At 35.1% G+C, this 57,671-nt stretch carries 51 protein-coding genes and 1 pseudogene (2 of these 52 running past the window's edge); 25 read left to right on the top strand and 27 right to left on the bottom strand.

Annotated elements, in window-relative coordinates; genetic code table 11:
• The 4 genes from EG359_RS07170 to EG359_RS07155 form a co-directional block, all read left to right on the top strand.
• Positions 1–679, top strand: partial view of a fatty acid desaturase gene (locus tag EG359_RS07170; protein WP_076352191.1) — the 3' portion only. It extends 104 nt beyond the left edge of the window; the window shows 679 of its 783 coding nt (coding positions 105–783); the start codon falls outside the window, past its left edge; its stop codon occupies positions 677–679.
• Positions 680–682: 3 nt separating this feature from the next.
• Positions 683–1,165, top strand: coding sequence for an SRPBCC family protein (locus EG359_RS07165; protein ID WP_076352190.1), 483 nt, complete (start codon positions 683–685; stop codon positions 1,163–1,165).
• A gap of 56 nt (positions 1,166–1,221) precedes the next feature.
• Positions 1,222–1,926 (top strand): YqjF family protein, encoded by a 705-nt coding sequence (locus tag EG359_RS07160; RefSeq protein ID WP_076352189.1) that lies wholly within the window; start codon positions 1,222–1,224, stop codon positions 1,924–1,926.
• 65 nt (positions 1,927–1,991) lie between these two features.
• Entirely contained in the window at positions 1,992–2,891 is a 900-nt protein-coding gene (locus EG359_RS07155; protein WP_076352188.1) for a TIGR01777 family oxidoreductase, read from the top strand.
• Positions 2,892–2,997: 106 nt separating this feature from the next.
• Here EG359_RS07155 and EG359_RS07150 read toward each other — a convergent pair whose 3' ends face one another.
• Positions 2,998–3,879 (bottom strand): hypothetical protein, encoded by an 882-nt coding sequence (locus tag EG359_RS07150; RefSeq protein ID WP_076352187.1) that lies wholly within the window; start codon positions 3,877–3,879, stop codon positions 2,998–3,000.
• Positions 3,880–4,290: 411 nt separating this feature from the next.
• On the opposite strand from EG359_RS07150, the gene EG359_RS07145 reads away from it, so the two are divergent.
• The 5 genes from EG359_RS07145 to EG359_RS07125 all read left to right on the top strand — a co-directional run bounded on the left by EG359_RS07145 (position 4,291) and on the right by EG359_RS07125 (position 9,953).
• Positions 4,291–4,554, top strand: coding sequence for a hypothetical protein (locus EG359_RS07145; protein WP_076352738.1), 264 nt, complete (start codon positions 4,291–4,293; stop codon positions 4,552–4,554).
• Between the two features lie 228 nt (positions 4,555–4,782).
• Entirely contained in the window at positions 4,783–6,171 is a 1,389-nt protein-coding gene (lpdA, locus tag EG359_RS07140; protein WP_076352186.1) for a dihydrolipoyl dehydrogenase, read from the top strand.
• 67 nt (positions 6,172–6,238) lie between these two features.
• Positions 6,239–6,841, top strand: coding sequence for a hypothetical protein (locus tag EG359_RS07135; protein WP_076352185.1), 603 nt, complete (start codon positions 6,239–6,241; stop codon positions 6,839–6,841).
• A 104-nt stretch (positions 6,842–6,945) separates the two neighbouring features.
• Entirely contained in the window at positions 6,946–8,889 is a 1,944-nt protein-coding gene (locus EG359_RS07130) for a S9 family peptidase (RefSeq protein WP_084180311.1), read from the top strand.
• A 263-nt stretch (positions 8,890–9,152) separates the two neighbouring features.
• Positions 9,153–9,953 (top strand): patatin-like phospholipase family protein, encoded by an 801-nt coding sequence (locus EG359_RS07125; RefSeq protein WP_076352184.1) that lies wholly within the window; start codon positions 9,153–9,155, stop codon positions 9,951–9,953.
• 57 nt (positions 9,954–10,010) lie between these two features.
• On the opposite strand, the gene EG359_RS07120 is transcribed toward EG359_RS07125, so the two are convergent.
• The 5 genes from EG359_RS07120 to EG359_RS07100 all read right to left on the bottom strand — a co-directional run bounded on the left by EG359_RS07120 (position 10,011) and on the right by EG359_RS07100 (position 14,150).
• A complete protein-coding gene (locus tag EG359_RS07120) occupies positions 10,011–10,451 on the bottom strand; it encodes a hypothetical protein (RefSeq protein WP_123867299.1) in 441 nt (146 codons plus the stop codon).
• 239 nt (positions 10,452–10,690) lie between these two features.
• Positions 10,691–11,395 (bottom strand): ABC transporter ATP-binding protein, encoded by a 705-nt coding sequence (locus EG359_RS07115; RefSeq protein WP_076352182.1) that lies wholly within the window; start codon positions 11,393–11,395, stop codon positions 10,691–10,693.
• A gap of 79 nt (positions 11,396–11,474) precedes the next feature.
• Positions 11,475–12,035, bottom strand: a complete 561-nt coding sequence (locus EG359_RS07110) for a hypothetical protein (RefSeq protein WP_076352181.1) — start codon at positions 12,033–12,035, stop codon at positions 11,475–11,477.
• 368 nt (positions 12,036–12,403) lie between these two features.
• Entirely contained in the window at positions 12,404–13,096 is a 693-nt protein-coding gene (locus EG359_RS07105) for a LytR/AlgR family response regulator transcription factor (RefSeq protein ID WP_076352180.1), read from the bottom strand.
• Entirely contained in the window at positions 13,089–14,150 is a 1,062-nt protein-coding gene (locus EG359_RS07100) for a sensor histidine kinase (RefSeq protein WP_076352179.1), read from the bottom strand. The genes EG359_RS07105 and EG359_RS07100 overlap by 8 nt, the downstream gene beginning before the upstream one ends.
• A gap of 152 nt (positions 14,151–14,302) precedes the next feature.
• Here EG359_RS07100 and EG359_RS07095 point away from each other — a divergent pair, with 152 nt between their 5' ends.
• Positions 14,303–15,454, top strand: coding sequence for an acyltransferase family protein (locus EG359_RS07095; RefSeq protein ID WP_228434925.1), 1,152 nt, complete (start codon positions 14,303–14,305; stop codon positions 15,452–15,454).
• Between the two features lie 759 nt (positions 15,455–16,213).
• Here the strand turns inward: EG359_RS07095 and EG359_RS07090 are convergent.
• Both EG359_RS07090 and bla read right to left on the bottom strand, forming a co-directional pair.
• Positions 16,214–17,251, bottom strand: coding sequence for a serine hydrolase domain-containing protein (locus EG359_RS07090; protein WP_164463049.1), 1,038 nt, complete (start codon positions 17,249–17,251; stop codon positions 16,214–16,216).
• A 4-nt stretch (positions 17,252–17,255) separates the two neighbouring features.
• Positions 17,256–18,149: a class A beta-lactamase, subclass A2 gene (gene bla / locus EG359_RS07085; protein WP_076352177.1), complete on the bottom strand. Its 894-nt coding sequence runs from the start codon at positions 18,147–18,149 to the stop codon at positions 17,256–17,258.
• A 486-nt stretch (positions 18,150–18,635) separates the two neighbouring features.
• On the opposite strand from bla, the gene EG359_RS07080 reads away from it, so the two are divergent.
• Entirely contained in the window at positions 18,636–19,190 is a 555-nt protein-coding gene (locus EG359_RS07080) for a hypothetical protein (RefSeq protein WP_076352176.1), read from the top strand.
• Positions 19,191–19,276: 86 nt separating this feature from the next.
• Here EG359_RS07080 and EG359_RS07075 read toward each other — a convergent pair whose 3' ends face one another.
• The 3 genes from EG359_RS07075 to EG359_RS22395 all read right to left on the bottom strand — a co-directional run bounded on the left by EG359_RS07075 (position 19,277) and on the right by EG359_RS22395 (position 24,057).
• Positions 19,277–20,740: a RagB/SusD family nutrient uptake outer membrane protein gene (locus tag EG359_RS07075; protein WP_076352175.1), complete on the bottom strand. Its 1,464-nt coding sequence runs from the start codon at positions 20,738–20,740 to the stop codon at positions 19,277–19,279.
• An 8-nt stretch (positions 20,741–20,748) separates the two neighbouring features.
• Positions 20,749–23,703 (bottom strand): SusC/RagA family TonB-linked outer membrane protein, encoded by a 2,955-nt coding sequence (locus EG359_RS07070; RefSeq protein ID WP_076352174.1) that lies wholly within the window; start codon positions 23,701–23,703, stop codon positions 20,749–20,751.
• 198 nt (positions 23,704–23,901) lie between these two features.
• Positions 23,902–24,057: a hypothetical protein gene (locus EG359_RS22395; RefSeq protein ID WP_164463048.1), complete on the bottom strand. Its 156-nt coding sequence runs from the start codon at positions 24,055–24,057 to the stop codon at positions 23,902–23,904.
• A gap of 538 nt (positions 24,058–24,595) precedes the next feature.
• Here EG359_RS22395 and EG359_RS07065 point away from each other — a divergent pair.
• Positions 24,596–26,101 carry an amidohydrolase family protein gene (locus tag EG359_RS07065; RefSeq protein WP_228434923.1) on the top strand — a complete coding sequence of 502 codons (1,506 nt, stop codon included), beginning with the start codon at positions 24,596–24,598 and terminating at the stop codon, positions 26,099–26,101.
• A gap of 144 nt (positions 26,102–26,245) precedes the next feature.
• Here the strand turns inward: EG359_RS07065 and EG359_RS07060 are convergent, their stop codons facing one another.
• The gene (locus tag EG359_RS07060; RefSeq protein WP_076352172.1) at positions 26,246–27,814 is read right to left on the bottom strand and encodes a serine hydrolase; all 1,569 of its coding nucleotides are present in this window, start codon (positions 27,812–27,814) and stop codon (positions 26,246–26,248) included.
• Between the two features lie 152 nt (positions 27,815–27,966).
• Between EG359_RS07060 and EG359_RS07055 the strand changes: the two are divergent.
• The 6 genes and pseudogenes from EG359_RS07055 to EG359_RS07030 form a co-directional block, all read left to right on the top strand.
• Positions 27,967–28,095: pseudogene (locus tag EG359_RS07055) on the top strand (helix-turn-helix domain-containing protein); the annotation flags it as partial.
• 612 nt (positions 28,096–28,707) lie between these two features.
• Positions 28,708–29,889, top strand: coding sequence for an autotransporter outer membrane beta-barrel domain-containing protein (locus tag EG359_RS07050; protein ID WP_123867297.1), 1,182 nt, complete (start codon positions 28,708–28,710; stop codon positions 29,887–29,889).
• Between the two features lie 19 nt (positions 29,890–29,908).
• Positions 29,909–33,352 carry an RCC1 domain-containing protein gene (locus EG359_RS07045; RefSeq protein WP_084180308.1) on the top strand — a complete coding sequence of 1,148 codons (3,444 nt, stop codon included), beginning with the start codon at positions 29,909–29,911 and terminating at the stop codon, positions 33,350–33,352.
• Positions 33,353–33,991: 639 nt separating this feature from the next.
• Complete coding sequence (locus EG359_RS07040) at positions 33,992–35,182, top strand: right-handed parallel beta-helix repeat-containing protein (RefSeq protein ID WP_123867296.1); 1,191 nt, start codon at positions 33,992–33,994, stop codon at positions 35,180–35,182.
• Between the two features lie 19 nt (positions 35,183–35,201).
• Positions 35,202–38,651: an RCC1 domain-containing protein gene (locus EG359_RS07035; protein ID WP_076352168.1), complete on the top strand. Its 3,450-nt coding sequence runs from the start codon at positions 35,202–35,204 to the stop codon at positions 38,649–38,651.
• A gap of 154 nt (positions 38,652–38,805) precedes the next feature.
• The gene (locus EG359_RS07030) at positions 38,806–39,216 is read left to right on the top strand and encodes a 5-fold beta-flower protein (protein WP_076352167.1); all 411 of its coding nucleotides are present in this window, start codon (positions 38,806–38,808) and stop codon (positions 39,214–39,216) included.
• Between the two features lie 496 nt (positions 39,217–39,712).
• Here the strand turns inward: EG359_RS07030 and EG359_RS07025 are convergent, their stop codons facing one another.
• The 3 genes from EG359_RS07025 to EG359_RS07015 all read right to left on the bottom strand — a co-directional run bounded on the left by EG359_RS07025 (position 39,713) and on the right by EG359_RS07015 (position 41,605).
• Positions 39,713–40,393, bottom strand: a complete 681-nt coding sequence (locus tag EG359_RS07025; protein WP_076352166.1) for a hypothetical protein — start codon at positions 40,391–40,393, stop codon at positions 39,713–39,715.
• Between the two features lie 165 nt (positions 40,394–40,558).
• A complete protein-coding gene (locus EG359_RS07020) occupies positions 40,559–41,011 on the bottom strand; it encodes a GNAT family N-acetyltransferase (RefSeq protein WP_076352165.1) in 453 nt (150 codons plus the stop codon).
• A 141-nt stretch (positions 41,012–41,152) separates the two neighbouring features.
• On the bottom strand, positions 41,153–41,605 hold the full coding sequence (locus EG359_RS07015; RefSeq protein ID WP_076352164.1) for a hypothetical protein: 453 nt from the start codon (positions 41,603–41,605) through the stop codon (positions 41,153–41,155).
• 360 nt (positions 41,606–41,965) lie between these two features.
• Here EG359_RS07015 and EG359_RS07010 point away from each other — a divergent pair, with 360 nt between their 5' ends.
• Positions 41,966–42,814, top strand: a complete 849-nt coding sequence (locus EG359_RS07010; protein WP_076352163.1) for a leucine-rich repeat domain-containing protein — start codon at positions 41,966–41,968, stop codon at positions 42,812–42,814.
• A 507-nt stretch (positions 42,815–43,321) separates the two neighbouring features.
• Here the strand turns inward: EG359_RS07010 and EG359_RS07005 are convergent.
• Complete coding sequence (locus EG359_RS07005) at positions 43,322–43,894, bottom strand: YciE/YciF ferroxidase family protein (RefSeq protein ID WP_076352162.1); 573 nt, start codon at positions 43,892–43,894, stop codon at positions 43,322–43,324.
• Positions 43,895–44,052: 158 nt separating this feature from the next.
• Here EG359_RS07005 and EG359_RS07000 point away from each other — a divergent pair, with 158 nt between their 5' ends.
• Positions 44,053–44,601 carry a GNAT family N-acetyltransferase gene (locus EG359_RS07000; RefSeq protein ID WP_076352161.1) on the top strand — a complete coding sequence of 183 codons (549 nt, stop codon included), beginning with the start codon at positions 44,053–44,055 and terminating at the stop codon, positions 44,599–44,601.
• Between the two features lie 108 nt (positions 44,602–44,709).
• On the opposite strand, the gene EG359_RS06995 is transcribed toward EG359_RS07000, so the two are convergent.
• The 5 genes from EG359_RS06995 to EG359_RS06975 form a co-directional block, all read right to left on the bottom strand.
• Positions 44,710–44,973: a heme oxygenase gene (locus EG359_RS06995; protein WP_076352160.1), complete on the bottom strand. Its 264-nt coding sequence runs from the start codon at positions 44,971–44,973 to the stop codon at positions 44,710–44,712.
• 27 nt (positions 44,974–45,000) lie between these two features.
• The gene (locus EG359_RS06990; RefSeq protein ID WP_123867295.1) at positions 45,001–45,813 is read right to left on the bottom strand and encodes a hypothetical protein; all 813 of its coding nucleotides are present in this window, start codon (positions 45,811–45,813) and stop codon (positions 45,001–45,003) included.
• A gap of 42 nt (positions 45,814–45,855) precedes the next feature.
• Positions 45,856–46,041 carry a hypothetical protein gene (locus tag EG359_RS06985; RefSeq protein ID WP_076352158.1) on the bottom strand — a complete coding sequence of 62 codons (186 nt, stop codon included), beginning with the start codon at positions 46,039–46,041 and terminating at the stop codon, positions 45,856–45,858.
• Positions 46,034–46,372: a cupin domain-containing protein gene (locus tag EG359_RS06980; protein WP_076352157.1), complete on the bottom strand. Its 339-nt coding sequence runs from the start codon at positions 46,370–46,372 to the stop codon at positions 46,034–46,036. Before EG359_RS06980 ends, EG359_RS06985 begins: the two co-directional genes overlap by 8 nt.
• Before the next feature lie 141 nt (positions 46,373–46,513).
• Complete coding sequence (locus EG359_RS06975) at positions 46,514–46,732, bottom strand: hypothetical protein (protein ID WP_076352156.1); 219 nt, start codon at positions 46,730–46,732, stop codon at positions 46,514–46,516.
• A 405-nt stretch (positions 46,733–47,137) separates the two neighbouring features.
• On the opposite strand from EG359_RS06975, the gene EG359_RS06970 reads away from it, so the two are divergent.
• Entirely contained in the window at positions 47,138–48,235 is a 1,098-nt protein-coding gene (locus EG359_RS06970) for a calcium:proton antiporter (RefSeq protein WP_076352155.1), read from the top strand.
• A gap of 51 nt (positions 48,236–48,286) precedes the next feature.
• Here EG359_RS06970 and EG359_RS06965 read toward each other — a convergent pair whose 3' ends face one another.
• From EG359_RS06965 to EG359_RS22795, 3 genes are read right to left on the bottom strand one after another with little or no spacing between them, the layout of a single operon-like run.
• Positions 48,287–50,554 carry a glycosyltransferase gene (locus tag EG359_RS06965; protein ID WP_084180307.1) on the bottom strand — a complete coding sequence of 756 codons (2,268 nt, stop codon included), beginning with the start codon at positions 50,552–50,554 and terminating at the stop codon, positions 48,287–48,289.
• A 43-nt stretch (positions 50,555–50,597) separates the two neighbouring features.
• Positions 50,598–51,626, bottom strand: coding sequence for a glycoside hydrolase family 130 protein (locus EG359_RS06960; protein WP_076352154.1), 1,029 nt, complete (start codon positions 51,624–51,626; stop codon positions 50,598–50,600).
• On the bottom strand, positions 51,627–51,758 hold the full coding sequence (locus tag EG359_RS22795; protein ID WP_262488023.1) for a hypothetical protein: 132 nt from the start codon (positions 51,756–51,758) through the stop codon (positions 51,627–51,629). It abuts the gene before it with no gap.
• A gap of 166 nt (positions 51,759–51,924) precedes the next feature.
• Between EG359_RS22795 and EG359_RS06955 the strand changes: the two genes are divergently transcribed.
• From EG359_RS06955 to EG359_RS06940, 4 genes are all read left to right on the top strand, one after another.
• Complete coding sequence (locus EG359_RS06955; protein WP_076352153.1) at positions 51,925–52,485, top strand: helix-turn-helix domain-containing protein; 561 nt, start codon at positions 51,925–51,927, stop codon at positions 52,483–52,485.
• Positions 52,486–52,903: 418 nt separating this feature from the next.
• Complete coding sequence (locus tag EG359_RS06950; RefSeq protein WP_076352152.1) at positions 52,904–53,173, top strand: heme oxygenase; 270 nt, start codon at positions 52,904–52,906, stop codon at positions 53,171–53,173.
• A gap of 51 nt (positions 53,174–53,224) precedes the next feature.
• Positions 53,225–53,725 (top strand): CinA family protein, encoded by a 501-nt coding sequence (locus tag EG359_RS06945; protein WP_076352151.1) that lies wholly within the window; start codon positions 53,225–53,227, stop codon positions 53,723–53,725.
• Between the two features lie 341 nt (positions 53,726–54,066).
• Positions 54,067–55,719, top strand: a complete 1,653-nt coding sequence (locus EG359_RS06940) for a hypothetical protein (protein ID WP_076352149.1) — start codon at positions 54,067–54,069, stop codon at positions 55,717–55,719.
• A gap of 67 nt (positions 55,720–55,786) precedes the next feature.
• Here the strand turns inward: EG359_RS06940 and EG359_RS06935 are convergent, their stop codons facing one another.
• The 3 genes in view from EG359_RS06935 to EG359_RS06925 are tightly spaced (at most 11 nt apart) and all read right to left on the bottom strand, a layout consistent with a single transcriptional unit that may run on beyond the window.
• Entirely contained in the window at positions 55,787–56,353 is a 567-nt protein-coding gene (locus EG359_RS06935; RefSeq protein WP_076352148.1) for a DUF6705 family protein, read from the bottom strand.
• Positions 56,353–56,940 (bottom strand): DUF6705 family protein, encoded by a 588-nt coding sequence (locus EG359_RS06930; protein ID WP_076352147.1) that lies wholly within the window; start codon positions 56,938–56,940, stop codon positions 56,353–56,355. Before EG359_RS06930 ends, EG359_RS06935 begins: the two co-directional genes overlap by 1 nt.
• An 11-nt stretch (positions 56,941–56,951) precedes the next feature.
• A protein-coding gene (locus tag EG359_RS06925) for a hypothetical protein (RefSeq protein ID WP_123867294.1) crosses the window boundary here: on the bottom strand, positions 56,952–57,671 show its 3' portion. The gene runs 636 nt beyond the window's last position; only the last 720 of its 1,356 coding nucleotides appear in the window; the start codon falls outside the window, past its right edge; the stop codon is at positions 56,952–56,954.

Here is a 57,671-nt window from a genome sequence, read left to right as displayed (position 1 = left end):
GATCTCATTACTTTTAGCATACAATGAATATTATTGGCTGGCATTGCCCTTTTCGGGATTTTATTTCCTGACAGCGCTCAGACAGGTTCATAATGGGTTTCATAACTCCTTGGGAACTGGAAAATTTCTAACCTGGCTGTCGTTGTATCTGAACAGTCTTACCATGATGGCATCCATTCATGCTGTGAAATTCAATCATATCAGACATCATAAATTTTGCCTTTCCGAAGAAGACTATGAAGGGAAATCAGCCTCAATGAAATGGTACGAAGCTATTCTTTATGGACCAAAGCATATGTTTCTGATTCACCATATTACCTTAAAAAAAGCAAATAAAACATACAGAAAAAATATGTTTTTGGAACTGACTTCAATAGCTATTATCATATTTCTGGTATTTTATTTTCAAATCCATTTTCTGATGTATCATGTTTTGGTAATGATTTTTGGAGAACTGTTAATGGCCTTTTTTGCAGTCTGGACCGTTCATCACGATACCCATGAAGATCACAATTTGGCAAGGACACAACGAGGATTCTGGAAAAATAAACTAACGTTCAGTATGTTTTATCACATGGAACATCATCTTTTTCCCGCAGTTCCCACCATCAAGCTTCCTGAGTTGGCCGAGAGAATAGACAGAAGACTTCCTGAATTAAATAAAAAGCAAACCTTTTGAGATATGTCAAGAATTTATTTAGAAACCTTAATCAATGCTGATATTCAATGTGTTTTTGATTGGGCAAGAAATATTGATCTGCACCAAGAATCAACTTCGCGAACCCATGAAAAAGCAATTGCAGGACGTACATCCGGTTGTATTGAAGAAAATGAAACCGTAACCTGGAAAGCCAAACATTTGGGTGTTTATCAAACCCTTACTACAAAAATTATAAGTATGGATAAACCCAGCCAGTTTACCGATGAAATGCAAAAAGGAGCTTTCAAATCCATGCGTCATCAACATATTTTTAAAATGCTTGAAGGAAAAACATTAATGATAGACATCTTTGAATTTGAATCTCCATTAGGAATTGTAGGAAAGCTTTTCAATAGAATTTTTCTTAAAAACTATCTTAGAAATTTTCTGTTGGAAAGAAACAGATTAATAAAAAATACGGCAGAATCTACCACTACAGTTATCAATAAAAAGATTGTGATTTAATCTAGTGTGATTTAATCTAGAGTCAAAATTCATCAAATTACTAAAAAAAACCAATTATGAACTTTTTAAAAGCCGAATGGCGAAAACTAGCGATCATCAATTACGAGATTAATCCAGCTTTATTATTAAAATATCTACCTGAGGGAACAGAACTGGATTTCTATAAAGAAAAATGCTACATAAGCCTAGTGGGATTCATGTTTTTAAATACAAAACTATTAGGCTTGCCAATTCCTTTTCATCGTAATTTTGAAGAAGTAAACCTTAGGTTTTATGTAAAGAAAAAAGAAAACGGAATCTGGAAAAGAGGTGTGGTTTTTATTAAGGAAATCGTTCCAAAGCCGGCCTTAAGTTTTGTTGCGAATTCTGTTTACAAGGAAAATTATCACACTATGCCTATGAAAAACTTGATTCATGAGAAAGAAGATGAATTATTGATTAAATATTCCTGGAGAGATAAAAGCTGGCATTCCATTCAGATTATGGCAGAAAATAAGGCAAAACCGATGGAAGCAGATTCAGAATTTGAATTTATCACAGAACATTATTTTGGCTTTACCAAAAAAGAAAACAGTACTTCCGAATATGAAGTATGCCACTCAAAATGGGATTGTTATGAGGTTAAAGATCATCATGTTGAAATTGATTTTCATAAGGTTTATGGAAAAGATTTTGAGTGTCTGAATCATCAGGAACCTGTTTCAGTAATGTTGGCTGAAGGTTCTGAAATAGCAGTGAAAACTAAGAAGTATATTATATGACAAGTTTTAAATAATTATTACATAGAAGTTTGCTTCCTATATCCTAAATTTAAAAAATTATAGAAATGAAAATAATTATAGCCGGAGGTACCGGATTCCTTGGTGAAAATCTTGAAAAACACTTTGCAGAAAAAGGAAGTCAAGTGTATATTCTTACCCGTAGACCTAAACGTGAAAATGAAATCCATTGGGATGCAAAAACTATAGGTGAATGGAAAAATATTCTTGAACAAGCAGATGTTCTGATTAACCTTACAGGAAAATCAGTGGATTGCCGCTATCATGAAAAGAATAAAAAAGAAATCTATACTTCAAGAATTGACAGTACCAAAGTGCTTCAGGAAGCTGTGAATCTTTGTACCGCTAAACCAAAAGTATGGTTGAATGCAAGTTCAGCAACCATCTACGTGCATTCAGAAAAACATTTGAATACAGAGGATGACGGTATTATTGGTGATGATTTCTCAATGAATATATGCAAAAGCTGGGAACAGGAGTTTTTTAAAATTAAAAATGAAAAAAACCGAAAAGTAGCACTTCGTACTTCCATCGTTTTAGGAAATAATGGCGGAGCTTTTCCGAAGCTACGAATGATCACGAAATTAGGATTGGGAGGTAAGCAGGGTAGAGGAAACCAAATGGTAAGCTGGATTCATATTGAAGATTTTTGCAGAGTGGTAGAATGGATCATTCAAAATGAAAATATGAACGGTGCAATCAATATAACGGCTCCTAACCCAATATCTAACGAAGAAATGATGGGAAAGCTTAGAAAACGGACAAACATTCCGTTTGGAATGAATGCTCCTGTCTGGCAGTTGGAATTGGCGTCAATATTTTTGAAAACAGAGACAGAACTATTACTCAAAAGTAGAAATGTTTATCCGGAAAACGTAATGAAAAGCGGATTTCAGTTTTTGTACCCAACCTTTGAAGAAGTGGTTGCTGAACTCCTGAAAAACTAGCCAGGTTTTCCTTTAGACCACAAAATTATTATACCAATATATCACAAAAGGCTGCTTTTAAAGCAGCCTTTTGTATTTGTAATAGTTAAATATGTAATTAAAGTCTCTAATATTTCCTTGCCAGTAAAAGATTCAATAAGAAAGCCCCTGTCCAGTTACTGTTATTGGTTCCGTTAGCCCCAATAAAATCTACACGGGCAACAGACACCGTAAGCCTGGTCTTTCCAGCCGTACCATTGTTGGCCAAACTTACAAAGGATGCCGTAAATACATCAGGGAAACTGGAATTATTTCCCGCAGTAAGAATAGGGTACATATTAGTCACATTGAAGGGCGCCCCCTGGTACTCATAAACAATAGTCATTCTACTTGTATTAGAGTAAGCAGCCGTATGGGCATTGGTTACCGAGGCTTTACTGATAACCCACCATACATCGGTTCCTGTTCCTGTATCATAAGTAGTAATAGCATGGTTTGACCAGTCATTAACTCCAGGTGATCCGTTTCCATGAGGCGGAATGGAAACCTGTGCCCCATAAATTTCCACGTTACTAGGCTTAGGAAGAACCGTAAAGGATAGATCCCAGGTTCCACCCGTCGTATTACTGTTATTTACTACTTCAGCATAAGCCCCTGTTGGAATTACAAACGAAGCAACCGGAGTATTGTCAATCCTTAATGTATTACCACTTGATGCCTGAAGCGTAATACCAAATGTTGATATGTTTTTTATTTTATAAATTCTTCCGGTATAACTGCTAGTCCCGGTTCCTATAACGGGAAGAGTAAACGTAGCATTATTGGTTCCATTATAAGTTATATAATGATCAGTAGGCAGGATGGTATAGTTTGTGGCTGTAATCTGGCTATAGCCTGCTCCTAGTGAACCGTTTATTGCTAAAGTGCTATTGGGAGATGTTGTATTAATACCTACTTGTGCATTTATAAAAAAACTTACAAGTAAAAGAACCAAGATGTATTTTTTCATTTCATTTTTATTTTTAATTGGGTTTGAACAAAATTATAAAAAAACAGTCTAAAAATACACTATTTAGTGAATTTTAATAATATTTTAATTTTAATCTCTGATTGGTGATGTTTTTTATAGTGTTTAAAATCTGTTTGTTAAAAAAATATTTATCGTCTAATTTCAATAGAAAATATCAATAAAATGGGAGTTAATTGCTCCTGATAATTAATTTATTTCACATTACTTTATGTATATTTTTATATACAATTAGATCCATATTTTAACTTCATGAGTAGAAGTATTTGTATTGAGGTAGTTGTATTACATAGCCTACAAAAAAATATTGGTACGATATATGCACATTTTCTATAAACCAGAATGGATTTAATTAATCATAAATTGATTAAAGCATTCAAAAATATAGACATCATGAAAAAGTTATTTATTTCAACCCTGTTATTATTAGGTTTAACAATGAATGTTTCTGCCCAAAAACGTCCGCCAGTACCTCCGCATCCTTCAAAAAGCGAGATGGTAAATATTAAAATGCAGGAGCTTACAAAAAAATACAATATTGAGAAAAAATTGATTCTTAATCATCCGCTTGCCACCAAACAGATGAAGAGAGATCAGATGAAAGCCTTAAATCAAAGATATGCCACTGAAAAGCGATTGCTTAGACAGGCTAAATAATACAGATTTTTTGCAGTTTTTAAAATTGGAAAAGGCTGTTTTTATAATTTGAATTTTGAGAAATTTTCAATATAAAATAATATTTATTGATAGAGAATGCGTTTTGTGTTCTCTTTTTTTGTTTAAAATTTAATAAAAACAACTTTGTTTATGCATTTTAAGATCAATTTATAGAAACATTAAACATCCAATATTTTTCCTTAAATTCGCATAAAAATTTTTAAAGTAATGAATTACGATATTATTGTCATTGGAAGTGGTCCTGGTGGATATGTTACTGCAATCAGAGCAGCACAATTAGGTTTCAAAACCGCAATTATCGAGAAAGAAAACTTAGGTGGAATTTGTCTTAACTGGGGATGCATCCCTACTAAGGCTTTGTTGAAATCTGCTCAGGTTTTTCATTATATCAACCATGCTGAAGATTATGGATTAAATAAAGTGGAAGCTAGCTTTGAATTCCCAAATGTAATTCAGAGAAGCCGTGGTGTTGCCAGCAAAATGAGCAAAGGAATTGAGTTCTTGATGAAAAAGAACAAGATTGACGTAATTCTTGGTACTGCAAAAGTACAGAAAGGTAAAAAAGTTTCTGTTACAGATAAAGACGGTAAAGTAGTAGAATATACTGCAAGCAATATCATTATTGCAACAGGTGCACGCTCAAGAGAATTACCAAACTTGCCACAGGATGGTAAAAAAGTAATCGGATACAGACAGGCATTATCTCTTCCTGAACAACCAAAATCTATGATCGTTGTAGGTTCTGGAGCTATCGGAGTAGAATTTGCTGATTTCTATAATACAATGGGAACAAAGGTGACTGTTGTAGAATTTATGCCAAACATCGTTCCTGTAGAAGATGAGGAGATCTCTAAGCACTTAGAGAAGTCTCTGAAAAAATCAGGAATTGAGATCATGACAAATGCTTCAGTAGAAAGCGTGGATACTACAGGAGAAGGAGTAAAAGCTAACGTTAAAACTGCTAACGGAAATATTACTCTTGAAGCTGATGTATTGTTATCTGCTGTAGGTATTGCTGCAAACATCGAAAACATTGGTTTAGAAGAAGTAGGTATCCAAACAGATAAAGGTAGAGTTTTAGTAAACGAATGGTACGAAACTTCAGTACCTGGTTACTATGCAATCGGAGATATTATCCCAACTCAGGCATTGGCTCACGTTGCTTCTGCAGAAGGAATCACTTGTGTTGAGAAAATTAAAGGAATGCATGTTGAGAAAATCGACTATGGCAATATCCCTGGATGCACATACTGTCACCCTGAAGTAGCTTCTGTAGGTCTTACAGAAAAGCAGGCTAAAGAAAAAGGATACGAAATCAAAGTTGGTAAATTCCCTCTTTCTGCAAGTGGTAAAGCTACTGCCAACGGAAATACGGATGGGTTTATCAAAGTAATTTTTGATGCTAAATATGGCGAGTGGTTAGGATGCCACATGATTGGTGAAGGAGTAACTGATATGGTTGCAGAAGCTGTAGTAGCAAGAAAACTGGAAACTACAGGTCACGAAATCATCAAATCAATCCACCCACACCCAACAGTTTCTGAAGCAATTATGGAAGCAGCAGCAGCAGCTTACGGTGAAGTAATTCACATCTAATCTGAAATTATACAGAAATTTATATAACAAAAGCTCAGATTTTTCTGAGCTTTTTTAATTGATTTTCATGAAAAAAATTACATTTTTATTTTCTTTACTCTGCTTTGTATTTGTGTTTTCTCAGAAGCAGTTTCAGTATAAAGAAAATCATTTTCCTGTAAAATATGTATTGAAAAACTCTACAGATACAATTAAAACAAGAGTTCAGAATATTGGGATTTTTACTAATAAAAAATTTTCAGCAGCCACTTATATCAAACAAGTGAATATGTTGGATTCTTTGGGAAACAAGAATGTGATAAGTGAATTTGATATTGATTATATGGAAGTTACAGATCCTCAGAATGTCATAAGAAAATTTACTTCTTCAACATCACTTCATCTTGCTAAAAATGATTTTGGTCTTATAGAAATAATATATCACGGTAAAATAAGCTGGTACAGAGATTACTTTTACGTTGGGCTGGTTGGCTACAAAATGAATAAAGTAGATTTTCTAATTGATAAGAAAGATGGAAAACTCACCAATGAATCCGGCTTTTTTAATCCTAGTATTAAAAATAATCTTAAAGAAAAACTGAAAGATTACCCTGAACTTTTGGCATTAATTGATAAATCAAAAAAAGATGAAGATCTTATCAAAGTTTTGGAATTATATAATAATAAATAATATACCTACTTGAAAGGTACATAAGTATAGATTCTACTTACACAATCACAGATTTTATCTGTGGTTTTTTTGTGAAAAATAACTAATTTCGGTAAAAATTTAACATGAGAAATAAATCTATCATAGCCCTTTTTATGCTGGCGGGAATATTTTCCCAGGCACAAAATAAAAATGAATTCGTAACTTCCAACGAAAATCTAATCGCGGAAAATATATTGCCTATTCCAAAGTCTTTGGGGCAGGCCATTAAAAAATATTCAGAAGGAAGAAATGCAAGCCTTGCAGATATTCATCCTAATGGTAAAGAGATTCTTGCAGTTACCCGTTTTGGTTCTACAAATCAATTGCATAAAATAATCACACCAATGGGTGCAAGAAAGCAAATTACATTCTTTGAAGAACCAGTGAATACCGCTTCCTATGAACCTACAAAAGGAGAATATCTTGTGTATTCGAAGGATACAGGCGGGAATGAATTTGGACAGCTTTACAGCCTGAATTTGAAAACGATGGAGTCTAAGCTTCTTACCGATGGCGGGAGGTCTCAAAACGGCGGAGTTACCTGGAAAAAAGATGGTTCCGGTTTTTATTTTACTTCCACAAAAAGAAATGGAGGAGATCGTGATATTTATTATATGAACCCTTTAAAACCGGAAGAAACACAATCTGTTTTGGAACTGAAAGGCGGTGGATGGGGAATCAATGATATTTCTGATGACAATAAAAAATTATTGATCACAGAATATGTTTCTGCTAATGATTCCTATCTATATATCTATGATTTAGATACGAAAAAGCTAGAACCTATTACAGACCGAAAAGAAAAAGGAATTGTTCAGCTTAATGCTTCCTTCGGAAAAAATCCAGATGAAATTTACTATGTTACGGACCGTGACAATGAATTCAGCCGATTGGCTATATTTAATTTAAAGACTAAAAAAAATAATTACCTAACGACTTCTATTCCTTGGAATGTTGAAAGTTATGATTTATCTAAGGATAAGTCTAAGCTTACCTTTATTACCAATGAAAGCGGGATCAATAAACTGTATATTTTAGATACAAATACACAGAAATATGCAGCTGTAAGTAAAATTCCTGTAGGACTTATCGGAGGAGGTAAGTTTTCCGGAGATGGGAAAAATATTTATTTTTCACAGTCTACAGCCAATTCCGGTTCAGATATCTATAAGTTGGATATTGCTTCTCAGAATATTGAAAGATGGACGGACAGTGAACTTGGTGAAATGCAGCCCGCAGATATGGCTATTCCAAAATTGATCGACTGGAAAAGCTTTGACGGAATGAAAATTACAGGCTTTTATTATCCTGCATCGGCTAAGTTCACGGGAAAAAGACCGGTTTTAATCTCCATTCATGGCGGTCCGGAGGGGCAATCCATGGCGAGTTCTTTGGGAGGATCCAATTATTTCTCCAATGAGATGGGAATTGCGCTGATCTATCCTAACGTAAGAGGGTCTTCAGGGTTTGGAAAAACTTATATCGCGGCAGATAACGGATATCTGAGAATGAATTCTGTGAAAGATATCGGAGCCTTATTAGATTGGATTGCTCAGCAACCGGAACTGGATAAGGATAGAATTATGATTACAGGTGGAAGCTACGGCGGATTTATGACACTGGCTACAGCATATGAGTATGCGGATAGAATTAGATGTTCAATGGATGTAGTAGGAATATCTGACTTTAATACGTTCCTTAAAAATACAGAAGAGTACAGACGTGATCTAAGAAGAGTAGAATATGGTGATGAAAGAATCCCTAAAATGGCCGAATTCTTTACTAAAATCGCTCCTCTCAATAATATTGACAAGATTAAAAAGCCAATGTTTATTGTACAGGGAACCAATGATCCAAGAGTTCCCGTTTCAGAAGCTATTCAAATGCGTGATAAACTAAAAGGACAAGGAAAAACAGTATGGTACCTTGAGGCTAAAAATGAAGGACATGGGTTCAGGAAAAAAGAAAATGTAGATTTCCAGCGTCTGGCAATGATCAGATTTATGCAGGAATATCTTTTGAAATAAGATGTCAAGCTAAAATTATCAGTCTAAAATCTTTTTACGCTCATGAATATTTCATTGAATATTTATGAGCGTATTTTTTTATTATAGATGCCCGTTTTGTATCAAAATACCAGCGTATTTTATGATCAGTTAAGTTAAGTAAATTTTAAAAACAGTTATTTTCATTCATTTTTAAAAACAAGTTTTTGTTAAAATAACTTTAAAATCAGCATATTTATAAAAATTAACCTCATTATATCAAGCCGTTTTCATACATTTATTCTATGAATTTTGAGAAAGTAGGACTAGTTTTGTCAGGCGGCGGTACCAAGGGCATCGCTCATGCAGGGGTATTAAAATTCTTAAAGGAAAAGAATATAGAAGTAGATACTCTTTCATGCTGTAGCGCGGGCTCTATTGTTGGTTGCCTTCATGCTATCGGAAAAACTCCGGATGAAATTCTGGAATTTTTCAATTCTGTATATTTTTTCAACTGGAAGCATTTTGCTTTTAACCAGCCGGGATTGGTGTCATCAGTTATTTTCAGGAACTATTTAAGACCTATTTTTCATGATATGAAATTGGGTGATTTGGATATTGAAGTGAAGATTGTAGCCACAGAACTGGTGGGTGGAACCCAGAAGATTTTTGATAGAGATTTTGAAGTCGTGGATGCCATTATTGCTTCATGTTCTATCCCCGGAATTACAACCCCTTACATTATTGGAGAGGAAATGTATTGTGACGGAGGTGTTCTGAATAATTTTCCTGCAGATATCATAAGGGATGAATGTGATAAACTTATTGGTGTATTTGTGTCACCGCCCAATGAAGCCAAGATCAAAGATCTGAATTCAATTAAGGCTATTGTCTCCCGTTCTTATGATCTTCTTTCTTATAGAATAGAAAAAGTAAAGTTCGATTACTGTGACTGGTTCATATCTTCCCAAAAGTTGGCAACCTACGGGACATTTGAACGCGGAAAGGACCGTCTTGAACAGATTTTTAATATCGGATATGAAGCTGCAAAAGAAAGTTATGATGGCAGTCGTTTTCTGATAGGATTAAGTCAATCCGGTGCATAATAAAAAGATGCCGGAAAAGGAGCTTCTCTTCCAGCATCTGTTCAAACTAATCTGAAATTAATTTTTTACTACCTGTCCGTCCTGGCGTACAATTTCCTGATCATTTGTATCGTAAACAACTAGGGTGTAAGGTGCTTTCTTGGCTGAATCAGTAAGGTAATTTCTCCAAATCTGGTAGCTATGGCCATCATTATTGAAGTTGATATAATAATTTCCTCCCGTTCCATCAGGAATCAGTTCACCATCACTGATAATCATGCTTGGTTTGGCCGTAATTTTTGCATTGGCATTCCAGGATTGATAAAGATATTTACCGTTAGGCTGCTTATCAATTCTGATCTTAAACTTTTTGGTTTTAATGATTACCGTCTTAGGTATTTTTTGAAAAGTTGAATGAAGAGAAACACTGGTGGTTTTTAAGTCATTCGGGATTTCCTTTGCATAGGCAAAAGAAAACTGAGCTAATGAAAAAGCTCCTAATAATAAATACTTAATCATATTATAATGGTTATTGGTTAACATTTCAAACACCATCAAATATGACGCCATTTTTTAGGATTATTATGATGAGATAGGTGCTGAAAATATTTTCAAATCTTTTGATTTTCCACCATTCCCGAGAAATAGGATGTTTCAAATTTCAAATACTTAGCTGTACTTTACCTCCATAATGATTGTCACTTAAATAATTTTAAGTGTTAAAAGAAAATTTGGAACTTTTTAAAGCTGTTGAATTTTTAATTGGAAACAGCAGTATAGCTGGCAAATGCCTCTTCCAGGCTGTTGAATTTCCCCTTGAACTCATCAATAGGGCAGTCCTGAAGAATATTTCCCTTATGAATAAGAATTACCCTTGAGCAAAGCGCTTCCACTTCCTGCATAATGTGGGTGGAAAGCAGAACTGTCTTTTGCTGGCCAATCTCTTTTACCACATTTCTGATTTCCAGAATCTGATTAGGATCCAAACCGTTGGTAGGTTCATCAAGAATCAACAGATCCGGCTGATGGATAATGGCTTGCGCCAATCCGACACGTTGTTTGTATCCTTTGGAAAGTTGTCCGATTTTTTTTGATTTTTCAGGAGTAATTCCTACCAGTTCAATCACTTCATCTACTCTGGCTTCAGAGATTTTATGGATGTTGGCTACAAACTGAAGATATTCCTTTACATACATTTCCAGATAAAGCGGATTGTTTTCAGGAAGAAAACCTATTTTTTGCTTACTCTGGATTTCATTTTCAGAAATATTTAAACCATTAAAAATAATCTCTCCCTGATCAATTTTCAGTGCGCCTACAATGGATTTCATCAATGTCGACTTTCCGGCACCGTTGGGACCAAGAAGACCAATGATCTCATTTTTTTCAATAGAAATATTGATGTTGTCTAGGGCAGTCTGTTCACCAAATTTTTTGGTTAAATTGATTATCTGAAGCGGCATAATTTTTAATGTCTTTCTGCAAAAATAAAATAAAAAACTCATTCGATGGAATGAGTTTCGCAATATTTTTAAATAATAGTTATTTTCTTGCTTTTTTCTTGGCTCCACCAGACGCAGGGGTAGCAGTAGAAGCTGTATTAGTGCTTTTTGTAGCTGTACCTTGGTTAATGGTAGCGGGCTTGTCATACATAGAATACTTACCGTTGGTTCTTCCGAAAATTTTGTCAACCTGTTTTTGTGTTAGAAACTGTGATTTTCCAACGTATTTACGGTTTTTGTTAATGTATTGGATGAATTGTACGGTTGGCTTACCATAGTTCTTTTCATAATGAAGCTCAATAATGTCATTAGGAAGCTCAAGTACTATATTTTCCTCGGGAGCAGATATAAAGCCGTCCAGAATGAGTTTATATAGTCCTGCGACGTCCCCATTCAGGTTTTGAAATGAAAAAGATCTGATCGTATTCAGGTTGCTGGTGTTCAGGTCCTGGTAGTTGACAGTAAACTTGTCTTCTTTTTTATATAAACCAACAGAGTTGTCTTTGCCTATTTCCACCAAACTTTCATTTTTCAACACTTTAATCTGAGAGAAAACTGAAATACTGAACATGCATGTAATAAGTAGAATTATTTTTCTCATAAGATGAATTTTAATGTTTTATAAATTGGTGCACATAAATTTACTAATAAAAATGCTAAAAAGCAATTTTATTCATTTACGCAAAAGTAATACTTTTTTTTAATATCTGTAAGGTGTTAAAGATTGGTTAAATAATAAGTTTAAGAAATGTAATGTATTGTTATACAGTGTTTTAATTTAGGATGGGTAAAGATGTTTCCACTCGGATGTAGGGGGAGTGTTTCAATATAATGTATTGAAAAACAGTTTGAAAAAAGATTTTTAAAGTGTGAAATAAAAAAATATTTAGAGCAATAGAAAACCAATGAGCTTAAATGAAAAAATGTAAAATAACCATTAGTAAATGATTATAAATTATTAAAGGTTAATTATAATAATTTATTTTTTGAAACAAAGGATGTAAAAGTATCAAATTCTTGTTTATAACTTCTACCAATCGGAATCTTATGGTCTCCCAGATGAACTTCATTATTATTGTAAGCAGAAACAAATCTTGCATTAATAATAAAGGATCTATGAATCCTAACAAATCCCTTTGATACAAGAGCAAATTCAAGATCTGTTATTTTACTCTTTGAGATAAAACTCACATTGGAAGCCATTGTTACCTTAATGTCATTTCCCTGACTTTCTATATAAACAATTTCTGAAAGTGTAAGTTTCTGATGCATTCCCTCTGTTTTTAGAATGATAAAATCATCTTTGGGATCAGAATTTCTTAGTACGCGTTCCACAGACTTGAAAAATCGTTCAAAGGTAATAGGTTTCAAAAGGTAATCTACAGCCTCCAGTTCAAAGCCTTCAATGGCAAAATCACGATAAGCTGTTGTGAAAATGGTCTTTGGTTTCTGAGAAAGTGATCTCAAAAAATCAATACCGTTTAAGTGAGGCATATGAATATCAAGGAACATCAGATCTACTTTCTGGTTCTGAAGTAATTTATAGGCTTCCATGGCATTTTCAGCTTTTCCGACCAGTTTAAAATGGTCAATTTTGGAAATATGGTTTTCCAGTAATGTTGCTGCCAGAGGTTCATCATCTACAATGATACAGTTAATCATAGTGTGCAGGAGTGATTATTTCAACGTTAAAAATATTGTTTTCCTGAGAAATATTAAAGAAAAAATGCTCTTGGTAGTGATACTGCAGCTGTTTTCTTACGTTTTGCAATCCAATTCCTTTTTCATTGTTGTCATTACTTTCAAAGGTATTTTCAATTTTAAAAATGGACTGCTTGTTATTGGTTTCTGCTGTTATCTTTATTTCTGTTGGTTCTGAACTTTTTCCTGCGCCATGCTTAAAGGCATTTTCTACGAGGGTAAGATAGAGAAGTGGTGGAACAGAACTGGAGGATTTTATATTGACATGTTTTGTTATTTTTAGCCTTTTATCAGGATACCGAAGACTTTCCAGAGCAATATAATGGTCAATAATAGTAAGCTCATCAGCAATAGGCACCCATTTTTTCTGTCCTTTGTATAAAATGTAATCCAAGATATCCGAAAGCTGGCTGATAGATTGAGAAGTCTTTTCAGAATGAGTAATTGAAAGTGAATAAATATTATTTAATGTATTGAACAAAAAATGAGGATTAAGCTGGGATTTAAGAGACTTTAGCTCCAGTTCGGCCTTTTCCTTTTGTAGCTTCATGGTATTTTCCTTTTCATCTTTATATCGTATGAAAAACATGATCGAAATAAAGATAAAAGCTCCACTGATAATCGGGAATGTATAATGCAGTAAAAGATACCTAATGTCTGTAAAAATACTCATAAGGCTGTCTTTGGTTTCATTGATGAAAAAAGGTTCTGCCATATAAACAATAAAAATCCTGTTGATCACCGAAATGGCATACAGACTTACCATAAGAGCAATTGAAAATTCAACATACTTTTTTCTGTCAAAAAAATGACTAATCAAGATATAGTAAATAAAATTGGCTCCCATAATCTGAAAAATCCAGTGGCAGAAATTGTAAATAACCAGCTCCTTAAGGATGCCATCGCTATATTCGCCATAGGATCTTGCAATTCCAAACAAAAATAGGGCAACCCAGAAGAATAGCTGGAAGTATAAAGTTTGTCTGAAATGTATTCCTATTCCGGTTTTCATCATCTTCAAAAATAGGAAAACTTAAAATAGAGTGTATGAATTTGAAGTAAACAACAATAAAATAATGACCAATAACAACGGTGAGCATGCAAACTGCATATTTTACCATTAAAATTGAATTGGCTGCTTTCTGTATCTCTACTGAAAAAATATAAATGAATCTAGTAATATTTGCAGTAAAAAATATGAGAACAGAACGACCTGAAAGGCTTTATGGATTGGATAATCTGAGAGCCCTAGCTATTTTACTGGTTTTATTATATCATTATCGTGCCTTTAAACATCCTGTTTGGGTTGAAACCGTTGGGAAGTTTGGCTGGACTGGTGTTGATCTGTTTTTTGTTTTAAGCGGTTTCCTTATTTCGAGTCAGCTGTTTAGAGAGATGGAAAGTAGAGGGACAATTAGCTTGAAAACATTTTATATTAAGCGTTTTTTTAGGATTATTCCCTCTTATCTTTTTACTGTTTTCCTTTATTTTACCATTCCTTTTTTCAGAGAAAGGGAAGCGCTGCCACCTTTATGGAAGTTTGTTACATTTACTCAAAATTATGGGTTGAATGTCATTGATCAGGGAACGTTTTCCCATGCGTGGTCTTTGTGTATTGAAGAACAGTTTTATCTTATACTTCCTTTACTGCTCTTGATTTTAATGCCCATAAAACTGTTTAAATATCTTGCTGTTTTAATTGTTTTTCTTATTGCCTTTTCGATGATGCTAAGGTGGGTGACCTGGAATGAAACTATTGCTGTCTTGGATGATAATTCTCTGGAATTCTGGTGTTTGTGGTACATGAAAATATATTATCCGACCCATGCAAGGCTGGATGGACTTGGAGTTGGTGTTCTGATTGGGTATTTAATACAATATTCTTCGCTTTTTAAAAATAGGGTTCATCGTCATGGGAATAGGCTCTTTCTTTTTGGGATGGTATTTCTGGGAATTTCCTTTTGGATTTGCAATGAACAGGCTTCAAAGAATGCTTCTGTATTTGGGTTCACGTTGGTGGCTATGAGCTACGGAATGATCGTTATGTCAGCTATTTCAGAATCTTCATTTCTTTCGCGGAAGAAACTTTATATTACCTCACAATTGGCAGCTTTGTCCTATGCTATTTACCTTTCGCATAAGGGGATTATTCATATTGTTCAGAATATTTTTGAACGTTTTGATATTCCGACTTCGGATGGTGTATGTTTGATTGTCTGTTTTCTAGCATGTATTGCAGGCGGCTTAGTGTATAGGTTTGTGATTGAAAAGCCCTTTACAGTGATTAAGTCAAAAGTATTGAAAGATCATTTTCTGTAATTTATTCAAAGATTTGTTTTTGGAAAACGCAAAGGCAATGACTTACTGTTTTTAAGACGCAAGAAAATCATTGATTTTCAGCAAGGATTATGGATGGTTTTTAGCTTAAATAAAATGATTAGAACCTAAAATATACAATGTTCAATTTTATCGGAGATAAAATCTTTGCGCCTTATCAAAGTCGTTTTTTTCAAAATCTTCGCGTCTTTGCATTTTTCCAACAATCCTAAAAATCTGTGAGAAAAAATGAGGTAATCACAAGATAATCTTGAATAGTTTCTTTTTGAAAGATTTGTTTTTGGATCAACGCAAAGGCGCAAGAAATTGTAATGGCTTACTGTTTTTAAGACGCAAGAAAATCATTGATTTTCAGCAAGGATTATGAATGGTTTTTAGCTTAAATAAAATGATTAGAAGCTAAAATATACAATGTTCAATTTTATCGGAGATAAAATCTTTGCGCCTTATCAAAGTCTTTTTTTCAAAATCTTCGCGTCTTTGCATTTTTCCAACAATCCTAAAAATCTGTGAGAAAAAATGAGGTAATCACAAGATAATCTTGAATAGTTTCTTTTTGAAAGATTTGTTTTTGGATCAACGCAAAGGCGCAAGAAATTATAATAGCTTACTGTTTTTAAGATGCAGGAAAATCATTGATTTTCAGCAGGGATTGTAGAAATGCAGGAAAATAAAAATATTTAAGATAAGGAAAAGGCAGCCCCGAAATGGGAACTGCCTTTTTATATTGTTGTTTCTGATCTATTTTGAAGTAATACCTTTCAGAACTGCATTTTTGATGGCAGCTTCCTTAAAACTCCAATGTTCACTGCTTTTCGGCATTTGATTTTCAAGAACAATCAAACTGGTATCTGTGGATGGGAAGTATACATTGAGGCATGTAAATCCGTCTCCAAGACCTGTCACAGCATAATAATCAAGACCTGCTTCTTTGATGAACCTGATGTTGTAGCCAAATCCCATGCTTTCTTTTCCAAAAACATTATGTTGAGAGGTTGTAGAAGGGGTAAGAATCAACTTTTGGAATTTTGGAGAAAGAAGTTTTCCTTTAAATAAGGCATCATCCCATTTTGCAAGATCCTGAACGGTGGATATAACTCCTGCAGCAGGGGCAATTTTATCATTTAAAAAGGAGTTTTCAACTTTCTTGAACTGATTATTCTCACTCATATAACCGGGAACAAGAGATTGCTTGTCTTTAGTATTATAAATAAATGTTTTCTCCATTTTCAGCTTTTTGAAAAGAGAACTTGCAAGTTTTGTAAAGCTTTTACCGGTGGTATTTTGAAGAATTTCACCTAAAAGCATGTAGGATAAGTTACCGTATTTGAATTGTGAGCCGGTTTTGAATGCAACGGGTTTATCAAGATCTACAATTCCGTGTGTGTGGTTCAGAAGATGGTGTATGGTTACGGAATCTGCCCAGGATTGGGTAATGGTAGGTAAATATTTTTTAATAGGTGTCTGAAGATCAACCTTTCCTTGTTCTGCTGCCTGTAAAATTAAAACAGCGGTAACTTGTTTTGAGTTCGACATGACTTCAAACTGATCATCAATTTTTAAAGCAATTTTCTTTTCAAAATCCTTATAACCATTGGCTTTCAGGTATTTTGTTTTTCCATTTTGAGAAACGAAAACAACACCATTAAATTTCAATGGAGTAGAAGCGGTTATTATGCTGTCTATTTTATGGGAATATTGATTATTCTTTTGTGCTTTTGTATTGATGGATAATAGTGTAGAAATAGTTAATGCGAAAAATAATTTTGTCTTCATCATGAGGTTATTTTTTGTTGTAATAATCATAGGTTGCCTTGGAGATATCTGCAATGATGGCTTCTGCATTTTCAAACTTTTCATAGGTGTCGTGTACAAAAACGGCAATGTATATTCTTTTTTTATCTGAAAGTTCAATGATCCCGAAATCATTTATAGCCCCGGTCATTCCAGATTCGTTGGTAAAAGACGTTCCTGTGCGATGGGCTATCTTAACACCTTTGGGAAGATGGGCCTTGAGTCTTTTGGCACCTGATGCATTATTAAGCATGGCGGTGTACAGCCACTTTGTGTGTTCCTTGTTCAGAAGTTTTCCATTGTAGAATTTTTCAAGTAATCTGTTGGCTTCGTTGGGTGTTATTGTATTGATAAATTGAGAATCCCAATCCTTGTGCATGTCTTCTTCATTATTTTTAATGACGAAATTTTTACTGTTAATGAATTTTTGAACAGGTTCAGGACCACCTATTAATCGTAGAAGGATATCCGTTAGATTATTATCACTGTAGGAAACCATCCATTTCATTGTTTCCTCTAAGGTCAGTTCAATATTACCTTCAGGATGTTCTTTTTGAAATGGGCTCCATGTGTTTTCCAAAAGTTCTTCTTTTTTGATGTAAATCTTTTGTTGTAGAGAAAGTTCACCTTTTTCTACCTTATGAAGAATGGCTAAGGCAATGTGGAACTTTACAGTACTCAGCATGGGATAAAACTTATTTCCATTAATCTGTACGACCTCTTTTTTGGGAATCTCCATAATGGATACTCCTACATCTGCCTTCTTATTGACAATGATGGACTCAATGATCTTTTTTAGTTCCGGATTAGTATGGGTTTGTGAAAAAAGGGGTAGACTTAAAAGTAGGATAAACAGGGTGAAAATAATTTTTCTTGGCTTCATTTTGTGCATGGCTATTTACAGTGGCTTTTGATTTCAAATATATGTATTTCCTGTTCTTCTTTTAATGGTTTTTTATTAATAAATTTTGTAAATAGATTCAGGTTATTTTTAATGATAAGTTGATTGTCATATTTATAAATCTATTAAACCAATGTTTGATACCAGTTTCAGAAGTATTAATTGTGAAAATAATAAATATTAATACGAAAAGTACTTATTGAGCGTTATACATATAGTTGTGGCTATAAGTTTTTCTAGCTGTAAATTCAATAGATATTGAGAAAAAGAGATTTCTATTGATAATCAAGATTGTATAAAATGACATCATTTCAAATAAATGGTGTCATTTGTTTTTTTACGATAACCTATAACCACGAATGTTTTATAAATTTAATTACTTTATGAATAATCTTTTTTATAAATTGATCAAACCTTCTTGAGGATCGTTTACTATTTTCATTAGGCATAATTTTATGATCATATTCTATGAGAAATAGACCGTTATCAGTTGTTTTTTGGTTGAATTCATTCTACCTTTCTTTTTTATATTTTCGATTGTTTTGGCTTTCGGATGGAAAGGAAACGGAGGAACTTCTGACGTACAAATACATGTTGTATTCGGTTTTTCTGGTATATCCTTTATTTATTTTTGCTTCCTTTATTTTTTCTAAGGAATTTAAAGCAAACATTCTGCTGAAAGGACTTATTTGTCTTTTGATTCTTTCAGGGCCCGTTCTCTATTTTTATACTTTCGATCTTTTTGAACAAAAAGAACTTTTTTACGGATATGTGATCACATTAGTTCAGTGCCTGATTCAGTCATTCAGGGTAAAGGACGGGGAAATGATTGCACGAATTGCCAGTGTTTTTGCTGTAAAGCTGTTGCTATGGTTTGTAGTATTACTGTTGTCCATGCTTTCGCTTACATTTTATTCAGACAGGGATATCCTGATGAATATGCTGTTTGGTGGCTTCTATTATTTCTGTGTTGGAATTCTTGATATTTTGATTGTCCGATACAGGTTTCTCACTGAAAAATAACCAAATTTAAATAAAAAGACACCATTTCAATACAAATGGTGTCTTACTTGAAATATATTAAAATTGTAATTTTTGCTAATTTTTATCTATTCATTCTGCTTGATTTGCGGGTTATTATTAATCTCTTTATTCGGTATTTGGAACCTGAATTTATCCGGTGTGAGGTTAAATCTTCCAAAAGTATGGTTCGTTCCGGTATATACTCTTTCTAAAGGAGTGTTGAGTCTTTTCATATCAAACCAAGCGTAACCTTCGCCCCAAAGCTCAATTCTTTTTTGAAGGATGATTTCATTAATCAGCTCACTCCCTGTTTTTGAAGATAGGGTATAGGCCTTATCTCTTTTGGAGGCAATTTCAAATAATACCTGCTTGGCTTCTGTTTCTCTTCCTTGTCTTGCAAGGGCTTCTGCTTGTACATAATATAAAGAAGAGGCTCTGATGTAAATATAATCACCCTCAAAAAGACTAGGATCCTTAAACTTCCAGCTTACATAGGCAGGATAGTTTTTTGTCTTTCCGTTAAAGGTATACTTGGCTCCCTGACTTCCGTTAAATACTTTTTTACGGTAATCTGTTTCCGGAATGGCTTCATACAGACGCTTATCTATCAGTTTGTAGATTTGGGCAGCTCCGGCATATCCTTCATTGGTATTATCAAACATCGAGAAGAAAGAAGCATAATAGTTTCCGATACTCATCGTAGAAATGGTATTATGGAATCCCCAAATAACTTCAGGGTTATTGATGGTGGAAAATCCTGTAGAGGTGTACTCATTTTCTGTCATCAGAGCAACACCCTGCTTACTTTCTTCGGCATACTTTCCTGCTTTAGCATAGTCTCCGGTTTGCAGAAATATCTCAGATGCAATGGCTTTTGCCGTTCTTTGATCTATCTGGGCTCTGGACGGACGTGCAAAGCTATCCAATAGTACAATAGATTCTTCTATGTCCTTGGCGATTTGTGTGTATACCTCGGATACTGTTGATCTTGGAAGTCCTTGGTTAGGATTGCTGCTTGTAAGAACAAGTGGTACTCCCGGTTCCGATTGGTGTCCTTTATAATCATTGGCGTAAAAGCGAACGAGATAAAAGTAGGAATAGGCTCTTAAGGCAAGGAGTTGTCCTTTAATGGCTCTATTTTTAGAACTATTATCATTTTTTAAATCATCAAGAAGCTTATTAATTACAAATATCCTTGCATAAAAAGTGGTCCAAACAATCTCTGAGGCAGAATTGCTGGCATTGGTGGCGTCATAATTATAGAACATTCCCAAATGCTGGTTTTTAGCTTGTATCACATCATTAGACATCAGGTCTGCACCTGCTTTTATAGCCATAATTCCAAAGTCAGAATGAAGAGTTGTCCCTCCGGCTCCGTTGCTTCGAAGATCCAGATAAATCCCGCCTAGGATTTTTTCAGGTTTAGATTGATCGTCATTCAGTTGTTCACCAGAAATATCACTTTCCGGTAAAGTATTCAGATCATTGGCGCAACTGTTGGTAAGGAGGCCAATACCTATGGCTGCTATAAAGTATTTTATTGTTTTCATAATTTCTTTTAAAATGTTAGTTTAAAGCCAAGGGAAACACTTGATAAGAGAGAGTATTTGTATGGATCAGATACTCCTGTTAAGGAAGCTCTTGGATCATATCCCTTTCTTTTAGACCATAGATAAAGATTGTTTCCTGTCAAATAAATTTTTAATCCCGATAAGCCTGCCTGTTGAGCAAAACCATCCGGAAGCTGATATCCTAATGTAACATCCTGAAGACTGATATAATCCGATTTTATCAGATAAAGTGTTGAGTTTTCGTTCTGGCTAGTGGAAGTCAGGTCAACACGTGGCAAGGCTGCATTTGGATTTTCCGGAGTCCAGGTTTTATCCAGATCAGTTGTGTAATTAGAACCGTAAGTATTAGAATGGAATAAGCTTCTGTAAATATCATCATAACCATATCCGCCAAACTGGTAGGCAAAATTAACGGCCAGACTAAATCTTTTGTAGGTAATATCCGTTCCAAATCCACCATATACCTTTGGAATTGCTGATTTCCCTGTATTATAATCGGTTGCTTCCTTATAATTGTTGGTAATGGTTTTCTCTGCCTGTTGAGTAGTAGGATTGATGGAAGTACGATACCATAAAGCATCTCCATTCTTAGGATTTACTCCTGCAAACTCTTTTAAGTAATAGGTATATCTGTCTCCACCCTCAGCTAAGATGAATAATCCTGTTACAAGCCCTGTATTTCTTTGTTCAGCAGGAAGCTTTGTGATTTTGTTTTTATAATGAGTGGCATTGGCATACACATTCCATTGAAGTTGTTCTGTATGAACCAAATCTATAGTAATGTTAGCCTGAACTCCTCTGTTGGTCATGTCCCCGATATTCCCATACTTCACATAAGAACCCGCATTAGATATAGGCAAAGGAAGCGTATAGATCATATCTGATACTTTTCTTTCAAAATAATCAGCATTTAAGTTGATTCTGTTGTTTAAAAGAGAGAGCTCAAAACCGGCATTCAGGTTTTTAGAGGTTTCCCATTTTAAATCTTTATTTCCTTGTTTTTTTAGAGACAGAACAGGTTTATCATCCCCAAAATTGTTGATTCCATAAATATCCTGATACGCATAGTAGTCTCTTGTGGTGCTGTCCAGAAGGATGTTGTCATTTCCCTGCTGTCCATAGGAAGCCTTTAATTTTAAATTGTTAATTACAGAGTTGTCTTTAAGGAAGTCCTCTTTAGTAACGTTCCATGCCACACCCAATCCATAAAAATTACCCCATCTGCTCTCCGGAGAAAAAACAGAAGAACCATCTCTACGAATATTGGCATTAAAGAAATACTTACCATCATAATTATAAAGTAACCTGGAGAAATATCCTTCCACAGCATATTCATAGCCGTTTCCTGAGAGGTCTGTGATCTTTACGGCATTATCAAAAGACAATGAGTTAGGTAATAAAAGCTGTTGCTTTGTTCCGGAGAATCCCTCACTTTTTATCTTGTTTAATTCATGACCAATAAGGATATTAAAGCTGTGCTTATCCAGTTTCTTTTGATAGGTAAGCAATTGCTGGTGATTCAAGGTGTACTTAAATATAGATCCCTTAGAAATAGTTCCTCCTACCGATGAAGAAGTTCCTCCTTCTGTATTTCCAAACTGAAGATTCTTTAAGTTTTCAAGATAGGCTCCAAAATTATAAGTGAAATCTAATCCCTTAACAATTTCATAGTTTAACCCCAGATTGATATTGGCAATATTGCTGGTGGTTTGAGACTTATCTTTTTGTAGATTTCCTACAGGATTTTCAAAAACGGCATAGGATCTTGTGGCGCCATTGGGACCTTGCCCGTCTCCATAGTCGTATAAAGGATTTCCGCCAGCATCATATAGCATCTGATAATTGTCGTCCCTAAGAAAAACAGGATAGAAAGGAGATATATTTCTGGCAAACTGAAACGGGTTAGAAAAACCACCTGTTTCTCCAAAATTCTGTTGGCTATAGGTATAAGACAGAGCACTTGTTAATTTCAGCTTTGGAGTAATCGTATAATCCAGGTTAGATCTTATCCCAAATCTTTCGAATCCTGAAGAAATAAGATAACCCTTGTCATCCAGATAATTAAGTGATGTGTAAGATTTCAACTGATCACTACTGGCATTGATTCCCACGGTAGCTTCTCTCCTTAATGCAGGTTTGAAAAGTAACTTCTTCCAGTCATCTTGGTACAATAACTGAGCATCAGGATTAAAGGATCCGTCCTGTCTTATTAACTTGTTAAAAGGAACATTGTATACATTGTATCCCAGACCATTTAGTGCTTTAAGTGCCTCTTCATGAGGAGTATTGACTGATGGAGTTGCTCCTGGTTGGCTTAACCTTGCAATCTCTCCAATTCTTGCTCTGTTATAATACGCAGTATAATAATCCTGAGGTGAAGTATACACCGAATAATCCTCAATAGATCTGAAATTGACTCCGGTTTTTACATCTGCTTCAATATGCAGTCCTTTGCTTTTACCTCTCTTGGTATTCACAATAATAACTCCGTTGGCTCCTCTGGAACCGTATAATGCGTTGGAAGAAGCATCCTCAAGAAAGGAAATACTTTCAATATCTGATGAAGAAATACTGTTCAGGTCCCCGTTGTAAGGAATACCGTCCAAAACTATTAAAGGATCACTGGAAGCATTGATAGAACCAATTCCTCTCATTCTTATCGTAGGCTGGGAGCCGGGCTGTCCGGAAGAAATTACCTGTACACCGGCAACCTTACCTCCAATTCCCTGAAGTACATTTCCATTTTGAAGATTAGACAGGTCTTTCGTCTTTAAAGACTGTACCGACCCTGTTATTTCTTCCTTTTTCTGCTTTCCAAAGGCTACCACCACCACTTCCTTGATGGAGGTCTCCTGAGAAAGACTGTCTTTTTTCTGTGCAAAGCCATATTCCGCGAATAAGAGCACAGCCAATACACCAAGTTTGCATTGTTTTTTTCTCATTATATTAATCTTAGGTTTAAAAAATTGAATGTGTGTATTACTATTTATCTTCCCGATTAGGAAAATAGATCCCCAGCCTCCTTTTTCAGGGAGGTGCTAGAAAGAAAATGTTAAAATAGAGGAGATGTACCCGGATTAAATAGGCCTTGAGCTTATCGGGCTTTAATTCCTACAATAATGTGCATATTTCTTTGGGATTTATGGCATCATCATTTTACACATCATAGATCCAAAACACATGTCCTTAGAACCGATTTTGTGTTTTGAAAGACCGTTTTCTGTAGAACATTGAAGTTGAACAGACGGTTTAGCCACGATAGTGTATAGGTAAGAATTAAAGTCATTCTTATTCATGAGAATAGAGTTTATTTTTTTAACTGGGTCAAAATTATTTATTTATTCGTGAACCCCTGCAAATAGGGCATATGAGAAATATCATATAAGTCTACTAATTTAGTAGGGTAATTGTAAAATTGAATTCTATTATCAATTTAAAATGATTTAACTTATTGTATGTCAGTATTTTGAATTGTGTGCTGAAAATCTTCAAAAAAAATAAAAAAAATGGATTTTAACACATGAATAAAAATTAATAATATTAGTCTATTGATTTTATAGACTTTTTACGTATTTTGTGCCCCAATAATTTTAAGGGAGCTTTATCCCGCTATCCACTCATACTCCTCACGCCTGCATAGAAAGCCGTTGCCCATTGCGGGGTAACCGTTACTATCGGGGCTAGGAAAAACCTGTGGATTACAAATGATATTGTCATTACATCCTTTTTGTTATATGTTTTTCAGGTTGAAATTCTTTTACAAAAAAAAATAATTATATTTTTGAATAGCTGTATTTACAAAGCCTTTTTGTCAAATGCAAGCTCAATACTATTATGAAAAAATACTTTACTTATATTATACTATTGGGGTTTCCTTTGCTAGGAGCTCAAAATAGATCGATTGAAAATTCCGGCTATCAACAGAGCTGGACGTTATTAGAGCAGGAAAATGAGGCCATGGCTTTTGATGCCGATGTAAAATTATCTGATGCGGAAACAATATTGGATAAAAAACTATTTCAGCTAAGAAATGACTTCCTTGATGAAACAAAAAAGCAAAAAATACCTTTATATAACCGTTCTTTTAATGAAATAAAGCCATTAATAGAAGACAGTAAACTGTTCAGTCTATTTCAAACCATGCCGAAAGGAGGCCTTTTGCATACCCACAGTGGTGGTTTGGCAAATGCCAAATGGGTGATTGCAGCAGCAAGAAAATACAAAGAATGTTATGTTTATGATCAGGAAGATACTAAAGAATTCATCTTTGGTCAGATGGCTTTCTTTGAAACTGGAAAAGTTCCAAAAGGATTTGTAAATCTTAACCAGAAATTAGCTTCAAACCCTGATTTTGAGAAAGAATTAACAGAGCTTCTTATCCTGAAAAGAGATAATCTGTGTTCCTATACAGACTATTGGATTGAATTTGAAAAGCGTTTTCAAAGAATTAACCTGCTTTTACCTTACCGTCCTTTTTTCAAGGAATACTATTTAAAAGGCTTTCAGGATCTGGCAAAGGATAAAGTACAGCATGTAGAAATCAGATATATTTTTGAAGAACTTTATGATTTTCAACATGGAAAGTATCCTTTAAAAACCTCGATCACAGACTTACAGGATCTTGTTAAAGAAATACACAAGTCCAACCCTGAGTTTAGTCTGAAGTTAATTTACTCAAGCTTTAAGTTTTTCGATAAGGAAAGAATTGAAAAAGAACTGGAAACGGCCTTTAAACTCAAGAAAGAATTTCCGGATATGATCTCTGGCTTTGATCTGGTTGCCGATGAGGCTGCAGGAAAAAGCATTAATTTCTTTCAGGACAATTGGGCAAAACTCAATGAACTCAATAAAAAATATGGGGTAGAGCTGCCTCTTTTTCTTCATGCAGGCGAAAGTAATTCTGTCTTTAATAAAAATGTTCTGGATATTGCATTACTGAATAACCAGAGAATTGGTCATGGTCTTAATCTGATCTATTTTCCAAAAACAATGGAGCTGATCAAAAAGCAGGATAAGCTGGTTGAGGTAAGTCCAATCAGTAATCAGATTTTAGGATACGTGAGCGATTTGAGAAATCACCCTGCCAGAGTTTTAATGAGCAATGGGGTGCAATGCTCCATTAATAGTGATGATCCTTCTGTATATGGGTACGACGGCCTTAGCTATGATTTTTGGGTAGCTTTTGTATACTGGGAACTGGATGTAAAAGCCCTGAAAAAACTTGTCTTCAATTCCATAAATTATTCTTCTATGAGTAAGAATGAAAAGAAGAATGCCGTAGAGCATTTGAATAAGCAATGGAACGATTTTATCCAGCAAGCCAATAAGAAATTAAACTAATATTAGAAAACCGGGTATTTTGATGATAAGAAAGTTATTGTGATAATACCGGATATACCTATACAAAATAAGGTGAGTTACTAAACTCACCTTATTTTGTATCTGCAAACTTTACAATATTGGTTTTCTTTATTTGAATTGTGCTTAATTTTTTATTCTTTGCAAATTCAGATCCTGAAAGTCGAAGCTAAAGTCTATATTGGGAGAAATTCCTTTCATTTTTATGCTTTGTGCTTTTCCATCTTCATCTAAATTAAACATGGCAAAGGCATCACAGTTCATATCTTTATAATCCCATTTAATGGCAAAAGTATTTGCTTTATAAAAGCTCATTGGACCATTTAGCTTTGGTGAGCGATAAGATTTGAACCACAGTTGATTTCCTTTTAAGAAAATTTCAATTTTCCCAAACCATTTATCCTCATACAATCCAATTAAATCCTCGTTTTTTATGGCTGTGTTTTTTGCTTTGCTTACCGTTTCCCAAACCTTTTTAGTTATATCATCCCCGGATTCTTTTTGAGACTTAAAATAAGCGGCATACTTATCTACCCAACCGAAATCATTAAGTCCTAAATAACTGTCGATAATGGTTTGGCTAACCGATGAGAAAACTCCGGAACCTCCATTTTCTGTATTGGTAAGAATAACAATCCCCAGATTTAAATCAGGAATCATAGTAACAATAGAAAGCATTCCAGGTAGGCCACCAGTGTGAGAAACACTCAAATTTCCTTTCATATCAGATAAATTCCAGCCTAAACCATACCCGTTGAAATGCTGGTTATATCTTGGGTTAGGATTAACTTGATCAACCGTATGGATGGTCCACATTTCATTTTGTCTTTCTTTGCTAAAAAGCTGTTTATCTAAACCGGAACCATATTTCCCTTTGTTTAGCTGAACAAGCATCCATTTGGACATGTCATCAACATTGGAGACTATTCCTCCGGCAGCACCATTTACCATTGCCCCGTATAAAGATATTTTTTTAATACTGCCTGATTCTGAGGAATGGGGAGAAGCCATTAAGCTAATATCTTTTACCTGGTTTATAGAACTAAAAGAATTTTGCATTTGCAGTGGTTCCATAATACGTTTTTGGATAAAAGCCTCCCAGCTCATTCCACTTATTCTTGCAACGACTTCACCCGCCACCAAATACAATTGATTGTCATAATTAAATTGGGTTCGAAAACCAGAAACAGGCGCGAAATACTGGAAAGACTTTATTACATCCTTAATGGTAAAGTCTGTACCATCAGGAAACATCATTAAGTCACCAGCTCCTAAACCAAGCCCACTACGGTGGCACAATAAATCTTCTATCGTAAAGTTTTCTGTCACATAATCATTATACATTTTAAATTCAGGGATGTATTTTTTGACATGATCATCCCAGGAAAGTTTTCCTTCATCTACTAAAATGGATAAAGCAGCCGTCGTAAAAGCCTTGCTGTTGGAGGCAATTTCAAAGTTTGTATGCTCATCAATAAGAGATTTGGTGTCTATTGATTTTACACCATAGCCTTTTTTGTGAATTACTTTCCCATCCTTTACAATGGCTACAGCTGCCCCTGCAACATGGAACTTTTCTATTGCATTACCTACAAGTGCATCAACTTCTTTAGAGGTTATTTGGCCGGATAAATTGCTGCTTGCAAATAATGTGGTAATGGTAATAATGAATAGAGACAATTTTATTTTTGTCATAATGGAATATTTTTCATGGTTTTATTTCTCACTAACCTCACGATTTGAGGAAAGTGAATATTAGCAAAACCAAAGCTATCGATTAATAATCTAACTTCAAAACACTAAATCAACTTTAAATTATGCATGAAAATCAAGAAAATTTCTTTGATAGCACCTATGAAATGTCAGTGTCTGAAATTGCCTGCCGGCAAGGATTCGAGCATCCACAATCCTTTCATCGTTTATTTAAAAACCGTACATCAGTTTCTCCACTGGAATTCAGGGCATCATTTAATTAATTGAATATTCTGGAAATATTTTGAATTCAGAGATTGGATTGCAAATTTTTTAACCAAGTTGTTCTAAATTTATTATTTATTTCAAATAGTAATAAAATTACTATTATTTTTTATTAAGTATTTGATGTTTAATAAGAAAAATATACTTTTGCAGTCAATAACATGGAATCATGACTGATGATGTTATTACAAAAAACTAAAACTAAAAACAAAACCTGAAAACTAATTAAACCATGAAAATGAACCAAACTATACGGTATCTGCTAATTCATAACAGTTAATTGTTTCCAACAATTTAAAACAAAGTAAATCTTTAAAACTCCTTTAAGTCAACAAGTTGTATTTAACTAAATATAGCTTATTTGATTATTTTTTCCAATCATATGGAAATGATATTGAGTTATGGAAATCATAACAGGTATTCCACTATCAATTAGTGAAAAAGGATGTGAAGAAGATTGCTGTTTTACCAGTTATGATGCAACACAATTTTATCGACGAAAATAATTTCAAGATCAACGTTTATTCATTGATTAAGGCTTTTGTTTTTGTATGAATTCAGCTTAAAATCAAAAAAATATCATTATAAAACCAATCAATTTTTACACTATTATGACAAAAAAACTACTAATCGTTGCCTTTGCAGGTCTATCGAGTACTATGGCTTTTGCAGCCGATTTATATGTTAGAAATGGAGGAACAGGCGGAGCTTATTCTACGGTAAGTGCAGCCATCACAGCTGCTTCAGATGGAGATAGAATCATCATTCAGCCCAAAACAAACGGGGACCCTTATATAGAAAACCTTACGATCAATAAGTCGCTGACATTTGTTTCCGAAACTAATTATAGTAGATATTTCATTAAAGGAACTATTGCCATCAATCCGGCTGTAGGGAGAGTGGTAACCATCAGTAACCTGACCTCTGGGAATTATACTATCAACGATATCACGGCTAGCGGACCTACGTCTGGAGGCAGAACAACCATCAATCTTTTGAACTGTGATTTGAATAATGTCTATACTAATCAAATCAATACTACCACCAACATTTCAGGTTGTACAGTTAGAGGAAGTATTAATTTTACCCATGGAAGAGTTACTGCTAACAAAGCACAGTTTATTGCCGTCTATGCTCTTGCTGCAGATACCAGCCCTGCTACATCTGACGTTGAAATTTATGGGAATGCTATTGATAATGTGTTATCATACACACAAACAAGTTATGTTTTCAAAATCTATAATAATTTTTGCTCTCGTATCTCTGTTCATGGGATTAAAGCAGGCAGTTTTAACGAAATTATTAACAATACCGTTTATGACCCCAATATTGGTGATGTGGCTCCTTTATACATTAGTTTAAATAGTAATACAATTACCGGAAATATTGCCATTATGAATAATGCTGTTTCTTTTGCGGTAGGTCAAACCAATGCTTGTATTCAAAACAACAGTACGAATGCGACTGTGACAGCCAGCTACAATGTATTTACCAATCCGTTTGTAACACAAGGTAATATGACCCAAAGCAACAATTCAGGATCAGTAAATATGAACTTCGATAATGTAGCATATACAGTAACCGGAATGAATGCAAATGCCGGAAATCCTGATATAAAATACACAGATTTGGACTTAACAAGAAATGACGCAGGCCACTACGGCGGATCAAATAGTTGGGCAAATTATTGGCCTGCAAATGCTGATACTAAACCACAGATAAACTATCTGGTTACTCCACGAATAATCAGTGGTGGTACATTAAATATCAATGGATCTGGTTTTTCTAAATAATACTTAATGATATAACAATATGAAGAATTATATCTATAGTATCATCGCTTTGCTTATGGTCATATTGTGCCCTGCACAAGTGTTCGTAAGCCAGGCCGAATATTTCTGGGATGCCGATCCTGGAGCCGGAAACGGTATTCCTGTATTGGCCACTGATGGAAATTTCAACAGTGCATTTGAACAACTCACCAAAACGGGGATCGCCACACCGGGTAACGGCTTGCATAAATTCTCCATCCGTATTAAGGATAATACGGGAGTTTGGGGACCTGTTTTTACCAATGTTATTGATGTTCAGCAAAACCAGACCTCTACGCTAATTGCTCTTGCGCAGGCCGAGTATTTCTGGGATGCCGATCCTGGAGCCGGTAATGGAACTCCTGTATTGGCAGCTGATGGTAATTTCAATAGCGTTTTCGAACAACTTACCAAAACAGATATTGTTACACCTGGTAATGGTTTGCACAAATTCTCTGTCCGTATCAAAGACAATACGGGTGTTTGGGGACCAGTTTTTACCAATGTTATTAGTGTTCAGCAAAACCAGACCTCTACGCTAATGGCTCTTGCACAGGCCGAATATTTTTGGGATACCGATCCGGGAGCAGGAAATGGTACTCCGGTATTGGCTGCCGATGGGAACTTTGACAGTTCTTTTGAGCAACTGACCAAAACAGGAATTGCTTTACCTTCTAATGGCTTGCATGTATTTAATATCCGTATTAAAGACAATGCTGGTGTTTGGGGTCCTGTTTTTAAAAATGTTATTAATGTAGAAACTCCAACTCCTACAGGATGTTGGCAGAGTCTTAGTGTAGGAAATGGGTTTTCCGCAGGAATAAAAGCAGATGGAACCTTATGGATTTGGGGTAGCAATGATTCTGGACAAATAGGAAACGGAACTACAATTGATAGAAATACACCGATCCTAATAGGAACAGCAACAGATTGGAAAAGCGTTAGTATTGGCTTTAGCCACACTATAGCACTAAAAACAGATGGTACATTATGGGGCTGGGGTAGAAATGATTATGGGCAACTGGGAGATGGAACTACAATAGCCAGAAAAGTACCTACCCAAATAGGAAATGCATCAGATTGGAAAAGTATCCATGTTTCATTCAATCAGACGTTTGCTATAAAAACAGATGGAACACTCTGGAGCTGGGGATTTAATTATTATGGGCAACTAGGTGATGGGACTACTACTAATAAGCTTGTGCCAGCTCAAATAGGAACAGCTACTAATTGGAAAAGTATAGAACCAGGTTCACTGCATACTTTTGCTCTCAAAACAGATGGAACACTTTGGGGATGGGGATATAATTATTATGGCCAATTAGGAGATGGAACTCAAGTCAGTAGATTGTCTCCAGTTCAAATCGGAACAGCAACGGATTGGAAAAGTGCTGCTGCTGGTAGTTATCACTCAATCGCACTAAAAGCAAATGGGGCATTATGGGCCTGGGGAAGTAATACTTTTGGTAATTTAGGTGACGGAACTATCATTAATAAAAGTTTACCTATACAAATAGGAACGGAAACAAACTGGAACAATATATCTGCTGGTAACGGTGTTACATTCGCCACAAAAACAAATGGAACATTATGGTCATGGGGTAACAATTCCAAAGGGTTATTAGGTAATGGTACAACTGGAAGTATTAATACTACGCTACCTACACAAGTAGGATCATCATCAGACAATATGCAGAGTTTTGTGGGGGAGAATCATGTTCTTGTAAAGACTATTGATGGATATTTAAAAGTTTGTGGAGAAAATTATTTTGGACAGCTAGGTAATGGTGCTAATAATAATATAAATTCGTTTATTTCTATTGCTTGTCCTACAATTTGCTCTCTTCCAACACAATTTTCAACAACAAATGTTACTTCAAAAACGGCTACTCTTAGCTGGACAGGATCAACTGGAGCTCCTAGTGGAGGCTATTCGTATCTTTATAGCACAAACTCAGTTCTTGGAGGTATAGAGGGAGTTACTTCTGCTGCTACAACCAATTTGACAAATTTATTACCGAACACTACATACTATTGGTGGGTAGCATCTAATTGTGGATCTGGTCAGGTTAATTGGATACCAGCAGGTTCCTTTACTACACTTCCTACAACTGAAACTGGCTGTTGGGAAAGTGTGAGTGTTGGTAATTATCATTCGATAGGAATCAAAACAGACGGAACGCTATGGACTTGGGGTAAAAATGGTGCTGGACAGTTAGGAGATGGAACTACAATTACGAGAACTACCCCAACACAACTAGGAACCGGGAAAAATTGGGTAAAAATAGCAGCCGGATACGCACACACTGTAGCCATTAAAGCTGACGGAACACTATGGAGTTGGGGATATAATGCAAGTGCGCAGGTGGGCGATGGAACCACAATTTCAAAAAATATTCCAACACAAATCGGAACTGCAACTGATTGGGCAAATATTGCTGCTGGGGATCATTATACAGTAGCTCTAAAATCAAATGGAACACTTTGGGCTTGGGGACTTAATATAGATGGGCAGCTAGGAGATGGAACAAAAATAAACAAAACTATCCCCATACAAATTGGAACAGCAAATGATTGGAAAACCATAGCGGCTGTTGTAAATCATACTATAGCCACTAAAACCGATGGAACACTGTGGACTTGGGGAAGTAATACGAATGGACAACTGGGAAATGGAACTAAAACGGAAAAACTTATTCCAACAAAAGTCGGAACAGCTACAAATTGGAAAAATGCTTCTGGTGGAGTTTCTCATACTATTGCCATCAAAACCGATGGTACACTTTGGACCTGGGGGGATAATTCCTCTGGACAATTAGGCGATGGAACTACAACGGCTAAATTGAATCCAACACAAATCGGAACCGCAACAGATTGGCAGAGTGTGAAAGGGGACTATTATGGCTCTTCCATAGCAATCAAAACAGATGGGACTCTTTGGAGTTGGGGATATAATACCTATGGTCACCTAGGTGATGGTACAAAAGTTCCAAAAAATATTCCTACAAAAATAGGAACATCTACTGATAGAAAAATTGTTGCAGCAAATTCATTTAACACACTTGTAATAAGTACCAATGGATTTTTATCGGGCTGTGGTTTTAATGATTACGGTCAGATAGGAGATGGAATAACTATTAATAGAACAATTTTTGTACCTGTTGGTTGCCCTACGAGTGATGTTTTAAGAGTCGATGCTGTTTCAACACAGTCGGATCAACTGAAGGTATATCCAAATCCGGTACAGAATGACTTAATGGTTTCTTTTGATCAAAAGATTCTTTCGGTAACAGTTTACAATGCTGCAGGACAGCTGGTACTTACAAAAGCAATCAATGATACTAAAGGAACGATTAATGTTTCTGCTTTACCATCAGGAGTTTATCTGGTTAAAGTAAATGCAGCCAATGACTTCGTGAAAACGGTAAAAGTGATTAAGCGATAAGCATTAAAGTTTTAATACAATAGCTAAGATCTCTTGAAATTTGAAATCTTTCATAATAGCGCCACTTAAAAATAAGTGGCGCTATTCTTTACTATTCTGTTTCTCAGCTTATCAAAGGGCATAGTGCTGATATTTAGTAGTATTATTCTTGATTTATTATTTCAAAATCCATAATAAAACAATACTTTTGCAATCAACAATATAAAGCCATAATGGCTTTATATTGTTTTCTTAAAAACTAAAAACTAAAAACTAAACACGAAAACTAATTAAACCATGAACTACACTACATTTATTTTACTAATTCATCACAACTAATTGTTTCAACAATTAATAACAGCATTAAAACTTTGAGACTTACTTAAAGTAGCAAGTCGTATTGAATCTATATGATTCTTTTCTGAAAGCATGCTATACTGTAAAAAGATCATAGCAGGTTAAATCAATTTGGGAATGACAAAAGCTTTGAGCAATATCTGAGAAGTTTGATGTTATATGAGTTCTGATGTTACACTATTCTATCAACGAAAATAATTCCAAGATCAATGTTTATTCATTGATTAAAACTCTTGTTTTTCAATGAATCCAATTTAAAAATCAAAAAATATCATTATTAAACCAATCAATTTTTATACGATTATGACAAAAAAACTACTAATCATTGCCTTTGCAGGCTTATCGAGTACCATGGCTTTTGCAGCCGATCTGTATGTTAGAAATGCCGGAGCCGGCGGAGCTTATTCTACTATAAGTGCAGCTATCACAGCTGCTTCAAACGGAGATCGTATCATTGTTCAACCTAAAGCGAATGGAGAAGCTTATATAGAAAATTTGACAATAAATAAATCCCTGACTTTTGTTTCTGAAACTAATTATAGCAAATACATTCTTCAGGGAGGTGTTAACATTGACCTGGCAGCGGGAAGAGTGATTACCATTAACAATCTGAAGACAGTAAACTCTATTAATGGTATATTGACAACAGGAGCAGCAGTTGGAGGAAGAACGACAATCAATATTTTGAACTGTGACTTGATTAGTGTGTCTACCACTACCGCCAATACTACTACAAATATTTCCGGTTGTAATATTAATGGACCTTTGCAGATTTCCCATGGAATATGTACGGCTAACAAAGCATCGTTTATTACCGTCTATTCTTTCCAGCAGGAAACTTCCATGGCTACATCTGATGCTGAGGTTTATGGTAATATATCTACAGGAGCAATAGCTAACTCTCAACCCTATTATGCTTTTAAGTTCCACAATAATTTTTGTGACGCTTTTTGGATACGTGGTATAAAAGACGGAAGTTCTAATGAAATCATTAACAATACAGTTTATAGACCTGCTGCCGCTAACTTTTATCCAGCTGTTATTTACATTGGTTTATATGATAATAGTCTTACAAACACAGGAGACCTTGCCATTATGAATAATGCTGTTTCTTTTGTGCCGGGTCAAAGCAATATCTGTATTCAAAACAATCATAATAATGTTAACGTGACGGCCAGCTACAATTTATCTACCAATCCGTTTGTAACGCAAGGTAACATGATCCAAAGTAACAATTCAGGATCGGTGAATATGAACTTTGATAATGTTGCATATACTGTAACTGGAATGAATGAGAATGCTGGAAGTCCTGATATAAAATATACAGACTTAGATTTAACAAGAAACGATGCAGGACACTATGGTGGTTCTAACAGCTGGGCTAATTATTGGCCGGCAAATGTTGGCAATAAACCTCAGGTAAACTATTTGGTAACTCCAAGATCTATTAACGGTGGTACTTTGAATATTAACGGATCCGGTTTTTCTAAGTAATACTAAATGATATAACAATATGAAGAATTATATCTATAGTATCATCGCTTTGCTTATGGTCATGCTGTGCCCTGCACAAGTGTTCGTAAGTCAGGCCGAATATTTCTGGGATACCGACCCGGGAACAGGAAACGGAACTCCTGTATTGGCAGCTGATGGGAGTTTTAACAGCGTTTTTGAACAACTCACCAAAACAGGGATTGCTACACCGGGTAGCGGTTTGCACAAATTCTCTGTTCGTATTAAAGATAATACTGGGGTTTGGGGACCTGTTTTCACCAACGTTATTGATGTTCAGCAAAATCCAACAACAGCGCTAATGGCTCTTGCACAAGCCGAGTATTTCTGGGATAATGATCCTGGAACCGGAAACGGAACTCCGGTATTGGCCACTGATGGAAGTTTTAATAGTGTTTTTGAACAATTAACCAAAACAGACATTGTTACACCAGGTAATGGTTTGCACAAATTCTCTGTTCGTATTAAAGATAATACGGGTGTTTGGGGACCTGTTTTTACCAATGTAATTAATGTTCAGCAAAATCCGACATCTACGCTAATGGCTCTTGCACAGGCCGAGTATTTTTGGGATACCGATCCGGGAGCAGGAAACGGTACTCCGGTATTGGCTGCTGATGGTAGCTTCAACAGTACTTATGAACAACTGATCAAAACAGGCATTGCTTTACCTTCTAACGGTTTGCATGTATTTAATATCCGTATCAAAGACAATGCGGGTGTTTGGAGTCCTGTTTTTAGAAATGTTATTAATGTAGGAACTCCAATTACCTCAGGCTGCTGGGAAAGTTTTAGTGCAGGAAGTCTGCATTCAGTGGGAATAAAAGCAGATGGTACACTATGGACATGGGGTAGTAATTCTGAAGGGCAGTTAGGGGATAGAACCACTGTTGATAGAAAGGTCCCTATACAAATAGGAACAGCAACAAACTGGCAAAGTGTGAGTGCCGCAGGTCGTCAAACATTTGCTATTAAATCCGATGGTACCCTTTGGGCATGGGGATATAATTATGATGGACAACTGGGAGATGGAACTAAAGTCAACAGATTGAGCCCTGTTCAAATAGGAACAGCAACGAATTGGAAAAGCATCAGTGCCGGAGTTAATCATATGTTAGCTATCAAAACCGATGGGACATTATGGGGTTGGGGGCATAACGTATTTGGACAATTAGGAAATGGTGCAAACACCAATACAATTGTTCCTGCACAAATAGGAACAGCAACAAATTGGAAAAGTGTAGCACAAGGTATAGTGCATACTCTTGCCATTAAAACAGACGGAACATTATGGGCATGGGGATATAATGCTGATGGCCAGTTAGGTGATGGAACCGCTACTTCAAAGAATACTCCAAAGCAAATAGGAACCGCTACGAATTGGAAAAGTATAGATGCCGGTAACAGTCACTCTGTAGGACTTAAAACAGATGGAACACTATGGGCATGGGGGAATAACTCTAATGGACAGTTGGGTAATGGAACTACAGGCGAAAAAAGTAGTCCAACACAGATAGGAACTGACACCAATTGGGCCAATATAGATGCCGGAAGTACTTTTACTTATGCGAATAAAACAGATGGAACACTTTGGTCATGGGGCAATAGCTCCTATGGACAGCTGGGTGACGGTACAAATGGAGCCGTGAATGTTTTATCACCTGCACAGGTTGGTTCCTCTTCAGACAATATGCTGATTTATGCCGGAGGTAATCATGTTCTTGTAAAAAATGTTGATGGATTTTTAAAAGTTTGCGGACGAAATGATTTTGGACAGTTAGGTGATGATACCAATATTCAAAAAAATACGTTTGCTTATACTGCCTGTCCTTCTAATTGCGCTTCACCAATGCAATTTTCAACATCCAATATTACTGCTGCAACGGCTACCCTTAACTGGACAGCATCAAGTTCAGCTCCTAATGGAGGGTATTTGTATATCTACAGTACAAATCCAATTGTAGGAGGTATAGACGGAACGACTTCTACTACAACAGCAAATTTGAGCAATTTATTACCTAACACCACTTACTATTGGTGGGTGGCATCTCATTGCGGATCCAGCCAGAGTAATTGGATGCAGGGAGGCTCATTTAAAACACTTCCTGCCGCTACAACAGGCTGTTGGAAAAGTGTGAGTACTGGTGGTTTTCATTCTGTAGGACTCAAAACAGATGGTACATTATGGACATGGGGGCTTAATGAAGTTGGACAATTGGGAGATGGAACTACAAGTTCAAAAGATACTCCTATGCAAATCGGGACCTCTAATAACTGGTCGAAAATCATTGCCGGAAGTTCTTTTTCGGCAGGGCTCAGAACAGATGGAACACTATGGGCATGGGGTAGTAATCTGGATGGCCAATTAGGCGATGGAACTACAATCAATAGAATGACCCCGGCTCAAATTGGAACAGCAACAGACTGGGTAAGTATTGCCAGTGGGAATGATTATATACTGGCTATAAAATCCAATGGTACCCTTTGGGGCTGGGGACGTAATGAGTATGGCCAATTAGGAGATGGTACTACCATCAATAAAACGGTACCTACACAAATAGGAACAGCTACAGATTGGAAAATGGTAGCACCAGGAGTAATGCATACTCTTGCCTTGAAAACCAATGGAACATTATGGGCCTGGGGAAGTACCACTTATGGAAGATTAGGTAATGGAATTTCAACGACGATAGAAATAACCAGCCCTATTCAAATAGAAACAGCGACGGATTGGAAAAGTGTTGGTGCAGGATATCTTCATTCAGTAGGTGTGAAAACTGATGGAACGCTATGGGGTTGGGGACATAATTCTGATGGCCAATTAGGCGATGGAGCTACAGCCTATAAAACGACTCCTACACAAATAGGAACCGAAACCAATTGGAAAGATGTTGATGCCAACCGTTATCATTCTTCTATGGGAATCAAAGCAGATGGAACACTTTGGGCATGGGGTTATAATGATTATGGGCAACTGGGAGACGGAACCAAAAACAGAAGATTTACTCCAACGCAAATAGGAACATCTAATGATAAACAAAGTATTGCATTAGGAAGCTATAATACATTCGTTATCAATACTAATGGGTTTTTATCAGGCTGTGGCCGTAATGAGTATGGTCAGATAGGAGACGGCAGTGCTCTTCAAAAGAAAATTTTTGTACCTCTAGCTTGTCCAACAAATGCTAATCTAGCAGTTGATAATGTTTTAACAAAGACAGATCAGCTGAAAGTATATCCAAATCCGGTACAGAATGATTTAACGGTTTCTTTTGATCAAAAGATTCTTTCGGTAACGGTTTACAATGCAGCAGGGCAGCTGGTACTTACGAAAGCAATCAATGATACTAAAGGAACAATTGATTGTTCTGCTTTCACTTCAGGAATTTACTTAGTTAAAGTAAATGCAGCGAATGACTTCGTGAAAACGGTAAAAGTGATTAAGCGATAATCCTTAAAATTTTAATACTAAAAGATTTCTTGAGATTTGAAATCTTTCAACATAGCGTCACTTATTTTTTAAGTGGCGCTTTTTTTTAAAACTAATCAATATTTTTGATACATTAAGTGAACCAAAAGCAATAACCAATTAACATTTAAAAACCATGAAAAAAATAGCATTCATTTGTTTCTTTCTCTTCAACCTTTCAGTTGTCAGTGCACAAGTTATAGAATCGGGAAATCGCAGTACTAAGGGCTATATTAAGTCGGATGGCACAATTGAAAACAGCAACCGTTCTACAGCAGGGTATATCAAGTCAGACGGTACGATCGAGAATAAAAATCGTTCTACAATCGGCTATATCAAAAGTGATGGGACCATAGAAAATAGCAGCCGTTCCACCGTAGGCTACGTGAAAAAAGACGGTACAGTAGAGAGTAGCAGTCGCTCAACCCTTGGGTATATCAAAGATGATGGAACGGTAGAAAATAGCAGTCGAAGTACGATTGGCTATGCGAAAGGAATTAAAAAAGAATGGGCAGCGGTGGTGTATTTCTTTTTTAAGTTTGATTAATCCTCTAAGCTGAGGTGAGGAAAGGAAATTCTCCGTTGAATATATAAGTTAAAAGATAAGGCTTGGATCTTTTCCTATGGGTAAGAATAGATGAAAGAATAAAATAAGGATATGAGATGTCCGGCTGACTATTATACCAGACTTTGTGGTATTGGAAAGAACAAAACAATAGATCATGATATCTCTGCATCCCTTATCATAACCCCCTCCAGGGGCTATGATAAGGGGGGCTACCCTATAAATAACGTCCTAAAGCCCTTTGAATAAGTGTCTCTAGCCCGTTATGTAACCGGTTCTATCCCCTTAGGTAAGGGGGGGTAGGTACTTCCTCAAGGGGGTAAAGGTGGTTGGGAAGACCTTCGAGGGGGTTAGGGAAGTACCCAGAGGCCCTTTGGAACGGTCTACAGCCTTTGTAGTGGCGTTTTTTATGAATTTTATAGTTCTTATGTAGGCGCTGAATCTGCTATTTTGCTTACCTGTTACCTATAGAAATCCATTAATAATATTCAAATACTCTTTCTATTTTCAGTTCTAAAGTTCCGTGATCATCCACTAGCTCTTCATAAAGAAAATTGCCCTGTGGGTCAGACTTTACATTTTTATAGGTGAGCTTTTTTTTTTTATGTTTGGCCCTATCTTCAACAAGCATTCCGCTTTTTATGCCGTTGGTGTAGGTATAAACCATGGTATTATTAACGGGGGTTCCATTAAAGTTTCCGGTTTCTTCTGTTTTTATAAGGCGGTTATTTTTGTCCAGATACAATAACTTATTGAGTGACATAGGGGGTGTATCAGATATTGAAATTCTTCTGTACAGCGAATCTGAAACTTTTTCAAAATAGCCTGTAACATCTACCTTTTTGCTTTCAGCATTCATGGATTTGAAAGTGCGTTTGGCTTTATTCTTTATATCATAGATGAGAATATCACTAATCAGCCTTCTATCCGGAAATTCGCTGTTGATGGTGTTATAGGATTCAATTTTTGTAAGAAAGCCATCTTTGTCAAAATAAGAAATACTTTTATCAACATCCTGGTTAGAAAAAGTAACGATCTCCGTAATTTTTTTGGGATGTCCTTCATAGTTAGAAAATTTCAGATCATTAACGATTGATTTTTCCTGACAGCTTACAAGGGTGTATAGTGAAATAAACAGATAGCTCAGTATTATTTTCATAGGGTAGGTGCTATGGAATTCTATAATTTCCGATAACGCTCAAATATAGACAAATACATCAGTCTTTTTTTTAATCTTTGGATGTTTTTTCAACTATTGTTTTTGTTATGTCTGCTTGGAATAAGATCTTTGAACTTGGAGAATTCGTAGTGAGTGAGGAACACATTATGGCTGCATCACTTCCATGATCATGGTGTATTTGTCAATTCCCTTCCCAAATCCGTCCGGTACAATCTCTACCGTTTTAAAACCATTTTTTTGATAAAACTCAGCGGTATGCTGTGAGGTTTCAATTTTGTAGGGGAGAGTAGGGTAGTTTTGTTTTAACAAATCAATCCTGTATTGGGTTAATGCTCTTCCAATTCCTTTTCCATGGTAGTTGGAGTGAATCATTCCCCAGGATAATCCTGCAATATTATTTTGGGCATTTAAAAAGAAGCCACCACATCCTATTACCGGACCATCCATTTTTACTACAAAGTAGTTCTCTTCGGTATCATCATCCAGAAAGCTTTCAAAGAGCGGTAACTCTTCCGGCGAAAAAAATTTGGGTACGTTACTATTAAAGATTTCGATGCAGTCTTTTCTGAAAATTTTAGTGTATTGGATGATTTTCATGGCTATTGGTTAATTAGCATAAAGATACATCAAAATTCATCATGATGATTTTGCTCTCCATGAATGTTTGAATTATAGTCAGAAAGGCATGACGCTTTAAAGAATAAAAATATATTTTATAATGAGTAAAAAAATTAAAAACTAGTGAACAAGATACCAGATTAAAGCACCAATTCCGGCATAAGCCGTAACCGTAATAATATCAGCTATGGGTTGTGAAAAGCGTTTTTCTGCAATTTTCTCGGCATTGATCTGGTTCTTATGGAATTTCAGAATCTTTTTAGGTTGATGAACTGGGTGCGCCACCAGACTGTCGCTTTCCCATCGGTCTACGATTACTTTATAGGACTTGCCATTCACATCAATCTTAACATTTTTATTAGGCGCCAGTTTCTCCTGAATATTAACTGGAATAGGCGTTGGTTGTGCATTTGGGATTTGGGAGCCTACAGGGGTACTTTTCATTTGTGTAGAAGTACTATTGGCAGCATTCTTTTTATTGTCAGTTGCAGGATCCACTGGCTTTTTTACCTGATAAGTATAGCAACTGGTAAGAGATAATGATATAATGATGAAATAAAGATTCTTTCGCATGAGCCAAATTTAACAATTAAACGGAATATTTAGAAGTTTCTTTTGAAAGATGCTTTTTTTTTTATCTGTGCTGGGCAAAATCTCCTGATTTTGAACCAATATTTAAACTTAATCTTCATTATCGTATGATTGTATCGTGTGGCTTTAGCTGTAGATTATATAATGAGAATGCTTAATTTATAATATTTAAACTACACGAAAGGATTCGTGCGGTAGCTGAGGATTTATTAATCAATTTTATAGGCTTTTTTTATAATTTAGCAAATAGAAATTGGTTTTTGTTAAGTTATATGTAAATTGAAAGTCTTCACTTCGATTTTCTGTCACTTTACAAAGCCTAAACCCAATAGCCGAAAGATTATGAAAACATTATATTTAAATATTTTACTTCTTTTTTCCATTGTTGTTTCAGCCCAAAAAAACAATACATATACTTCAATTAGTGAAATTGAAAAAAATCCTGAGCTAGTTTATCGTATTAATTTATCTAAGCAAAATTTAAATAAAATCCCTGATATAATTTTTACATGTAAAAATTTAGAAATATTAGATTTAAGCCAAAATAATATAAAAGAAATTCCTGAAAAAATTGGTAATCTTAAAAATATCTATGAATTATGGCTAGCTGATAATCAAATTGAAAAACTTCCCGAATCAATTGCCAACCTTAGTGATTTAGAAAATCTCATAATCTCATTTAACACTATTGAAAGCTTTCCCAAGAGTTTTCATAAACTTTCTAATTTAAGAAAAATTTATGCAAACAATAACAAAATAAAACAACTTCCCGAAAAGATCAATGAACTTAAGTATTTAAAAGATTTACGTTTAGGCAGAAATGAAATAAGCCAAATTACAGAAGATATTTTCAACATGGAAAGCTTATTTTATTTGGATTTAAATAGAAATAAAATTGAAGTTTTACCTATATTAAACCATGACAACACTTCTTTAAAAGTCCTGTTTCTAAGGGCCAACAAAATTACGGAAATTCCTAAAAGTTTTAATAATCTTCGTTATCTTACAGAATTGTATATTATGGAAACTGGAATAAAAAATATTCCAAATGAAATAATTGAGGGGGAAAATTTAAGATTAATAGCTTATTCTCCAAAACAACTTGGAGACAATCAAATTAAAGAATATAAACTTTTAAACTCCAAATGTGAATTTGATGACTCTAAAGTCTATATAGAGCCACAAGATTAAATTCTGAATAGAGGCTCTTTGGAACCATTTACAACCATTTATGTAAGTGCCTCAAGGCTGTTGCAACTTATTCTACCCCCTTTGGTTTAAGTGGATAATTGCAGTTCTTCAACTGGCTATTAGCTGTTGGGAAGAACTTAAGAATAGTTGAGGAATTACTGATCAGTACTTTGGAACGGTCTACAGTCTTTATGGTGATGGTTTTTAATGAGTTGTATGTTTTTGTTTTAAATAGAATCTCCGAAGTTGATAGACTTTGACGAGCAGGGTAATACTAAAAACCACACGAAAGGATTAGTGCGGTAGCAGGGAGAGTTTAATCAAGTTTTTCATTTTTTCAAGTTCAAATATTAATGATAAAGGATTTTCATTTACAATAGGCACTATGACTCAATGGTTTTTATTGAGCAATCTTTTGTTGCTTCAAGATTGTCTTTATGTATCATCTTTAAAATGAAAAAGAGACCCAATTGGATCTCTTTTTCATCTTACAAATAATATATATTGCTATAATGCTTTGCTATTAAGTCTGGTATCAGCTACTTTTGTCAGGAGATTATTGCATTTCTTCTCCTCGTTAAGGGTTGCCAGAAAGTTTTTAAGGCATACCTCTTCTTTTAAAACCTTGGCATAGGCAGCCAATGTTCCGTAGGTAGCAATTTCATAATGCTCTACTTTCTGTGCGGCTGCTATAATACCGGCATCTCTCACGGCTCCTGGTTTTGTTTCTTCCAAAATACTTTTACCCTCATCCAAAAGCCCCTGCATGGCATCACATTTTTTTGCCTGAGCCCTTTTTTTCAATGATTTAAAGCATTCTTCAAGCCTTTTTACGTGAACAATGGTTTCCATTAAATGGTTTTCAATGGCAGCCTTAAGCTTTTTATCGGTTGCATTTTTCTGCATTTTCGGTAATGATTTTACCAGTGCTTTTTCTGCCCAATAAATGTCTTTTAATGAATCTTCAAATAAATCCTTTAGTTCTTTGGCTGCATTTTTTTTAGCAGGTGTTTTTGAGGTTTTTTTTGGTGGTGCCGATTTTTTAGCGTTTGCTTTCTTTGTTAATGTTTTAGTAGCCATACTATTATATTTAGTGTTGTTTCCTTACTAAGTACAATTATAAGACCACCTTGTTTTGGTGGGCTGAGCCTGTATGCATCTACGGTTTGTGAAAGTTCGGAATTGCTATAGCAGATTAAGGCTGAAATTTTCTATTTTTACATCCTTATAAAACTAATATGCTTGAAATCAATTTTTCAGTATTTCCTGAACTTGAAACGGACAGACTGAAACTCAGACGTGCTGATGTAAATGATATTAATGAATTATTTGCCATGCGTTCTGATCCGGATATGATGAAATATATTCCCAGACCTTTAGCCACAGACCTTGAAGAAGCCTCAACGCATCTCAAAATAATGGATGAAAAAATTACCAGTAATGAGATGATTAATTGGGCAATTACCTTAAAGGATGATCCCAAAATGATTGGTACTATAGGGTATTATCATATAAAACCCGAACATTATCGGGCAGAAATTGGCTATATGCTGCTTCCTGATTACCAGGGAAAAGGGTATGTTACCGAGGCGATTACTAAAGTTGTTAACTACGCGTTCACTACCATGAACCTGCATTCTATAGAAGCTGTAATTGACCCTGAGAATGTAGCTTCAGCCAAAGTATTGGAGAAGTGTAACTTTATTAAGGAAAGCTATTTTAAGGAAAATGAATTCTACAACGGACAATTTCTTGACACAATCATTTACTCGATATTGAATAAGTAAATATAAAATGTAGAATAATCAATAATCAATAAAACAGCACCATTTATTTCAATGGTGCTGTTTTATTTAGGTTTATTTTTTGTAGAAAAACTATTTACCCTAACTTGTTCAGATCATATCATAGGCATTTAGCTTTGCCACAAAGTAATGTTCAATTGTTTTTTGAGCTTTTTTGCACATGGATAAAAGATGATCCATGGAGGTGTTTTCAAAGATAAAGTCGTCCTGAGTTTTAACGATATACTCTGTTACGATTTCAATGTCTATTAAATCGAATTCTGCACAATCAGCTTTCAGCCTATCTTCTTCTTTAAAGAATGGAGTATTGCGGAAAATGGAATTTTTGAACTGAAAAAGATGTATTGTTTTCATAGCACAAATGAGTAATAAATTGTAGGTTTAGGCTGATGGTAATTTCGGAAATTTATCTTTCATTTTTCCGGTAATCCATCTTTTAAGCATGGCGTGTTCTGACGGCAACCTGTATATACCTGCTGAAAGGATATTCAATAAGTTGTCCCAAAAGTTGCTTTTTTTACTGAATTCATGGCTGTAATCTGTAAGTATATTCAAATACTCCTGCTCGTATTCTCTTGCTTCTTTTAAGTTGTAATCTTTCGGGATATTTTTGATAATATCCATTGTGATCCTGTTGAAGATTTTAGGGGTATATTTTTCAATAAAATCTGATTCAAGCCTGCATATACTTGTAAGGGGAATGAGCAAGGAGAAAATTTCATCATAAAAGTTACATATGGTAGTTTTCCATGATAACTTTTCTTCTTCAGGTAAAAGTTGATCAGCCAGTTGTATCAGTTTTTCATAGTTCTCTTCCAGATCATTAATATAGAATTTGTTTTGCTGCCAGAATATGAATGAATTGGTTTTATTTTTTTTAACAATATTCTCCAGTATATACTCAAACTGTAGCTTAAAATAGTGTATGTTATCACTTAAATTGACTAAAACAGACTGCCACAGGTTATGCTTGCTTAAGCTGCAGTGCGTACTGAATACCAATCTGGATTTGTTATTAAGATTCTGTAATTCCTTTAACATTCTAAGAATTTCTGTGGCATCCTTTTCCAGGGTGATATTGGTATTTCTGATATAGAACAAGGAGACAAACTGAGAGTAATAGGCTCTTCTTGAAATATTTTTTTTATTTCTAAGCTGAAACCTGCTCTTTGGATGTTTATTCAGTTTTTTCATTAGAACTTTAGTGTATATCATGTTTTTTTTATCGTCTCTTTTTCAAAGGATTTTTGTTGCATTCTTAGTGAAATGCAGATCCTTAATGGTGATATTCTTTTCTGCAAAGGAAAAAAATAAGGGGGTCTCATCTAAAAGCTCATACAATTCCGGAAATTCTTTTTGAATTTCGGCAGTGGTTTTAAATATCTTTGTTGTTAAGCTCGATATGTAATTTATTTTATTCATAGCCGCTTTTTATTATGGTTAGAATCATTTTAAAGCGTTTATTTCCTTTTATAGAATTGGGCTTGTGTGCCGGAAGAATGATAGATTCTCCGCCTTCCAGAAAATAGCACCCGCCCTCTATAATTATTTCTGCCTTACCTTCAATTACCTGTACAACAGCATCAAAAGGAGAAATTTTTTCTGGCAATCCTTCTCCTTCATCAAACGATAGGGCACTGATAGTACCAGTTAACTTTTCAAGTATTGTTCTGGTTACAACAGAGTTTGAAAGATACTCTACAATATGGCTGGTAATATATACTTTTGATTTCTCAAGTTCTTTATCATTCATCACAGTTCATTTAATAACAAAAAGAGTAGGGGTAGTGTATATAAAAGGGATAGAACTGCCTGATTTTTCCATCCCTTTTTCCAGTTAAAACTCTTGATAAATATACTTTTCCAACGATTTTAACTGTATCTGAAAAGTGGTTTACGAAAGATTAATTTCTTTAATAATATTGAGAACCTCTTCACGGTTTTTTCTTAACCTGTTGCCAATTCTTTCAAGCATTTCCTTTTCTTTACCTTCTTCAAGCTTTAGATCATAATCCGTTAATGTTGAAAATTTTTCTCTCAGCTGCTTAGATTGGGTAGCCCAGTCTTTCGTAATTTTAAAAGATTTGTCACCTTTGTTGTGATTTGTGTCCATAATGTGGATTTTGGTATAACTTAATTGTTACTATACAAAGGTGATTCTTTTATAATGTATTGTATTATAGATTATTATTTTAATATTGCACATATCACACTTTTTAAGAATCTTTCGGTTGTTTTTGTTCTTGACATCAGGTTATGCATATAAAAAGAAAAGTATGTCCTCTATAATTCTGATAAGTGGTTGATAATTCGTATCTTGCTACTTTACTGTCTTGAACTGGCTAATATGAGTTTTAAGTTCAGGCATAGTTTACTTCTTTTCATTATTTTATATTTCCGTTACACCCATCTATTAACAGCTTCAAACCATTAACAAAAGCTTTTTCACAAAGGAAATATAAACCGGTTGATTTTCTCTAAAGACCACTCAACCGTACAAAAATTATTACTGTTTTTTATGAATAAAAAAAAATATTTAGGAATGTGGACGTTTTTGGTTCCCATTTTGGCATGGCTCTTTTATTTTGGAAACCCTGTTTTTGCTTCAGGATATTATTCTGCGATTCTTGCCTTGTTTCTAATGGGAAGTGTTCTTGCCGCAGTTTATCATTCAGAAGTCATCGCCCACCGTTTGGGTGAACCTTTCGGAACCCTGCTTCTGGCCTTTGCCATTACGGTAATAGAAGTTGGATTAATTATTTCCATTATGATGGGTGCCAAAGGTCTAGAAACCATTACTCTTGCCAGAGATACTGTTTTTGCAGCTGTAATGATTATCCTTAACGGAATTATCGGAAGCTGTATTGTCATAGGTTCTTTAAGGTATAGAGAACAAAGCTTTACATTGCAGGGAGTAAGCACAGCTTTGATTACGCTTACGTCTGTCATTATTTTTGTCCTTATCCTGCCCAATTATACGGTAAGCCACCGCGGAGGGGAGTATACCTCTTTTCAGCTGCTTTTTATCGCATTAATTTCTTTAGGGCTTTATCTGGGCTTTACAATGATCCAGACGATGAGGCACCGAAGCTTTTTCATCTCTCCACAAAACAAAATTTCAGGAAAGCAATCAGCACATGATCATCCTGAAAAATCTTCCAAAAAAGAGCTGTATATCAGTTGTATATTGTTAATTTTATGTTTGGGAGTGGTTGTTTTATTGGCAAAGCTTCTTTCAAAAGATGTTGAGCATATAGTGGTATCAGCAGGAGCGCCAAGATCCTTGGTAGGTATTATTATTGCCGGTATTGTGCTTCTTCCGGAGGGTTTGGCTGCAGTAAGGGCAGCAAAAAGTGACCAAATTCAAACCTCCTTAAATCTGGCGTTTGGCTCTGCTTTGGCAAGTATTGGACTGAGTATTCCTGCCATCGCCATTATTTCTGTAATAACAGGGATAAGAATGTCATTAGGGATAGATATCAAATCAACCATCCTTCTGGGGCTGTCTCTTTTTATTATTACCGTTTCACTGGCAACCGGCAGAACCAATATTATGCAGGGAGTGGTACTTATAGGTATATTTTTAATTTACCTTTTTATTACCATTGTCCCTTAGATCTTACTTCTGTAAATATCAGATTAAACCATCTCCGTTATAATGTAATAATTACGTTGGGAAGCAAAGTCGCGCCATAAGATAACTAACGGTGGATTCAGCACCTTGGTTAAGATTCACATTCTTTTCCTCAAGTCCGTCATAGCATCCGCCTGTTGCAGGGTTATATATTATTTGATGTAAATGGTTCTTGCCTAGAAACCAATTAAAGGCTGTTTTCATCATGTACAAGTACTTTTCGTCCTTAAAGACCTTATAGAATGTAGATAATGCCAAGATGGTATAAGCAACGTCAATGGGTTGTTCTCCACCAATTGTTTCAGAGGTTTTAGCGGTTTCTTTTTGCAGCCATCCTTTGTTAGATATTACTTTGATGTTTCCTTTGATGAATATTTTAGAAAGCAGAAACTGAAAGGATTCATTTGCAACTTGCTTATAAATATCTTCTTTAGTGGTGATCCATGCACATAGCAAAGCTTCGGGTAATAAACTGTTGCCATAGGTTAGGTAGCTTTCAAACCAATGCCAGTCATTATGTTTTTCATGCTGATACATTTTTACCAATCGATTGGCCAGTTTTTTTAATAGTGGAATATTTTTTTCAGCATTTTGATAATGCAATCCCTTTATAATAAAAGCCATGGCTCTTGTGGAGTGAATTTTTTCCAGAGAGGGAAGACTTTTTTGTATGATTTCTTCTGCTTCATCAGAAAACTGTTGAGGTAAAATTTCCTTGAGTGAAAGTAAGTAGCCTAATGACCAGATGGCTCTTCCATTGGAATCTTCAAGGTTGGTTTCATAATTCTGCTGGGCAAATTTTTTATGCTGATCCACGTAATTGAGGAAATTTCCATCGGCTTGTTGGCAAAACTTAATGGCATTCAGGTAAGTTGAAATCAATTCAAGGTCTGATTCATCTTTGCTTAGTTCATAATGCCTGCATACAACAATCATGGCTCGAGCATTATCATCTAACGTATACCCCGAATCTATATCCGGTTTGTTGATTTTAGAAAACTGAATCATTCCAAAATCTGTTGTCATATTTTTGATATGGCTAAGATTGATGGTAGGCAGAGTGTAATTGAGTTTTATCTTATTTTTGCTGTGCTGCTGAAATAGCAGTGCATGTAAAATGGAAGAATTTTCCCAGGCTGTCGGAGCCATTTTTTCCAGACTTTTTGACCGTAGTTTTTCCTGTACATTCTCATTTTTCAATAAGCTATTCACTGCTGCTGCGAGCTGTTCCGGAGCTTCAAAATCAATGATAATACCGGTGTCTTCTTTTAATACTTCCAAAGCATGCGGAATTGGCGTTGAAACAATGGGACATCCACAGCTGATGGCATAGGAGAAAGTACCGCTTACAGCCTGATTTCTGTCCTTTGAAGTAAAAAGATACACATTGGTAAGCTGGAGGTAATCCAATAGCTCATCCAAAGGTAAATACTGATTGATAAAGCAGGTGTGCATTTCCAAATGAAGCCTTTTAATGGTTTCCTGCAAAAAATCCCGATACTTTTCACCCTCGTTTTTTATGATGGTAGGATGCGTCTTTCCAATAATCAAAAACATTACATCCGGATTTTGGGAAATGATTTCAGGCAATGCTTCCAGCGTTGTTTCAATATTTTTACCGGAACCTAGTAAGCCAAATGTGGAAAGCACCTTTTTGTCCGTAAGGCCATACTTCGTTTTCAATGAAACTTTATCAATAAATGGCAATAAATGGGTGCCATGGGGTATTACTGTAATTTTATCAGAAGAAATACCATAGTCATTGGATAAGATGTCCGAAGAAATACCAGTCATTACAATAATGGACTTGGACAATCTGCTGATTTCCTTTACCTTTTCTTTTAATTCCTGATTTGGTTTGGGCAGAACGGTATGGAAAGTAGTGATGATATCTTTTTTTAAATTTTGGAGAAAAAGAGATAACCCATTTTTGGTTTCATTGAAAAAGCCGAACTCATGCTGGAGCATAACCAGCTGTATATTGTCATTTTTATTAATTCTTTCAGCCAGCTCCAAATAGGATATTGCATCTGATGTATTCAGGCTATACTCAATCTTTTCAGTATACTGATACTTTTCATCCTCAGTCTCCATAGGACAAATAATTATTTTAAATGATTCTTTAAACTTTAGCTGAAGAGATGTTACCAAGTCCTGGCAATACGTTGCAATACCACACACCTTAGGAGGAAAAGTACTGATGAAGACAATTTCGGGTCTATAATAAATTGTGTTTTTTTTATTTTGGGCAGATCGTCTTTTTATCTTCTCCTCCACGTCTGAATTTATATTCTTATTCATTTTAATTTTTATTTAAAGTCCGATACTTCTTATGGATGGTTCATTATGAAGCGTAATGCAGTAACTCTTTCAATAGTTCTGAGATACTTAAAGAAGCAACAGCAATTCTTTTGTCTGCAGCTCCGTAATAAATATAGAGTACATCACCTTCTACAACTGTTCCTGTCGGGAAGCACACATTATTGACCTCACCTTTCAATTCCCATTTTTCTTCGGGCTTGAATAGGGGATAGGGTAGTCTTGAGATTTCTTTTTCAGGATTGTTAAGATCCAATAAAGCGGCACATGCACTGTAAACATATCCCTCAATGGTATCATGAACGCCATGGTAGATCATAAGCCATCCATGCTCGGTTTCTATTGGCGGACATCCACCGCCGATATAACTTAGCTCATGATCATACTTTGGAGATAGCAGTATATGATCTTTGAAGTTCAGAAGATAATCTTTCCAGAAATCAGGATTCAGGTCCCCCATATTTTCTATACCTACAAGTTGAATGTCCGGTCTTATACGATGAAGAAAGTATAATTTACCATTTATTCTTCTTGGAAAGAACACTACATTTTTATCCCATAGAAATACCTCCTTATTGTCTTTTTGACTTGGTGGCAGTTCATTGAACCGTTTGTATTTCTCTGCTATTATTCCCTGGGTTTCGGATAAAAGCTTAAAGTTTTTATAGGAAATTCTAGGAACAATTATTCCTGTTTTTTGCCATGATTTCAGGTCTTTAGAGATAGCTAATGTTCCTAATGCATTTATCCCGTCATAGCTGGTGTAGGTAAGGTAGAATAAATCATCAATTTTTACAATTCTTGGATCTTCAACACCATGTTTTTCGTATTCAAACTCCGGAATCATAATAGGACTGTGAAACCTGATTTCTATAGTCTGATAATCTGATAGTATGCAATGTCCAACGCTGGAGTAATTATTCTTTGCTACAGCTCTGTAAAACAAATGTATCTTACCATTATCCTGAATAACTGCAGGGTTCAAAACACCTTCGCTCTCAAAGTCCAGTGTTGTTTTCCTGAGTATAATTCCTTCTTTTTTTATGGTTACCATTTAAGTGCTGGCATTTCGGCCTTCGTTTTCTTTATCTTTTCTTTTGGTTATTTTATCTTCTCGTTTTTCTTTTGCAGATTTTGAGGGTGGGGTTTTGTCCGATTTCTTTTTTCCGTCTTTTTCTTTTGACATTGTAAAATATTTTTTGTTAACGGTAAATTTCGATCATTAAAAAAGGACGGCTTTGTAATAGTCTTTTAATTTGTTATATAAATCATAGATATTTCTAATTTAAAGGAGTAACTTTGAATAAATAACTGAAAATGAAATAATTGACGGTTTGTAAAATGTAAGGGTAATGAAGTTGTATATAAAATATATGGTAAGTTTGCGCTGCAAAATGGTTGTCTATCAGGAATTGGAAAGATTGGGCATTAAAAATGCTGTTGTAGATCTGGGTACGGTAGAATTATTGGATGACATCAGCACTGAACAAAGGGATATACTGAAAAAGAACCTGCTTAAAACCGGCCTTGAAATATTGGATGACAAAAAAAGCATCCTGATAGAAAAAATAAAAAATGTAGTCATAGAAATGATTCACTATTCGGATTCTCTTCCAAAGGAAAATTTTTCAGATTATATAAGTGAAAAGCTTGGCTATGACTATACTTATCTCGCCAATACGTTTTCTGAGGTAAAAGGAATGACTCTGCAGCATTTTATCATTATTAATAAAGTAGAGAAAGTAAAAGAATTATTATTGTATGATGAGCTTAACCTTACAGAGATCTCCTATAAGCTCAACTATAGCAGTGTTGCTCATTTATCTAATCAGTTTAAAAAAATAACCGGCCTTTCGCCTTCGTTTTATAAGCAATTGAAGCAAAAACGTCTTGGAAACCTGGAAGATCTGTAAAAGGTGTGATATATGTAAGATTATTATAAATATATATAGCTTACTGTAGGTAGAAACAGCCATCTTTGTATTGTAGTATGAGCATAAAGATACCTATATTACAAAATTTTAAGATACCAGACACAAACCATGAAAGGTGATTAACATCCCTTGAATATACTCAATTTTCATAATGAGCTTATTAAAATCAGAAAATAGGATATCTATTGGCAAGAGATTTTAATTAACTAAGGGATAGAAACCAATGGTCTCTGTCCTTTTTACTCATACTTTATCTGCGTACACAGACTAATTTACAAGAAACTTTTGCTATTGTTTCTGAAAGATAAATCCTTTGTAAGAGAAAGATAGTCTGTAGGCAATAGAGTATTTTAAAGCAAAAAACAAACCTTACACCGAACACAAAATATCCAAAGTCATGAAAACAATACACCTCTATCAGTTCAAAAATTCCATTTCCCGTAAAATTCCTTTTTTTAGGGAAGAAAGTAAATTGGATAATTTGAATGATTTAATGACCTATGACCTAATGAATACAGAAAAAGTGACTGAGTTTATCATTGAGGTTCACGAGGATTTCATTTTTGAAGATGCCTCAAGAGAAGATCTTTTAAAGATGTGCAAAAATGCTAAAGAAATTATTGAACATTATTTTATAACCGAACTAAATGACTATGATGTTATTTGAAGGCAGGATTTAATGATTTTATAAAGTTGAACTTAGATAAAAAGATGAGCCATGAAATTCCAGCAAAATTTACTTGAATATATAAGTAATTCACTTATTACCGTAAACGAAACCGTTTCTATTGCAGAAGGGGTGACCTCAGGATTGATACAGTTTGCTTTTTCTCAAATGCCCAATACCAGCTTATTTTACAAGGGAGGAATAACAACCTATACATTACCCGAAAAAGTAAAGTTCCTTAATATAGATAGGATTGAGGGCCATGAAAACAATTGTGTGACCCAAAATATAGCAGATATAATGGCTGTAAATGTATCCAAATCATTTGATACCGATTGGGGAATTGCATCTACAGGATATGCGATCCCTACAAGAAATTCAGGGTTTAAGATATTTTCTTTCTTTTCATTTAGTTATAAAGGAGAAATTATACTTTCCAAACGGATAGAGCTTCATAGCAAAACCCAGGCTTTAGATGCACAATTATACTATACAGAGTTTATTTTGGGCTGCTTTAAGAGTGCGCTTAATCAAATATTAATCTCGCATTAAACTTCATGAACTGATTGTAGGGGAGTACCGGAATCAGAAAATTTAATACAGATTGAATGCTGAGGTTATCCCAATGAAATAGAATTTCCAAAGTCAGATCGCTTCAATGAGCGGGATGGCTAATTTATAGAAGTACAAATACTTACTTTTTACTACAGTATAAATGCCTACTTCCTACGGTATAAACACCTGATATAAAAATTACAGATTTATACGCTACCCTCAACTTCTTTTTAGGCGTTACTTTGACATGTTCAAAAGAAGCTTCGAAACCCTGAACAAAAATGGCGGTCTCCGAAAAGCCGACAAAAGAGTAGGAAAAAAACCAAAACTTATTAATCATGAAAAACCCAGAACATGTTGCTCCCTTTGTAGAAGCAGCACAAATTATTACAGAATTAAAAGACAGGGCTAATGATATCCTATCAAGTGTTTTAAGTACAGATCTATCTGCAATCACCATTACCGGAAAAGGAAATTTCCCTTATTACTGGCAGGATCCATCCAATCTGAAGTTTAATAAAAAAACTTACGACTGGATATCATCCAACCTGAGAGCCAATACAGAACCGGTTCAGCTTGATCAGGTATTTACCAATTATTTTATTGATGTTTTCTCAAAAGTTAACTATTCTTTATCTGAAGAAGATACAGCAGTTCTAAATACTGCCCATAAAGATGCTACAGATCAGCAAATGGCTTTACTGAATGCATGGGTAGGTGCCTATGGTTCGCTTCCTCCTGCTAAGGATAATATGCAGCCCATTGATATCATTATGGACAAAATTGCTACAGAGTGGGCCAAGCCATCCACTACGTTATACGATATTCAGAAAAGTGATGACCTGGACCGTTTACTGAATAAGACACCAGCAAGCGGAAAGCCTATTGTTCCTGTTTTAGCCAACTATCTGAATGCACTGGGTGCCACAATATCTTTACAGAATAATGTTACGATGAATAATGGCTACTTATCCAGAGTACTAAATAATGTACAGCATCCTAAAAAAGAAAACGGAGGTCTGCTATTGAATGACGATAGTGTTTTACCGGCATTTCAGGTAACAACACCATTGAGCGATATTTTAAACGGTCTTAAAAATACTTCTCAGGATGCCCAGATCGATATGGAAATCTCCCGCGAATCTGAAAGCAGATTTCAGGTTTCCGTAAATGGAAAAACAGGTTTCTCTATTCCTATCTTCGACTTCTTTACATTAGGAATTGGGGGTAATGCGAATTATTTCAGTGAAGATATTGCCACAAGCAAAAACTCGATCAAAATATCGATGTCCTTTACAGGAGTTACCCTTGTTACCTTCCTTCCTACAGATTTTAATATTGCAAGCAGTTTATATTGGGCATGGTTTGATCCTATCCGTAAGGCGGAACAAAACAGCAGAGACAAACAGGAAGAAAAGCATATTTCCGGATACAAATTCTCTCCGAACCCTGCTACAAAATTTGGACCTGACGGGCCTTTCGGCTTACTGAACGGAGTGGCCATTTCTAATTACCCTTCTGTTGAGATCACCGTAAGCGGTGAAGATTACAAAAGCATTCAAAAAACATTTGAACAATCTTCTTCCGTATCTCTTTCTTTCCTAGGTATTCCTTTGGCGAGCGCTACAGAATCTACTTATTCTTCATCCATTAATGTAGATAGTTCAAAATCAACAATCAAGATTACGCTAACTCCTCCTCAAAGTCTGATCGCTGGTAACAATAAAGATTCCATAGCATGGGTTCTTGGTGCTATCGTCGATTATCCTGTACAGGACAATAGTGATGTTGAGCTTCTTGCTAAAGGTGCCTATCCCAACTACCAATTGTATAAAGACAATAACGGAACTACCTATTGTTCTGTGAAAAAGGTAAAATCCCACGCTGTTGGAAGCGAATGGGTTGGTGAATGCCTTGCTGCACACCCCGGAACAAGCTGCTCCGGAAAACCATGGACAAGCCCTAGACAGACAGGGGTAGTATGGCCATAAACAAATAAATTATTTGTATAAAAAAAGCGCTCAATTTGAGCGCTTTTTTATGTATTTAAAATGTTACTTATTGTTTTGTGAAGATTAAGTCTTTTGTTTCCGGAAGATAGATCGTTAAATCAGGATTTCCGGGACAGTTCTTTGTTGTTAAGACAGTAACATTAGGTTCGTAAGACCACGAAATCTGCGTATTATTAGTTTTCTGTAGGTTTATGGTTCCCCAGCCAATACCACAATGAGTTCCTGTATAATAAAAATTAACAATATTATTATTAATATACATACTAATTATTGCATTTTTATCATATTCATTTTGAACATTATTGTTATCTTGTAATAGTACTCCATCAGAATTCTTTACTATATAGCGTACATTCAAGATATCCTGATAATGGTAATCTGTTGATTTAGGAGCCTTGAACATTTTATGCTCTTGCTTTGTAATAATTAAAGTAATGTTTTTTCCATTAAAGCTTGCTACCCAAGTTCCTGTAAAGAAAGCTAGTTCGTTAGCTAGGTCTTTCATATACGAACCAGAGGGAACATCATCGGGGAATGTATTGAGTGGATATGTTTGCTGTGCCTTACAAGAAACCACAGCAAATATTCCTAATATGATCAGTATATTTCTCACTATTGCTTTGTGAAGATTAAGTCTTTTGTTTCTGGAAGATAAATGGTTTTATCAGTACTTGGAGGGCATGTAGCAGAATCAATAAGAGAGTCATTTGGTTTATACTCCCATGATAATTGGCTTGTATTGAGTTTTTTTAATATTATTTTTCCCCATCCTATACCACAATTGGTTCCGCCATAATATAATAATACTAAATTTTGAGTTGGACTTGTACCAAAGCTATAAATTGTATGGAGTATTTCATTTGCCATAATTGCCATATTTTTAGTGTCCTGTAAAACTTGGCCACTTGTATTCTTAACAATATATCTTATGGAAAGGACATCCTGATAATAGTTTTTGTTCTGTAAACTTATATTTCTTTTTAATTCTTTTGTTATGAATAAGTTGATTATTTTATTGTCATAAGTTGCTGTAAAATTTCCCACATAAACATCCAATTCATTATTTATGTCTTTTAGATAAGAATTAGTAGTGATACTCTTTAAATCAGTGTTTAATGGTTGAATTTGTTGTGCTTTACAAGAAACACAATTTATAGTTATACCTAATATTGCTATAATTTTAAAATATGTTGTTTTCATAATTTTGATTTTTATGGACAGGGTGTTGCTGTTGTACTACTACCGCCATTATTTATTGTTATTTTTTGTACCGTCCCGTTATCTTCTATTCTTTGTAGATTTACTTTTCCTTCCATTCCCATTGCCTTTACAGTTTCAAAAAGAAGTTTCTCTAGACCTTGGGTATTGAGATTCCCACCTAAATAATCAACATTTGATAGGTCAAGTGCCATTGTTCCCTCTAAAACCTGAAACTCATATTTTAATTTATTTAAATCCCAATTCGCATTATACAGAAAGCCTGCCAACTCTTGGGAGGTTCCATTAAAATTAATCATATAATGATAATATTTATAGCCATCTGGGCAAGAGGAACATGGCTCAGACCCAATCATTCCCATAAAGCCATTCCCAATATTTCCATTAGTTTGTGCCATTGCAAAGCTAAGCATCTTCGCAATATCAGGTGGTGAGAACATTTTTATACCTGAGGGAGTATGATTATGATACCCTCCTAAATACCCTGCGGTATCTCCAAGGTCTACATGATGTGCCCCGCCGTCAATTTGTGCAGTCGTAGTTCCGTCTGAATTTACTTTAAACCCTTTTTCTTTCCCACCACTTAATTTAGATTGTTGTTTTAACGAATCTATAGCTGGTTTTGATTTGGAATTATTAACAATGTTTTTCGTTTGCTCACAAGGATTTTGATTCTGTGGAGTGTATGGATTGCCACCACTGCCACCATTTCC

The organism is Chryseobacterium joostei (genome assembly GCF_003815775.1).
Classification (GTDB): domain Bacteria; phylum Bacteroidota; class Bacteroidia; order Flavobacteriales; family Weeksellaceae; genus Chryseobacterium; species Chryseobacterium joostei.
Note: the sequence above shows the minus strand (reverse complement) of the source record. Positions and strands in the feature narration are given on the sequence as shown.

Bases quoted from the DNA above. Each gene is read 5' to 3' on its own strand.
- EG359_RS07025 (WP_076352166.1), bottom strand. From the start codon at position 40,393: ATGAAAATAATACTGAGCTATCTGTTTATTTCACTATACACCCTTGTA.
- EG359_RS07030 (WP_076352167.1), top strand. From the start codon at position 38,806: ATGAAAAAAATAGCATTCATTTGTTTCTTTCTCTTCAACCTTTCAGTT.
- EG359_RS07155 (WP_076352188.1), top strand. From the start codon at position 1,992: ATGAAAATAATTATAGCCGGAGGTACCGGATTCCTTGGTGAAAATCTT.
- EG359_RS07000 (WP_076352161.1), top strand. From the start codon at position 44,053: ATGCTTGAAATCAATTTTTCAGTATTTCCTGAACTTGAAACGGACAGA.
- EG359_RS06965 (WP_084180307.1), bottom strand. From the start codon at position 50,554: ATGAATAAGAATATAAATTCAGACGTGGAGGAGAAGATAAAAAGACGA.
- EG359_RS06940 (WP_076352149.1), top strand. From the start codon at position 54,067: ATGAAAAACCCAGAACATGTTGCTCCCTTTGTAGAAGCAGCACAAATT.
- EG359_RS07005 (WP_076352162.1), bottom strand. From the start codon at position 43,894: ATGGCTACTAAAACATTAACAAAGAAAGCAAACGCTAAAAAATCGGCA.
- EG359_RS07165 (WP_076352190.1), top strand. From the start codon at position 683: ATGTCAAGAATTTATTTAGAAACCTTAATCAATGCTGATATTCAATGT.
- bla (WP_076352177.1), bottom strand. From the start codon at position 18,149: ATGAAGCCAAGAAAAATTATTTTCACCCTGTTTATCCTACTTTTAAGT.
- EG359_RS07130 (WP_084180311.1), top strand. From the start codon at position 6,946: ATGAGAAATAAATCTATCATAGCCCTTTTTATGCTGGCGGGAATATTT.
- EG359_RS07105 (WP_076352180.1), bottom strand. From the start codon at position 13,096: ATGATTAACTGTATCATTGTAGATGATGAACCTCTGGCAGCAACATTA.
- EG359_RS07010 (WP_076352163.1), top strand. From the start codon at position 41,966: ATGAAAACATTATATTTAAATATTTTACTTCTTTTTTCCATTGTTGTT.
- EG359_RS06985 (WP_076352158.1), bottom strand. From the start codon at position 46,041: ATGAATAAAATAAATTACATATCGAGCTTAACAACAAAGATATTTAAA.
- EG359_RS07090 (WP_164463049.1), bottom strand. From the start codon at position 17,251: ATGATGAAGACAAAATTATTTTTCGCATTAACTATTTCTACACTATTA.
- EG359_RS07135 (WP_076352185.1), top strand. From the start codon at position 6,239: ATGAAAAAAATTACATTTTTATTTTCTTTACTCTGCTTTGTATTTGTG.
- EG359_RS07115 (WP_076352182.1), bottom strand. From the start codon at position 11,395: ATGCCGCTTCAGATAATCAATTTAACCAAAAAATTTGGTGAACAGACT.
- EG359_RS07145 (WP_076352738.1), top strand. From the start codon at position 4,291: ATGAAAAAGTTATTTATTTCAACCCTGTTATTATTAGGTTTAACAATG.
- EG359_RS06990 (WP_123867295.1), bottom strand. From the start codon at position 45,813: ATGAAAAAACTGAATAAACATCCAAAGAGCAGGTTTCAGCTTAGAAAT.
- EG359_RS07080 (WP_076352176.1), top strand. From the start codon at position 18,636: ATGAGAAATAGACCGTTATCAGTTGTTTTTTGGTTGAATTCATTCTAC.
- EG359_RS07100 (WP_076352179.1), bottom strand. From the start codon at position 14,150: ATGATGAAAACCGGAATAGGAATACATTTCAGACAAACTTTATACTTC.
- EG359_RS06970 (WP_076352155.1), top strand. From the start codon at position 47,138: ATGAATAAAAAAAAATATTTAGGAATGTGGACGTTTTTGGTTCCCATT.
- EG359_RS07045 (WP_084180308.1), top strand. From the start codon at position 29,909: ATGAAGAATTATATCTATAGTATCATCGCTTTGCTTATGGTCATATTG.
- EG359_RS06975 (WP_076352156.1), bottom strand. From the start codon at position 46,732: ATGGACACAAATCACAACAAAGGTGACAAATCTTTTAAAATTACGAAA.
- EG359_RS07160 (WP_076352189.1), top strand. From the start codon at position 1,222: ATGAACTTTTTAAAAGCCGAATGGCGAAAACTAGCGATCATCAATTAC.
- EG359_RS06945 (WP_076352151.1), top strand. From the start codon at position 53,225: ATGAAATTCCAGCAAAATTTACTTGAATATATAAGTAATTCACTTATT.
- EG359_RS07040 (WP_123867296.1), top strand. From the start codon at position 33,992: ATGACAAAAAAACTACTAATCATTGCCTTTGCAGGCTTATCGAGTACC.
- EG359_RS06960 (WP_076352154.1), bottom strand. From the start codon at position 51,626: ATGGTAACCATAAAAAAAGAAGGAATTATACTCAGGAAAACAACACTG.
- EG359_RS06955 (WP_076352153.1), top strand. From the start codon at position 51,925: ATGAAGTTGTATATAAAATATATGGTAAGTTTGCGCTGCAAAATGGTT.
- EG359_RS07050 (WP_123867297.1), top strand. From the start codon at position 28,708: ATGACAAAAAAACTACTAATCGTTGCCTTTGCAGGTCTATCGAGTACT.
- EG359_RS07070 (WP_076352174.1), bottom strand. From the start codon at position 23,703: ATGAGAAAAAAACAATGCAAACTTGGTGTATTGGCTGTGCTCTTATTC.
- EG359_RS07020 (WP_076352165.1), bottom strand. From the start codon at position 41,011: ATGAAAATCATCCAATACACTAAAATTTTCAGAAAAGACTGCATCGAA.
- EG359_RS07110 (WP_076352181.1), bottom strand. From the start codon at position 12,035: ATGAGAAAAATAATTCTACTTATTACATGCATGTTCAGTATTTCAGTT.
- EG359_RS07065 (WP_228434923.1), top strand. From the start codon at position 24,596: ATGAAAAAATACTTTACTTATATTATACTATTGGGGTTTCCTTTGCTA.
- EG359_RS22395 (WP_164463048.1), bottom strand. From the start codon at position 24,057: ATGAATAAGAATGACTTTAATTCTTACCTATACACTATCGTGGCTAAA.
- EG359_RS07120 (WP_123867299.1), bottom strand. From the start codon at position 10,451: ATGATTAAGTATTTATTATTAGGAGCTTTTTCATTAGCTCAGTTTTCT.
- EG359_RS07075 (WP_076352175.1), bottom strand. From the start codon at position 20,740: ATGAAAACAATAAAATACTTTATAGCAGCCATAGGTATTGGCCTCCTT.
- EG359_RS06980 (WP_076352157.1), bottom strand. From the start codon at position 46,372: ATGAATGATAAAGAACTTGAGAAATCAAAAGTATATATTACCAGCCAT.
- EG359_RS07095 (WP_228434925.1), top strand. From the start codon at position 14,303: ATGAATCTAGTAATATTTGCAGTAAAAAATATGAGAACAGAACGACCT.
- EG359_RS07150 (WP_076352187.1), bottom strand. From the start codon at position 3,879: ATGAAAAAATACATCTTGGTTCTTTTACTTGTAAGTTTTTTTATAAAT.
- EG359_RS06995 (WP_076352160.1), bottom strand. From the start codon at position 44,973: ATGAAAACAATACATCTTTTTCAGTTCAAAAATTCCATTTTCCGCAAT.
- EG359_RS07125 (WP_076352184.1), top strand. From the start codon at position 9,153: ATGAATTTTGAGAAAGTAGGACTAGTTTTGTCAGGCGGCGGTACCAAG.
- EG359_RS07015 (WP_076352164.1), bottom strand. From the start codon at position 41,605: ATGCGAAAGAATCTTTATTTCATCATTATATCATTATCTCTTACCAGT.
- EG359_RS07035 (WP_076352168.1), top strand. From the start codon at position 35,202: ATGAAGAATTATATCTATAGTATCATCGCTTTGCTTATGGTCATGCTG.
- EG359_RS22795 (WP_262488023.1), bottom strand. From the start codon at position 51,758: ATGTCAAAAGAAAAAGACGGAAAAAAGAAATCGGACAAAACCCCACCC.
- EG359_RS07060 (WP_076352172.1), bottom strand. From the start codon at position 27,814: ATGACAAAAATAAAATTGTCTCTATTCATTATTACCATTACCACATTA.
- EG359_RS06950 (WP_076352152.1), top strand. From the start codon at position 52,904: ATGAAAACAATACACCTCTATCAGTTCAAAAATTCCATTTCCCGTAAA.
- lpdA (WP_076352186.1), top strand. From the start codon at position 4,783: ATGAATTACGATATTATTGTCATTGGAAGTGGTCCTGGTGGATATGTT.
- EG359_RS06930 (WP_076352147.1), bottom strand. From the start codon at position 56,940: ATGAAAACAACATATTTTAAAATTATAGCAATATTAGGTATAACTATA.